General features: G+C 67.8%; 48 protein-coding genes, 2 tRNA genes and 1 other RNA gene. 18 read left to right on the top strand and 33 right to left on the bottom strand.

The window, feature by feature from the left end; all coding sequences use genetic code 11:
* The first annotated feature begins 54 nt into the window (after positions 1–54).
* The 6 genes from AC07NC_RS13050 to AC07NC_RS13025 all read left to right on the top strand — a co-directional run bounded on the left by AC07NC_RS13050 (position 55) and on the right by AC07NC_RS13025 (position 8,283).
* On the top strand, positions 55–1,167 hold the full coding sequence (locus AC07NC_RS13050; protein WP_494569809.1) for a cytochrome P450: 1,113 nt from the start codon (positions 55–57) through the stop codon (positions 1,165–1,167).
* A gap of 29 nt (positions 1,168–1,196) precedes the next feature.
* Entirely contained in the window at positions 1,197–2,384 is a 1,188-nt protein-coding gene (locus AC07NC_RS13045; protein ID WP_494569808.1) for an alpha/beta fold hydrolase, read from the top strand.
* Between the two features lie 121 nt (positions 2,385–2,505).
* Complete coding sequence (locus AC07NC_RS13040) at positions 2,506–5,421, top strand: TonB-dependent receptor (RefSeq protein ID WP_494569807.1); 2,916 nt, start codon at positions 2,506–2,508, stop codon at positions 5,419–5,421.
* Between the two features lie 65 nt (positions 5,422–5,486).
* Positions 5,487–6,788 carry a purple acid phosphatase family protein gene (locus tag AC07NC_RS13035; RefSeq protein WP_494569806.1) on the top strand — a complete coding sequence of 434 codons (1,302 nt, stop codon included), beginning with the start codon at positions 5,487–5,489 and terminating at the stop codon, positions 6,786–6,788.
* Complete coding sequence (locus tag AC07NC_RS13030) at positions 6,788–7,669, top strand: glycerophosphodiester phosphodiesterase family protein (protein ID WP_494569805.1); 882 nt, start codon at positions 6,788–6,790, stop codon at positions 7,667–7,669. The genes AC07NC_RS13035 and AC07NC_RS13030 overlap by 1 nt, the downstream gene beginning before the upstream one ends.
* Positions 7,666–8,283, top strand: coding sequence for a phospholipase domain-containing protein (locus tag AC07NC_RS13025; protein ID WP_494569804.1), 618 nt, complete (start codon positions 7,666–7,668; stop codon positions 8,281–8,283). Before AC07NC_RS13030 ends, AC07NC_RS13025 begins: the two co-directional genes overlap by 4 nt.
* On the opposite strand, the gene AC07NC_RS13020 is transcribed toward AC07NC_RS13025, so the two are convergent.
* From AC07NC_RS13020 to AC07NC_RS13010, 3 genes are read right to left on the bottom strand one after another with little or no spacing between them, the layout of a single operon-like run.
* Positions 8,267–11,386 (bottom strand): TonB-dependent receptor, encoded by a 3,120-nt coding sequence (locus tag AC07NC_RS13020; RefSeq protein ID WP_494569803.1) that lies wholly within the window; start codon positions 11,384–11,386, stop codon positions 8,267–8,269. The genes AC07NC_RS13025 and AC07NC_RS13020 overlap by 17 nt on opposite strands.
* A gap of 46 nt (positions 11,387–11,432) precedes the next feature.
* A complete protein-coding gene (locus AC07NC_RS13015; RefSeq protein WP_494569802.1) occupies positions 11,433–12,413 on the bottom strand; it encodes a FecR family protein in 981 nt (326 codons plus the stop codon).
* Positions 12,410–12,913 (bottom strand): sigma-70 family RNA polymerase sigma factor, encoded by a 504-nt coding sequence (locus tag AC07NC_RS13010; RefSeq protein ID WP_008261505.1) that lies wholly within the window; start codon positions 12,911–12,913, stop codon positions 12,410–12,412. Before AC07NC_RS13010 ends, AC07NC_RS13015 begins: the two co-directional genes overlap by 4 nt.
* Positions 12,914–13,206: 293 nt before the next feature.
* Between AC07NC_RS13010 and AC07NC_RS13005 the strand changes: the two genes are divergently transcribed.
* Positions 13,207–13,716, top strand: a complete 510-nt coding sequence (locus AC07NC_RS13005) for a nuclear transport factor 2 family protein (protein ID WP_197019686.1) — start codon at positions 13,207–13,209, stop codon at positions 13,714–13,716.
* A gap of 17 nt (positions 13,717–13,733) precedes the next feature.
* Here AC07NC_RS13005 and AC07NC_RS13000 read toward each other — a convergent pair whose 3' ends face one another.
* From AC07NC_RS13000 to AC07NC_RS12970, 7 genes are all read right to left on the bottom strand, one after another.
* Positions 13,734–13,970 carry a HipA domain-containing protein gene (locus AC07NC_RS13000; protein ID WP_230307510.1) on the bottom strand — a complete coding sequence of 79 codons (237 nt, stop codon included), beginning with the start codon at positions 13,968–13,970 and terminating at the stop codon, positions 13,734–13,736.
* Between the two features lie 228 nt (positions 13,971–14,198).
* Positions 14,199–15,698 (bottom strand): tryptophan halogenase family protein, encoded by a 1,500-nt coding sequence (locus AC07NC_RS12995; RefSeq protein ID WP_035305407.1) that lies wholly within the window; start codon positions 15,696–15,698, stop codon positions 14,199–14,201.
* A 19-nt stretch (positions 15,699–15,717) separates the two neighbouring features.
* The gene (locus AC07NC_RS12990; RefSeq protein ID WP_494569801.1) at positions 15,718–17,673 is read right to left on the bottom strand and encodes a glycoside hydrolase family 3 protein; all 1,956 of its coding nucleotides are present in this window, start codon (positions 17,671–17,673) and stop codon (positions 15,718–15,720) included.
* Positions 17,674–17,767: 94 nt separating this feature from the next.
* Positions 17,768–20,659: a TonB-dependent receptor gene (locus AC07NC_RS12985; protein ID WP_494569800.1), complete on the bottom strand. Its 2,892-nt coding sequence runs from the start codon at positions 20,657–20,659 to the stop codon at positions 17,768–17,770.
* Between the two features lie 121 nt (positions 20,660–20,780).
* Positions 20,781–22,196 carry a glycoside hydrolase family 30 protein gene (locus AC07NC_RS12980; protein WP_494569799.1) on the bottom strand — a complete coding sequence of 472 codons (1,416 nt, stop codon included), beginning with the start codon at positions 22,194–22,196 and terminating at the stop codon, positions 20,781–20,783.
* Between the two features lie 92 nt (positions 22,197–22,288).
* The gene (locus tag AC07NC_RS12975; protein ID WP_494569798.1) at positions 22,289–23,350 is read right to left on the bottom strand and encodes a LacI family DNA-binding transcriptional regulator; all 1,062 of its coding nucleotides are present in this window, start codon (positions 23,348–23,350) and stop codon (positions 22,289–22,291) included.
* Between the two features lie 201 nt (positions 23,351–23,551).
* Positions 23,552–23,641 (bottom strand) — tRNA-Ser (locus AC07NC_RS12970).
* 138 nt (positions 23,642–23,779) lie between these two features.
* Here AC07NC_RS12970 and msrA point away from each other — a divergent pair.
* The 6 genes from msrA to AC07NC_RS12940 all read left to right on the top strand — a co-directional run bounded on the left by msrA (position 23,780) and on the right by AC07NC_RS12940 (position 31,371).
* Positions 23,780–24,430 carry a peptide-methionine (S)-S-oxide reductase MsrA gene (gene msrA / locus AC07NC_RS12965; protein WP_494569797.1) on the top strand — a complete coding sequence of 217 codons (651 nt, stop codon included), beginning with the start codon at positions 23,780–23,782 and terminating at the stop codon, positions 24,428–24,430.
* A gap of 93 nt (positions 24,431–24,523) precedes the next feature.
* Complete coding sequence (locus AC07NC_RS12960; RefSeq protein WP_494569796.1) at positions 24,524–25,846, top strand: VOC family protein; 1,323 nt, start codon at positions 24,524–24,526, stop codon at positions 25,844–25,846.
* Positions 25,847–25,906: 60 nt separating this feature from the next.
* Positions 25,907–27,754 (top strand): acyltransferase family protein, encoded by a 1,848-nt coding sequence (locus tag AC07NC_RS12955; protein ID WP_494569795.1) that lies wholly within the window; start codon positions 25,907–25,909, stop codon positions 27,752–27,754.
* A gap of 151 nt (positions 27,755–27,905) precedes the next feature.
* Entirely contained in the window at positions 27,906–29,870 is a 1,965-nt protein-coding gene (mdoH, locus tag AC07NC_RS12950) for a glucans biosynthesis glucosyltransferase MdoH (RefSeq protein ID WP_008262960.1), read from the top strand.
* A gap of 130 nt (positions 29,871–30,000) precedes the next feature.
* On the top strand, positions 30,001–30,318 hold the full coding sequence (locus tag AC07NC_RS12945) for a hypothetical protein (RefSeq protein WP_008263590.1): 318 nt from the start codon (positions 30,001–30,003) through the stop codon (positions 30,316–30,318).
* Positions 30,319–30,384: 66 nt separating this feature from the next.
* Positions 30,385–31,371, top strand: a complete 987-nt coding sequence (locus AC07NC_RS12940; protein WP_494569794.1) for an SDR family oxidoreductase — start codon at positions 30,385–30,387, stop codon at positions 31,369–31,371.
* A 147-nt stretch (positions 31,372–31,518) separates the two neighbouring features.
* Here AC07NC_RS12940 and AC07NC_RS12935 read toward each other — a convergent pair whose 3' ends face one another.
* The 13 genes from AC07NC_RS12935 to rnpB all read right to left on the bottom strand — a co-directional run bounded on the left by AC07NC_RS12935 (position 31,519) and on the right by rnpB (position 44,281).
* Positions 31,519–31,803 carry a GNAT family N-acetyltransferase gene (locus tag AC07NC_RS12935; protein ID WP_035309610.1) on the bottom strand — a complete coding sequence of 95 codons (285 nt, stop codon included), beginning with the start codon at positions 31,801–31,803 and terminating at the stop codon, positions 31,519–31,521.
* Positions 31,804–31,863: 60 nt separating this feature from the next.
* Complete coding sequence (locus tag AC07NC_RS12930; RefSeq protein ID WP_183198021.1) at positions 31,864–32,247, bottom strand: hypothetical protein; 384 nt, start codon at positions 32,245–32,247, stop codon at positions 31,864–31,866.
* 10 nt (positions 32,248–32,257) lie between these two features.
* Positions 32,258–32,947: a DUF4870 family protein gene (locus tag AC07NC_RS12925; protein ID WP_494569793.1), complete on the bottom strand. Its 690-nt coding sequence runs from the start codon at positions 32,945–32,947 to the stop codon at positions 32,258–32,260.
* A 136-nt stretch (positions 32,948–33,083) separates the two neighbouring features.
* A complete protein-coding gene (locus AC07NC_RS12920; protein ID WP_008262287.1) occupies positions 33,084–34,262 on the bottom strand; it encodes an FtsW/RodA/SpoVE family cell cycle protein in 1,179 nt (392 codons plus the stop codon).
* Complete coding sequence (gene murD / locus AC07NC_RS12915) at positions 34,259–35,650, bottom strand: UDP-N-acetylmuramoyl-L-alanine--D-glutamate ligase (protein WP_494569792.1); 1,392 nt, start codon at positions 35,648–35,650, stop codon at positions 34,259–34,261. Before murD ends, AC07NC_RS12920 begins: the two co-directional genes overlap by 4 nt.
* A 136-nt stretch (positions 35,651–35,786) precedes the next feature.
* Positions 35,787–36,896 carry a phospho-N-acetylmuramoyl-pentapeptide-transferase gene (mraY, locus tag AC07NC_RS12910; RefSeq protein WP_008259852.1) on the bottom strand — a complete coding sequence of 370 codons (1,110 nt, stop codon included), beginning with the start codon at positions 36,894–36,896 and terminating at the stop codon, positions 35,787–35,789.
* Positions 36,897–36,906: 10 nt separating this feature from the next.
* Positions 36,907–38,337 (bottom strand): UDP-N-acetylmuramoyl-tripeptide--D-alanyl-D-alanine ligase, encoded by a 1,431-nt coding sequence (locus AC07NC_RS12905; protein ID WP_494569791.1) that lies wholly within the window; start codon positions 38,335–38,337, stop codon positions 36,907–36,909.
* Positions 38,330–39,787, bottom strand: a complete 1,458-nt coding sequence (locus AC07NC_RS12900) for a UDP-N-acetylmuramoyl-L-alanyl-D-glutamate--2,6-diaminopimelate ligase (RefSeq protein WP_494569790.1) — start codon at positions 39,785–39,787, stop codon at positions 38,330–38,332. The genes AC07NC_RS12905 and AC07NC_RS12900 overlap by 8 nt, the downstream gene beginning before the upstream one ends.
* Positions 39,784–41,556, bottom strand: a complete 1,773-nt coding sequence (locus AC07NC_RS12895) for a peptidoglycan D,D-transpeptidase FtsI family protein (RefSeq protein ID WP_154725434.1) — start codon at positions 41,554–41,556, stop codon at positions 39,784–39,786. Before AC07NC_RS12895 ends, AC07NC_RS12900 begins: the two co-directional genes overlap by 4 nt.
* Positions 41,553–41,984, bottom strand: a complete 432-nt coding sequence (gene ftsL / locus AC07NC_RS12890) for a cell division protein FtsL (RefSeq protein WP_494569789.1) — start codon at positions 41,982–41,984, stop codon at positions 41,553–41,555. Before ftsL ends, AC07NC_RS12895 begins: the two co-directional genes overlap by 4 nt.
* Positions 41,981–42,949, bottom strand: a complete 969-nt coding sequence (rsmH, locus tag AC07NC_RS12885) for a 16S rRNA (cytosine(1402)-N(4))-methyltransferase RsmH (RefSeq protein ID WP_494569788.1) — start codon at positions 42,947–42,949, stop codon at positions 41,981–41,983. The genes ftsL and rsmH overlap by 4 nt, the downstream gene beginning before the upstream one ends.
* Positions 42,946–43,422: a division/cell wall cluster transcriptional repressor MraZ gene (locus AC07NC_RS12880; RefSeq protein ID WP_008263595.1), complete on the bottom strand. Its 477-nt coding sequence runs from the start codon at positions 43,420–43,422 to the stop codon at positions 42,946–42,948. Before AC07NC_RS12880 ends, rsmH begins: the two co-directional genes overlap by 4 nt.
* Before the next feature lie 469 nt (positions 43,423–43,891).
* Positions 43,892–44,281: RNase P RNA component class A (gene rnpB / locus AC07NC_RS12875), an RNA gene on the bottom strand.
* Between the two features lie 78 nt (positions 44,282–44,359).
* Between rnpB and AC07NC_RS12870 the strand changes: the two genes are divergently transcribed.
* Entirely contained in the window at positions 44,360–44,557 is a 198-nt protein-coding gene (locus AC07NC_RS12870; RefSeq protein WP_492071176.1) for a hypothetical protein, read from the top strand.
* A gap of 293 nt (positions 44,558–44,850) precedes the next feature.
* On the opposite strand, the gene AC07NC_RS12865 is transcribed toward AC07NC_RS12870, so the two are convergent.
* The 3 genes from AC07NC_RS12865 to sppA all read right to left on the bottom strand — a co-directional run bounded on the left by AC07NC_RS12865 (position 44,851) and on the right by sppA (position 47,841).
* Complete coding sequence (locus AC07NC_RS12865; RefSeq protein ID WP_494569787.1) at positions 44,851–45,612, bottom strand: peptidoglycan recognition protein family protein; 762 nt, start codon at positions 45,610–45,612, stop codon at positions 44,851–44,853.
* A gap of 11 nt (positions 45,613–45,623) precedes the next feature.
* Positions 45,624–45,947, bottom strand: a complete 324-nt coding sequence (locus AC07NC_RS12860; protein ID WP_008259396.1) for a hypothetical protein — start codon at positions 45,945–45,947, stop codon at positions 45,624–45,626.
* A 115-nt stretch (positions 45,948–46,062) separates the two neighbouring features.
* Entirely contained in the window at positions 46,063–47,841 is a 1,779-nt protein-coding gene (sppA, locus tag AC07NC_RS12855) for a signal peptide peptidase SppA (RefSeq protein ID WP_426026686.1), read from the bottom strand.
* 222 nt (positions 47,842–48,063) lie between these two features.
* Here sppA and panD point away from each other — a divergent pair, with 222 nt between their 5' ends.
* The gene (gene panD, locus AC07NC_RS12850; RefSeq protein ID WP_008263195.1) at positions 48,064–48,420 is read left to right on the top strand and encodes an aspartate 1-decarboxylase; all 357 of its coding nucleotides are present in this window, start codon (positions 48,064–48,066) and stop codon (positions 48,418–48,420) included.
* Between the two features lie 98 nt (positions 48,421–48,518).
* Here panD and AC07NC_RS12845 read toward each other — a convergent pair whose 3' ends face one another.
* The gene (locus AC07NC_RS12845; protein ID WP_494569786.1) at positions 48,519–49,271 is read right to left on the bottom strand and encodes an SIMPL domain-containing protein; all 753 of its coding nucleotides are present in this window, start codon (positions 49,269–49,271) and stop codon (positions 48,519–48,521) included.
* A gap of 235 nt (positions 49,272–49,506) precedes the next feature.
* Here AC07NC_RS12845 and AC07NC_RS12840 point away from each other — a divergent pair.
* Positions 49,507–49,582, top strand: a tRNA-Ile gene (locus AC07NC_RS12840).
* A 330-nt stretch (positions 49,583–49,912) separates the two neighbouring features.
* Here the strand turns inward: AC07NC_RS12840 and AC07NC_RS12835 are convergent.
* From AC07NC_RS12835 to AC07NC_RS12810, 6 genes are all read right to left on the bottom strand, one after another.
* Entirely contained in the window at positions 49,913–50,293 is a 381-nt protein-coding gene (locus tag AC07NC_RS12835) for a COG4315 family predicted lipoprotein (protein WP_494569785.1), read from the bottom strand.
* 285 nt (positions 50,294–50,578) lie between these two features.
* On the bottom strand, positions 50,579–50,866 hold the full coding sequence (locus AC07NC_RS12830) for a hypothetical protein (protein WP_292148366.1): 288 nt from the start codon (positions 50,864–50,866) through the stop codon (positions 50,579–50,581).
* 68 nt (positions 50,867–50,934) lie between these two features.
* Entirely contained in the window at positions 50,935–52,248 is a 1,314-nt protein-coding gene (locus tag AC07NC_RS12825; RefSeq protein ID WP_494569784.1) for an Hsp70 family protein, read from the bottom strand.
* Positions 52,249–52,316: 68 nt separating this feature from the next.
* Positions 52,317–53,162, bottom strand: a complete 846-nt coding sequence (locus AC07NC_RS12820) for an HpcH/HpaI aldolase/citrate lyase family protein (protein WP_494569783.1) — start codon at positions 53,160–53,162, stop codon at positions 52,317–52,319.
* Positions 53,162–53,839 carry an SDR family NAD(P)-dependent oxidoreductase gene (locus AC07NC_RS12815; RefSeq protein ID WP_494569782.1) on the bottom strand — a complete coding sequence of 226 codons (678 nt, stop codon included), beginning with the start codon at positions 53,837–53,839 and terminating at the stop codon, positions 53,162–53,164. Before AC07NC_RS12815 ends, AC07NC_RS12820 begins: the two co-directional genes overlap by 1 nt.
* Positions 53,840–53,875: 36 nt before the next feature.
* A complete protein-coding gene (locus AC07NC_RS12810) occupies positions 53,876–54,373 on the bottom strand; it encodes a GAF domain-containing protein (RefSeq protein ID WP_372705033.1) in 498 nt (165 codons plus the stop codon).
* Positions 54,374–54,623: 250 nt separating this feature from the next.
* Here AC07NC_RS12810 and AC07NC_RS12805 point away from each other — a divergent pair, with 250 nt between their 5' ends.
* Both AC07NC_RS12805 and AC07NC_RS12800 read left to right on the top strand, forming a co-directional pair.
* The gene (locus AC07NC_RS12805) at positions 54,624–56,129 is read left to right on the top strand and encodes a tetratricopeptide repeat protein (protein WP_494569781.1); all 1,506 of its coding nucleotides are present in this window, start codon (positions 54,624–54,626) and stop codon (positions 56,127–56,129) included.
* A gap of 18 nt (positions 56,130–56,147) precedes the next feature.
* Positions 56,148–57,587: a hypothetical protein gene (locus AC07NC_RS12800; RefSeq protein ID WP_494569780.1), complete on the top strand. Its 1,440-nt coding sequence runs from the start codon at positions 56,148–56,150 to the stop codon at positions 57,585–57,587.
* Positions 57,588–57,671 lie beyond the last annotated feature (84 nt).

Raw genomic sequence — 57,671 nt, 5'->3', positions numbered from 1 at the left:
GACCTGGAGCGCGACCCCCATGGCCTGTTTCGCCAATGGCGTTCAAAGAGCCCCGTGATCCAACGAGAGGACGGGGCCTGCCTTGTTCTCCGCGCGGATGATGTCGAGCGGCTTCTCAACGATCCCAGGACGCAGCAGATCGACGGCGCTCTCTATGCGCGCATGCGGGGCGTCCCGCCGGGTCCGCTGTTCGACCTCCTGGCGACATCCGTATTGCTGTCAGAAGGTGAGGCGCATCGCCGACGACGGGCGCCCCTGTCGCGCACCTTCGCCTTCCGGGCCATCGAGTCCCTGCGCGATACGGTGCGGACGGCCGCCGAAGGCTTGATCGACGGCTTTGAGGCCGATGGCGCGGCGGACCTGGTCCAAGCGTTCTGCGCGCCCCTGCCGCCCCTGGTGATGAGCCAGCTCCTCGGCGCCCCGGCGAGCGACGCGCAAGAGTTCGCCCGGGCGGTTTACAAAGTCTCTCCCGCCTTTGCGCCGGCCCTGCCCGGCGAAGATATGGACCGAATGGTCGATGGGGCCCGCTGGCTCACAGACTATGTGAAGGCGCGTCTAGCCGAAGCGGCTTCAGGCCAGACGTCCCCCGCCGCGCTGCTTGAAGACATGCTCGCCGCCATCGGCGCGGGCGATCTGACCGAGGCCGAAGCCGCCGTCCAGATCGTGACCTTGATCATCGGCGCCAGCGACACGACCCGGGGCGCACTGGCGGTGCAGGTCAGCCTTTTGGCCGAGCGCGGTGCAAACTGGTCCGACTATGGCGACAATCCTGAACTTGCGCGTGCGGCCGTGGCGGAGGCGCTGCGGTTCGAACCGCCGGTGGGCTCCTTCCCCCGGTTTTCGACAGAGGCGATCACGCTGGACGGCATGGTCATTCCGGCCGGCTATCTGGTGTCTCTGTCCACCCTCTCCGCCATGCGCGATCCGGCCCGCTTCCAGGATCCGGACGCCTTCCTCATCAACCGGCAAGATCATGTTCGCTGGCACATGGCGTTCGGCGCCGGCGCGCATCGGTGCATCGGCGAGGCCCTGGCCCGACTGGAACTTGAAGAGGGTCTGATGGCCCTTTGCCGCAAGCTGCCCGGGCTTCGCCTCGCTGGACCGCCGGTCAAGGTGGAAGGTTATGCGGGGATCCGACGCATCGGCGGATTGCAGGTGACGTGGTGACCCAGATCCACTTCAAACGATCGCGCGGCATGACATGGCGCGCCCTCGGTCTGGGGCTCGTCCTCTTGCCCGGCCTTCTCGGCTGTTCGCCGCACCCATCCTCGCTCGAAAGCCTGCCGCCCGAGCGCGCCCTGCCCAGGATCCCCATACAGGGCGGCGTCTGGCGAGAGGCTGCCCATCTCTGGTACGGCGTGATCGGCAGCGGTCCCCCTGTGATCCTGTTGCACGGAGGACTGTCCAGCCACAGGGCCTGGGGCCGACAGGTCCCCGCTCTCCTTGACGCCGGCTATCAGGTCATCCTCATTGACAGCCGGGGCCACGGTCGCAGCACCCTGGGTTCGACACCTCTGAGCTACGATCAGTTGGCCGAGGATGTCGGAGCGGTGATCGATCATCTGCAGTTGAACCGACCCGCAATCATAGGCTGGAGCGACGGCGCCATAACGGCGCTCGTGCTCGGCATGGACCGAGGCGATCAACTCGGCCCCATCTATGCGTTCGGCGCCAATATGGATCTGCAGGGTGTCCGCAAGGACGCCGGCGATGCGCCGATCCTGCGGCAGGTGGGGCCCCGCCTCGCCGCCGATTATGCCGAGCTCTCGCCCGCCCCGGATTTCTCCGGGCTGACCCGGGCGGTCAGGACCATGCAGACAACGCGACTTCACTACGGCCCCGGTCAACTCGCCCTGATCCGGGCGCCCCAGGTTCTGATCGTCGCGGGCTCGAAGGATGAGTTCATAACGCCACAGCATGCCGCCTATATAGCGGACGCCATCCCGGGCGCCGGTCTTCAGTATCTGGCGGACAGCGGGCATTTCGCGCCTTGGCAGAGCCCGGAACTGTTCAACCAGTCCATGATCCGGTTTCTGAAGTCAGCCGGATACGCGCCGGACACGGCGGAGACCGGATCCGCCGCGCCAGACGGAATGGGCGCGAGAACAATGGCCAGGGGCGACGCCCTGCCCCAGGCCGCAAGCGTCTGCCTCCCCGCCGCCGTCCAATGCCGGTCTCCGGCTGAACCGGCCGGGTCTCGACCGGGACGGAGCGCGGCGCCGCTTCAACATTCGGCGCCGCGCCCTACGCCGAAGGCTCAGTGTGGTCCGGGCTGGACGATCCCCCTACCCTTGCGGCCCGTGCGGCATCGCGGCGCAAAGCCTCGGCACGGAGCCGAAGAAGGTTGCCGGTTCGTCAATGACGGGGCAGATCTGTATATCTGAGGTTGATTGTCCAGTACAGATTGACGACGTGCATATGAAATATTGACGACGCCTGTCAGCTTGTTCGGGTCGTTCAGTCTCTCTGTCGTCTGCGCCTAGGCAGACCACGGGGGACTACATCATGAAAACCAAATCTCGCTATCTGGCGGCGGCCGGAGGCCTGGCGTTGATCGCGGCCTTTCCGCAATGGGCGGCGGCCCAATCGCAGTCGCAATCGACCTCGTCCGAGGCGCAAACGGCGGCGCAACCCAACCCCGCCGTCCTCGATGAAGTCGTCGTCACCGGCTATCTGCAGGGCCTGCGCCGCTCGATCGACGAGAAGCGCAACAGCGACATGATCTCGGACAGCGTCAGCGCCGACGATATGGGCAAGCTGCCCTCGTCCAACCTGACCGAGGCCGCATCGCGCATTCCCGGCGTGTCGGCGGTCCGCAACCACTTCACCGGCGAAGGCGACCGGGTGGTGATCCGGGGCATGGCGACCGAATACAACGCCTACGCCGTCAACGGCGTGCGCATGGGCGGCACCGGATCGCCGGGCGACAACTTCTTCCGCGGCGTGCGCCTCAGCTTCCTGCCGACGTCGGGCGTCGATGCGATCACCGTCTACAAGAGCCTGCTGCCCTATATGGACGGCGACGCCATCGGCGGCACCATCGACATCAAGACGCCGACAGCCTTCGACTATGACCCGACCCACGTCGCCGGTTCGATCGAGGGCACCCTGCTGCAACAGCGCGACGACCGGACTTCGTGGGCGGCCGACGTCGCCTTCGGCAAGCAGTTCTCGGAGCGGCTGGGCCTGTTCGTGACCGGCAACTATTCGGAGCGCGCCTCGCAGTTCGAGCAGGTCGGCAACTCCGGGGATAACATGCCCCGCACCTGGTACAGCACGACCCAGAGCCTGGACTTCGATCCTCAGACCTTCGTGACCCGCGGTCTGGAAATGTCCACTGGCGACACCGACGTGACCCGTTGGGGCTTCAACGGCTCGCTGGACTGGCGCGGCGACCACCACGACTTCCACCTGCGCGGCCAGTACAATGAGTACGAAGAGACCCAGTTCAGAAACCGTCTCAACTTCCGCAACGAGGCCGGCACCAGCGCCTCGGCGCGCCTGGAGCAGGTCGACAAGTCGCGCGGCGACCTGACCCAGCCCGCGAACGCCGTCATCGGCTATGGCCCCAAGGGCGCCATCTACAACTACACCACCGCCCAGATCGTTGACCGCGACAAGGATGGGGTGATCACCGACGCCGACAAGGGCTCCAACGGATACTACAGCCTGAACGGCTCGTCGGGGTCATGGGATCCCAAGGGCTTCCGCCTGCGTCGCTACTGGGAAGGCGGCACGACCGAGGGCGTGCTGCAGATGGTCAACTTCGGGGGCGAGAGCCGCCTCGGCCAGTTCACCCTCGACTACGACCTGTCCCACTCGGAGTCCGAGGACAATATCGTCGACAGCTACGAGATGTATTTCGGCCGCAACGCCTATCTCTGGAAGGGCAACGAAGGCGTCGAGATCGTCAGCCAGGGGGATCCGCAGTACCTGAAATGGGTGCTGAACCCCGCCGGCATGGCGGGCGTCCAGGACTTGACCCAGTACACCGCCTCCAGCCTGAGCGGCAGCTACGGCGGCGCCAAGGAAACCCTGAACCAGGCCCAGTTCAACCTGCGCTACGAGCCGACCGGCTCCTGGCTGCAAGAGGTCCGCGCCGGCGCCAAATACTACAAGTCCGAGCGTGAACGCCTGGAAGGTTCGCTGATCGACCTGGAGCCCCGGGGCACCATGGCCGACTATTCCGCCCTGTTCGGCGAAGCGATCACCGACATGTTCGACGGCCGTTACACCGGCCAGTACCAACTCGGCCCCGTCATCGACACCGACAAGATGATGGCCGAGATCGAACGCGCCAAGGCGGGGAACTCGACCCTGCTGACGCTGAACGAGACGGACTCGATCGACTACGCCTCGACCTGGTTCTACGACGAACAGGTGGTGTCGGCCTATGTCATGGGCACGGCTCGTTTCGGCGCGGCCGAAGTGATCGCCGGGGTGCGGGTCGAAGACACCAGCAACGACATCCGCGCCTGGACCGAAGACCCGGTGCGGGGCGAGGACTACACCACCGACACCTCGGGCTTCACCAACTGGCTGCCCTCGATCCACGTCAACTATGACGTGAGCCGGAACGCCAAGCTGCGGGCGGCGATCTGGACCAGCGTCTCGCGTCCGGACATCAAACGGATGACCTCGGTCAAGGAATACAGCTACGACGGCGATCCCGACGGCGACGGCGTGACCAACCCGACCAGCGAATGGGTGCTGACCGGCGTCGTCCAAGGCAATCCCGATCTCGAGCCGATGACCTCGGTCAACTACGACCTGTCGGCGGAATATTACAACGGACGCACGGGCGCCTACTCCGTCGCGCTGTTCTACAAGGATCTGGACAAGTTCCTGTTCCGCTCCTCGTCGTCGGTCATTCGGGACGGCACGGAGGGCGAGTTCGACGATCCGTCGGGCGTGCCCGTCTCCATGCCGATGAACGGTCGCAAGGCCGAGATCCGCGGCGTCGAGATCAACGCCCGCCAGCAGCTCCACTGGCTGCCGGCGCCGTTCGACGGGCTGGGCGTGGCGGCGAACGCCACCATCCAGCGCTCGGAAGCCGAAACCGGCCTGTCCTGGCACCCTGAGGGCTACACCCTGCCCTTTATGGAAACCCCCGACCACATCGTGAACCTGGAACTGTTCTGGGAGCGCAACGGCTGGGAGGCCTATGTGGCCTACAACTATCAGGACGTGTCTCTGGAAGACATCGAGGACTTCGGCAACGATCCCTATGAACAGGACTACCACTTCGTGGACCTGATGGCGCGGCGTCAGATCACGCCGAACCTGACGGCCACCTTCAAGGTGCAGAACCTGTTGGACAACTACACCTACTTCTACACCTTCGGTGAAGGAAAGGGCGGCGTCCGCGATTACATCGAGAACGGTCGTTACCTGAGCCTGAACCTGAACTGGCGGCTCTGATCGCGCCTGCCGCTCGCGGGAGATTTCCCGCGAGCGGCTCCTTTTCCTGACATCGAGGATACTCCATGCGCCTGTCCCTGCGCCTCGCCGCGACCCTGTCCTGCAGCGTCCTGGCCTTCGCCGCCCTCCAGGCCGTCCCGGCGCAAGCCCAGACGGCTTCCCTGCCCGAACGCGTCATCGTCAATCTGACCGAGACGCCCTCGACCAGCCTGGCCTTCAACTGGCGCGCCGAAGCGGGCGCAGGCGACGGCTTCATCGAATACGCGACCCTGACGCCGGGGCCGGCCTACCCTGCCCAGGCTGTTCGCCTGCCCGCACAGCGCACCTCCGCCGCCTTCACGACGCGGGACGAACAGAACGTCGCCGCCGACTATTACAGCGTGCGGCTGACCGGCCTGACGCCTGACACCCAGTACGTCTATCGCGTGGGCAAGGAAGGCGCCTGGTCGCCCTGGCGCCAGGTCAACACCGCCGCCGCCGAGGTTCGCCCCTTCACCTTCCTCTATATGGGCGACGTCCAGAACGACATCCGCTCCATGGGCGGCCTGGCCGTGCGCCGCGCCCTGCGCCAGACCCCGGGCGCGGCCTTCATGCTGTTCGCCGGCGACCTGATCAACCGGGCCGACAACGACGCGGAATGGGGCGAATGGTTCGATATGGACGCCCACCGCTTGGCCGAGACCCCGTCGCTGATGACGCCGGGCAACCACGAATACATGAAGCCCCAGGGCGAGACCCCGCAAATGCTGGCGCCCCAGTGGCGGCTGCAATTCACCCTGCCCGAGAACGGCCCGTCCGACATGCTGACCGAGACCGTGTATCGGGTCGATTATCAGGGCATGCGCATCATCTCGCTCGACGCCGACATGATCGACGAAGACCCCCAGGCCGCGCGGGATCAGGTGGCCTGGCTGGAGCGGCAACTGGCCGACAACCCGTCGCGCTGGACGGTCGTCTTCCTGCACTACCCCCTCTATTCCACCGCCCGGGGCCGCAGTGGCGAGGAACTGCGCGCCGTGCTGCAACCCCTGTTCGACCGCTATCACGTCGACCTGGTTCTGGCCGGCCATGACCACACCTATGGACGCGGCCGCCCCCACGATCAGGGCCCGGTCTATATGGTCTCCAACGTCGGGCCGAAACAGTATCCGCTGGGCGACTTGAACTGGACCGACCGCAAGGCCAGCGGCGTGCAGGTGTTCCAGCAGGTCGAGGCGGCCGGCGACCGACTGACGGTGCGAGCCTTCACCATGGACGGCGCTCCGTACGACGCCTTCCAACTGGACAAGCCCGGCGCGGGTCCGGCGCGCCTGACCGATCTGAAGCCGGCGACGCCGGAGCTGATCCTGCGGCGCGAGGACCAGTAGTGATAGCGCGCACCGCGATCGTCGGGCTGCTCGCGGCATGGGCGGCGGGGCTGGCGGCGACGCCGGCCCTGGCCGATCCGGTCTGCGGGCAGACCGCCGTCATGTCGCGCCTTCAGGCCGAACTGGCGAAGCCGCGCGGCGCCCTGCTGATCGCCGCACACCGGGCCGGCCACCTCGACGCGCCCGAGAACTCGCTGGCCGCCATCGACGAAGCGGTGCGCGAGGGCGCCGACATCGTGGAGATCGACGTCAAGGTCTCCGCCGACGGCGTGCCCTTTCTGATGCACGATCATACGGTGGCTCGGACCACCGGCGGCGCCGGCGAGGCCGAGAGCCTGACCTACGCCCAACTGCGTCGCCTGCGGCTGGAAGACAGTTCCGAGCCGCCCCCGACCCTGGTCGAGGCGCTTCGCAAGACGTGCGGACGGGTGCTGGTTGATCTGGACCTCAAGACGGATCGCATCGGCCCCGTGGTCGCGGCGGTGCAGGGGCTGGGAATGACGGACCAGGTCGTCTTTTTCGACTCCGACGGGGCGGTGTTGCGGGCGGTGCGTGAGCTCGCGCCGCGCGCCCTGCTCATGCCGCGCGTCAGCCGTCCCGACGGCTTGGCCGCCGCCGTCGAGGGGCTGCCGGCGGTGACGATCATTCACGGCGACCCCGAGTCTCTGACCCCGCAGCTCCGCAACGGGGCTCGGGCCCTGCCGGCGCGGATCTGGGTCAACAGTCTGGGCGATGTCGATGAGGCCTTGGCGGTCCGGGCGCCCGACCTGTGTCTCCGGCTGGAGGGACTGCTGGTCCTGGACGCCAATGTGATTCAGACGGATCGGCCGCGGGGCCTTCGGCGCGCCGTGAGCGACTGCGGGCTCGCGGCGCTGCCATGATCGAAGCCATGCAAAGGCGCGGGGGCCGAGCGGGCGGCGCCTTCAATCCCCGCCTGACCACAAAGACGCGCGATCTTTCCGGGTCGTGCAGCCTCTCCGTGACGGATCGCTTTGACTTCGCCCAGGATGAGCTTTTGCTGACGGTGTGCAACGCGGCCGGCGGCGATGTGGCGCATCTTCAGATCCTCGATGCGCATCAGCCGTCGGCGTCCATGGACGCCTTCAGCCTGCCGCCCGGCGAGCAGGTCGAACTGATCCGGACGGCCGACCCCTATGATCTGCGCCTGCTCGGACCCGACGGCTTCTGCAGGCGCTTCTCCGGCTGTCTGGCCGAAGACGGTCCTGTCGCGGCGCGCCTGAAAGAGCCGCGCCGAGGTCGGGGCCTGATCCTGGAGATCGTCCCGGCCGAGGACGCCTGGTTCTGCGTCAATGACGAGACGGGCCTGTGTCCCACGCGTCGCTACAGGCTGAGCGCTGGAGCGCCCTTGCGCCTGCGACTTCCGGTCCTGCCGGACGGCGCCTACGACCTGACCGTTTCGCGCCTCGGCGGCGCCTTCAGCCGAAGGTTCGCGGGCCGCCTGGCGTCGCAGGATCCGCTCAGAAGCTGCGGCTGATCGCCAGGGTCACCGTCGGCCCGGTGCGGATGTACTCCCTCAAATCCTCCGGCCCCGAGCCGAAGGTGTACCAATAGGTATGGCTGTTCAGCAGGTTGCGGATCTGAATCGACGCCAGGCCGTCGCCGCCCAACCGTCGTCGAAGGCTGATGTCCACAAAACTGTAGGCCTGTTCGTAGGGGTCGTTGGCGAAACTATCCATACCTTCGAGGAAGCCGCCCTGGCGGCTCCAGCCGGCCGCCGCCTCCCATCCGCCGCCCTGCCAGAACAGTTCGACGGACGCCAGGGTCTCGGGCGTCTCCGTAAAGGGAAGCCGATCGCCGACGCGCCAGGCGATGTTGGCGTCGGCGCGGCTGACCTGCCAGGTCAGATTGGCCGTGACGCCCAGCCCATCCAGCGGGGCGGGCGCCCAGTCCAGGCCGTGGCGTATCGCCAGTTCGACCCCGCTGATCCGCGCCCGCCGACCGTTGGCGTAGGCCCGCACGGGCGTCCCGTTCTCATCCCCGCGGTCAATCAGTCCGCCGTCGCGGATCGAACTGGTTGAGGCCCTATAGAGAAAATTATGAATGTCCTTGTGGAACAGGGCCGCCGACCAGGCTGTCGATCGGCCATAGTGTTCGAGCGACAGATCATAGCCGATGGCTTCCATAGGCTTCAGGTCCGGATTGCCTTGGCGGATTTCCTGAAGGATCCAGTCCGCCTCGGGATTGACCTCGCCGTCGCGGTCGGGATCCTGATCGTAGACATACTGCCGCGCCGACGTCATTCGGGCGATGTCCGGTCGGGCGAAACTGGTCCAGATCGCCGCCCGCAAGACCTTGTCGCCCTCCAGGGCGCGCCGCAGATGCAGCGAGGGCAGGACATTGGTGAAACTGTTTCGACGTTGATCCCGTCCGTCGCCACGGAGCGCATCCAGAATGGGAAAACTCACCTTTGATCGGGTGTGCTCGACCCGCACGCCGCCCGTGATCTCCGTTCCGGCCCATCGGGCTGCGGCCATGACATAGCCGGCCGCCGCCTGTTCCTTCAGCCGGAACCTCTCGGCGTCGGCCTGGGGCTCGAACTCGGGGTCTACGGTGAAGTAGGCGCTGTCGCCGCGATAGGCCCGTTCGATCTCGGCCGACATCCGTCGGCTGTCCAAGACCACGCCCAGCCGGTGGTCCCCGACATAGCGGCCGTCGAACAGGTCAGTTACCGGCGCGCCGAACAGCCCTTCCAGATCGGCCAGGGTCTCCGGACCGATCAGATCGGGGCGAGCGCCTCCCGCGCTGCGGCGGTTGGAGTGCATATAGCGCCCTCCGGCCTGGACCGACTCCAGCCAGCCGCCGGTCGGCGTATAGGTCAGACCGAACTGGGCCTGGGCCAGGGTCTCGGACGTCTGTTCCCACTCATCGCCCAGATGTCTGAAATCATAGGCGGCCGGATCCTGAACCGCCGCCATGCCGGCGGGATTGAGCCCCCACAGGCGAAAGCGCGGATCGTCGGTCTCGATCACCCGGACGCCGCGATTGCCCAGCCATTCGACGGCGTCGGTCCTGAATTCCAGGAGCGCGCCCTCGTCCAGATCATCCTGAGAGCGCGACAGCGAGACATCATAGTCGATCCGCCACGGCCCGTCCCACCGCCGTCCGCCCACGGTGATGGACGACAACAGTCCGGATTCCCGCGTCGCTTCCCAGAATCGTCTCAGTCGGAAGCCCATCGGATCCCACACGCCCGATGCGCCGGCCAGACTATAGACGGAGCGGACGTCGCGGTCGGCGTCGGTGATCCGCCCATCCCCGTCCACATCCTTCATGTCCGCAGTCGAGTAGCCGTAGATGCGCCCCAAATCCGAATCCGAACCGACCACCATCTCGTTCGGCTGCGCCAGGCCGGTTCGACCGCTGTCCACCTGGACCAGCCGCTCGGTTCCCGCCAGGCCGTCGTTCCGAAAATTCAGACGGTTCCGGTACTCCTCGCCCTCGTAGCGGTTGTACTGAAGCCGCAGGTGAAGCTCCTGCTTCCCGCCTCGCCAATCCAGGCTCCCGTTCACCCCAAGGCGGCGCACCTGGGTCTCGCCGACGGCCAGTTCCATGCCCCTCATGATGAAACGGTCGAAATCCCAGCCGGTCGAATAGAAGGTGTCGAACCAGACGGGCGGCAGGTCGTCGCTCTCGCCGCCGACCATCTCGAATTGCGAGCGGGCGTCGCTCCAGTTGGCGGCGACGAAGAGGCCCAGCTGATCCGAGAGACGGCGCGAGACGGCCAAGGCCAACTTGCCCGACTTCGGTCGGTCGAACCGGGTCAACCAGCCGTTTTCCGCCGACAGCCGCACATAGTCGCGGTCGGCGTCGAAGGCCGTCGGGGTTTGAATGTCGATCAGGCCGCCCAGGGCGTCTCCGTCCAGATCGGGCGTCAGGGTCTTTCGCACGATCAGGTTCTGGATTCCTTCGGGCGGCAGATAGCTGAGGCGGACGCCACGATAGAATTTGTCCGCCCGCGACCCGGCGCCGCCCAGGCGCACGCCATTGATCCGATAGGCGTTCCATTCGGTCGACATGCCGCGGATCGTCAGGCGATCGCCTTCGCCGGTCTGGTGGTTTCTGACGGCGTTGACGCCGGGCAGGCGCGCAAGGCTTTCCGCCAGATTGTTGGTGGGCAGCAGGCCCTGGTCGTCGACGCTGACCACATCGCTGACGCCGTCATAGGCCCGTTTAATCTCCAGAGCCTCCTGGAGGGCCCCTTTGCGGCCCAGGACCACCACCTCCTCGAGCTGGGTCACGGTCGTCGGCGCCGGCGCAGCCTGCGCCCGCTCGATGATCAGGGTCTCGCCGACGATGCGGCCCTGCAGGTCCGGATGGGGGGCCAGCAGCCGGGTCAGGGCGTTCCAGGCGGTGGTTCGGCCTTGCCACTGCGCTGTGCGACGTCCGTTCATCAGATCGGCGTCGGCCAGAACGGCCATGCCCGATTGCCGGGAAAGATCACGCAGGGCCTGGGCAAGAGGGCCGCTGGAAATCCGAAACCTGTGCGGGGTCTGGTCGGCGGCGGCGGCGAACGGGGCCGGGGCCGGGGCATGGGCTTGAGCCGCGGCGCCGCCCGCCGCAAGCCACAGGCTCGTCACCGCTGCTGCGCTCCAAAACCTTGCGCGGCCCGTTCCCATCCTGGGTTCACCGATCGATCAGCAGACGGCCGGAGGCGTCCCTGCGAAGCGTCAGATCCTGCATGTCCGCGACCACGGTCAGGACGTCCTGCGGTCGAGAAGCGGCGAACCGCCCGCTGATCCGGCGTCGGCTCAGGGCGGGATCGGCGAGTTCGGCCTGAAGGCCGGGCGATCGGCGTTTCAACTCGATCAGCAGATCGGCCAGGCTCATATTGTCCGCGTCGATCCATCCCTCGGTCCAGTCCGGCGCCCTGACCTCCGGGTCCAGGCGTTCGATCGCTCCGGCTCGGGCGGTCGCGCCGTCGCTCAGCAATCGACCGCCTGCGTTCAGCACCTGGCCGCGCTCGGGGTGGTTCAAAGGCACCACCTCGACCCGGCCTTCCAGGACCGTCACCTCCACCGCGCCGCCGCTGCGTTCATCGACGTTGAAGCGCGTGCCCAGGGCCGTGATTCGATGTGTGGCCGTGATGACCGAGAAGGGGCGTCTGGCGTCCTTGGCCACCGAGAAGAAGCCTTCCCCGCTCAGCCAGACGTCCCGCCGTTCCGGGCCGAAGGCCGTGCGGACCCGGCTGTCGCCGTTCAGCTGGACCGAAGAGCCGTCTTCCAGCGCCGCTTGAAGGCTGCGTCCCGCCGTTCCCTCCAGCCTCTGTTCAACCAGGGCGGGCTGGGACGGCCATATCAGCACGGCGAGCGTCACGGAGGCCGCGGCCAGCATGCCGCCGGCCCAGAGGGATGGCGAGAGTGGAAGGGGCCGAACCCGCCAGGCGCGCCGACGCCGGCCCGCTTCAGCCGCCAGTGTTGCGCTGGCCGTCGCCAAGGCCGGATCGGCGAGCAACCGCTCCTGGGCCTCCAGCAGTCGGGCGCGCTCCGGCGCTGCGGCCAGCCAGGCGCGCAGCGCCTCGTCCGCCGCGTCGTCCATTTCGCCGTGACGCCGACGGTCGGCCCAAAGGGCGGCCTGTTCTTCAGAGACGCGCGCAGAATTCTTCATCGCGCACGCTCCATGTCCACCGCCTTGCGCACTTCGAGGGCGGCGCGACTGAAGTGCTTCTGGGCTGCCTCGACCGAGATGTTCAGCCGCGCGGCGATCTCCGGATAGCTGAGATCGGCGGACTGGCGCAAAACAAAGACTTCTCGCCTGAGCCGGGGCATGCGTTGAAGCGCGCGGGTGAAAAGGTCCGCTCTCTGCTTCATGTCGAGAACTTCGAATGGGGAGGGCGCGTCCGAGGCCGCCGCGTCGTCGATCGGTTCGTTCACATCCGGGGCGCCGGGGCGCCTCTGGTCGCTGAGCAGATTGAGCGCGACCCGAAAGGCGTAGGCCACCGGATCTTTCAGCGGCGTGGCCCGGGATCGGGCCAGGACGCGGGCGTAAGCCTCCTGGCTGATGTCGTCGGCGTCGGCGTCGTTGTGGACCCGGCTGCGGACAAAGGCGCGCAGACGCACGGCGTTCTTCGCCAGCAATCGCCCCGCACTCAGATCCTGAACAGACATCCTACCCCCGCGGGCGCACCCGTTGGGCCGCGCTTTTACGGCTCAACGATGACGGTGCGAAAACAGTCCGACGAATAATCGAGCGGCGGAACGACCTGGAGCATTGCCTAAGCTTAACTTGATAGGGGCGCGCCGCAGACGGCATGTGAATACCGTCATGGGGCTGACGCGGGCTTTGTTGCTCACCTTCGCCATTTTCCCAGGCCCATGGCGACACAGGATCGCCTTCTGCAGTTGTGCTGCCGGTGCCTGACCGGCGAAGAGTCCACCCGCCCATTTTGGAGAAGTGTTTCGTGAGCTCTGAAATCAAGACGCTTGTTGCAGGCTTTATCGCGCTCGGTTTGACGGTGGGCGCGGCCCCTACCATGGCAGCAGGTCGCCCTGACCTGCGATCCCAGGTCGTTGCAGCGGACGCCCGTCTCTTCGAGTTGTTCATGGAGCGGTGCGACCCCGCCGCCCTCCGCGCCATGGTGACCGACGACTTCGAATTCTTTGATGACCGCGGCGGCCTGGTCGCGACAGACGGTGACGCTTTCGTCGCCCAGTACGCCACGCGCTGTAAGGGTCGAGATGCTCCGGACGCGTGGCGGTCGCGCCGGGAAGCCTTGGACGAAACCGTCGCCGTCTTCCCGATAGAGCAGTATGGCGCCGTCGAAACCGGCGAGCATGTCTTCTATGAACGTCAGGGCGACGGCGAAGAGAGCCGTGTCGGCCGAGCTCGATTTGCTCAAATGTGGAAGCTCGAAGGCGGTTCTTGGAAACTGGCCCGCGTCTTCAGTTACGATCACGGACCTTTGCCCTAGGCAACGACGCGGCTATCTCATTTGGCGTTCGGTCGCCAACCTGGCGACCTGACGGGGCCGATGTCGCGCAGATAATATTCGCCGCCGAGTTTCATCGCCAGCTTCAGACGCTGATACTGCAGCCCGTCATACGGTAGGGCGCTGGAGATGTCGTAGAGCGGCGCCAGCCGCACCTGGCCCTCCTCCGCAATGAGAAACGCGTAGTTCTTGGCGTGGACGTCCGTGCCGCCGATGGCCGACAGCGCGACGGACACGGCCCTCGCCCCGATGCCGCCGATTTTCACGAGCCCCTGCACGCGTCGATCTAGAGCGCGATACGATCACGCCTGCCCCGGCTCGCAACGGCTTTTGAGACGCTCTGAGCCTGGCTCACTTATGGATCGCCCTGCTTGCGCCGCATCGGGCTGCTCTGGCGCCGAAGCCGTTCTCAAGGGATCGCGGCAGTCCGTATTCCCAATGCGAGGCAAGCGACAGCGCGCCCTTCACGCAGCCGGACACGCCTTGGCGACATAGTCCGCATGAGACGGCATCAGGGCGACGCACTTGCCTATGACGGTCTCCACATCCGCCAGGTACCGCTCAATGTCCGGTTCCGGCGTCACATCGACGAGCGGGTCATAGCCGACCGGGATGATCCCTTGCCCCAGCAGCACCTGTATCCAGCTTTCCTCGGCGAACAGTTCGTCGTCTTCGCGGAATATCCGGCCGTTGGCGCGGAACAGGTCGATCTTCCGCTCCAACGTCACAGGGACATCCATGTCGCGGCAATAGCGCCAGAACGGCGTGTCGTCGCGTTCCGTAGCCTTGTAGTGCAGGATGATGAAGTCGCGGATCCGCTCGTATTCGAAATCGGTCTGACGATTGAACTCGGCGATGGTCGCCGGATCGAAACCGGCGTCCGGCATCAGGCGCACCAGCCGGATCAGCACGGATTGGATCAGGTGCAGGCTGGTCGATTCTAACGGCTCGAGAAAACCGGAGGCCAGGCCCGCCGCCACGCAGTTGCGGTTCCAGATCTGACGACGCTTGCCGGCGACGAAACGGATTCGATTTGGTTCCGCCATCTGGGCGCCGTCCAGGTTCGACAGCAGGATTTGTTCGGCCTCTCCGTCGTCCATATGGCGGCTGGAATAGACGTGCCCGTTGCCCGTGCGGTGCTGCAGCGGAATACGCCACTGCCAGCCGGCCGGGCGGGCGGTCGAGCGGGTATAGGGCGTAAAGGGCTCGGTCCGCGCGCAGGGCACGGCCATCGCCCGGTCGCACGGCAGCCAGTGCGACCAGTCCTCGTACCCGGTCTTCATCGCCTGCTCGATGATCAGACCGCGGAACCCCGAACAGTCGATGAACAGGTCGGCCGATACGACCGCTCCATCCTCAAGCGTGACAGAGTCCACAAACCCGTCCTCGGGCCTGAGTTGGACCGAGACGACCTTGCCTTCGCGACGGCGCACGCCCGCCGCCTCGGACATCCCGCGCAGATATTTGGCGTAGAGGCCGGCGTCGAAATGGAAGGCGTGGGCGATATGGCCCAGCGGCGAGCCCGGTCGTTTCGGGTCGGCGCGCATGAAGCGGTTCTGCAGGGCCGCCGCCGTATTGATCGAATAGGCGGCGAGGTCGGACACCTTCCCCTCAGCCCGCATCTTCAGCCAGTACTGATGGCAGCGCAGCCATTTCAGATCCCGGCCGATCACGCCGAAGCCATGGATATAGCTTGATCCGACCCGGTCCCAGTCGACGAATTGGATGCCCAGTTTGAAGCTGGCCTGAGTGCGGCGCATGAAGTCGTTCTCGTCCAGGCCGATCAGTTCGTTGAACGTCTTGATCGCCGGGATCGTCGCCTCGCCCACCCCGATCGTGCCGATGGCCTCGGACTCGATCAGGGTGATGTCATAAAGCCCCTTGAACAGTTTGGAGAACAGGGCGGCGGCCATCCAGCCCGCGGAACCGCCGCCGACGATCAGGATTGTCTTCAGTTGCCGCACATCCGCCCCCAAAACGCTGTCAGTCGACAGCGTCGCAGACGCCGGGGGTGGTCGGCAAGGGCAGTTCACCCGTCGTCGCGGGCCGGGCGTAGCTGAGTCCGAAGCCCCGCGCGAACTGCACCACGTCGCCCGCATGTTCGCCGGTGCTGCAGGCCGAACCGGGCCAGGCGAAGGACAGCCGCCCGGCGAAGTCGTAACGACCGCCCGAGAGCACATCGGCCAGCCCCGCGCCCTCGGTGCCGGGCAGGAAGGCCGCGACGAAGGCGTCCGACAGATTGATCAGGTCGTTGGCGTAGGCCGGCCGGCCCGAATACAGCACCGAGACCACCGGCACCCCCTTGCCCGAAACCGCGTGCAGCAGGGCTAGGTCGTTCGGGCGGCGATGGCTGTACTGGACCGGCGCGGGGAAGCGGACATCGCCGTGATATTCGGCATAGGGGGTCTCGCCCAGGACGACCACGACCTTGGCGAACCGGGTCACGTCCACGCCGACGGCGTCTCTGGAATAGACGATGTTGTCCGCGCCGAACTGCGCTGTGAGAGCCTGCAACAGGGTGGCGCCGGTGGCGAAGTCGCCGTTGACGTTCTCGGTACCCTGCCAAGTCAGAGACCAGCCGCCGGTCTGGTTGGACAGGCTGTCGGCGCTGTCGCCCACGACCAGGATCTTCTCGCCCTGGACCAGCGGCAGGGCGCGGTCGTTGTTCTTCAGCAGGACGACCGACTTGCGCACCGCCTCGCGCGCCAGATCGGTCGCGGCCACGGCCGAGGCCTGCCCGTTGTAGCGGCTTTCCGACGGCGCACGGTCGAACAGGCCTGAGCGCATCTTGACCCGCAGGATCCGCGTCACGGCGTCGTCGATGCGGGACATCGGGATGCGCCCGGCTTCGACGTCGGCGATGGTATTGCCGATGAAGGCCTTCCAGTCCTCGGGGACCATGATCATGTCGATGCCGGCGTTGATCGCCTGGGCGCATTCGGCCTTGGTGCAGCCGGGGACCTGCTCGATCCCGTTCCAATCGGACACGACCAGACCGTCGAAGCCCAGTCGGTCCTTCAGCACGTCGGTCAGCATCTCGCGGCTGCCGTGCATCTTGCCGTAGTCATGACCGGCGGCGACGTCGTTCCAGCTGCTGTAGGAGGCCATGACGGTCTGCACGCCGGCCTCGATGGTCGAATAATAGCCGGCGCCGTGGCGATTGATCATCTCGCTGAGGCTCGCACGGGCCTCGCCCTGGTCCTGGCCGTTGAAGGTGCCGCCGTCGCCCATATAGTGTTTGGCCGTGGCGACCACGTCGCCGTCGCCGGTCAGATTCCCTTGCAGCCCGCGCACCAGGGCCTCGCCGTATTCGGCGACCAGCTGAGGATCGCTGGAATAGCTCTCATAGGTGCGGCCCCAACGGCGGTTCTCGCCCACTGCCAGGGTCGGGGCGAAGACCCAGGTGATGCCGGTGGCCCGCACCTGACGCGCGGTGGCCCGGCCGATCCGCTCAATCAGTTCGGGATCATGGGCGGCGCCCAACCCGATGTTGTGCGGGAAGAGCGTCGCGCCGGAGACGTTGTTGTGCCCGTGGACCGCGTCGGTGCCCCAGATCAGCGGAATCTTCACCGTCATGTCTGCGGCGAGAGCGGCGTCATGATAGCGGTCCGACAGGGCGGCCCAGTCGGCCACGGTCGCATGCTTGTTCATGGCGGGCCAGGCGCCGCCGCCGTTCAGGACCGAGCCGATATAATACTGCGTCACCTCCTCCGGCGTGATGTAGCGGACGTCCGGCTGGGTCATCTGGCCCACCTTCTGCGCCAGGGTCATGCCGGCGACGATGCGGGCGATCCGCGCCTCCATCGCGGCGTTGGGCGCATAGGCTGCAGTCAGGGCCGGCCAATCCGTCCGTTGTTGCTGAGCGGCGGCGCTCATCGGCGTCAGGGCGCATCCGGCCAGCAGCAGCAGCGGGAGAAGCTTGGTCTTGCGGAAGGTCATGCGCCGTCTCTCGGTTACAGGTATCGATCAAAAAAAGAGGGCGAGACGGCATGGCCGCCTCGCCCCGGAGGCTAAGGGCTAGGAGAGTGACGCCCTAGAATCGGTAGTTGACGCCGAACAGGAACTGCCGGCCGTACTCTTCATAGGTTTCGGGCAGCGAACCGCCGTCCGCCGTGGTCGTGCCGCCGCTGTCCAGTCCCAGGCGGGTCCGGTAAGGCGAGTTGGTCAGGTTGTTGACCTGGAACAGCACGCCCAAGCCTTCCAGCGGCCCCTGTTCGAAGGTGTAGCCGACTTGGGCGTCGATCTGCTCGTCGTCCAGGATTTCGGTCTCGCCGCGCGTCGCGAACAACTGCACCACATCGCCTTTGAAAGCTTTGCGGAACCGTTTGCTGATGCGCGCTTGGAAGCCGCCGCGCTCGTAGTAGCCGGTGATATTGTAAACCGTACCAGATAGTCCCGCGATCCGAACGGTTTGGCCTGGCAAGGCCGGATTCAGGTCCGACTCTGTGAAGGAAACACTCCCCAACATACCTAGTCCGTCCAACGGAGCCCAGACGTTGCCGAAGTTCAATGCGCCGCTGACTTCCAGCCCCTGTACCGTGCCGCCGTCGCCATTAGCCGGAAGACTGATCTGACCGATGGGACTGATGGTCACATCCGACGGGATAGACGACGCCGTCGAGGGCAAGGGAATCCCGCTGAAGTCGAACGTCCCGCTCTGAATATAGATATAGGTCTCCAAATCCTTGTAGAATCCGGCGATCGACAGATAGGTCGTCGAGTCGACGTACCATTCGTAGGCAAGGTCGAAGGCGTTGGCGCGCCACGGCTCAAGTTCCGGGTTGCCGCCGGACGCCGACCACGGATTGACAGTCGATCCCGACGGACACGGCTGACCCGAGCAGACCAGAGAGTTGAAGCCCGGCGTCACATTGGCGCGCATCTGGTCCATGCGCGGCCTCGCCATGGTGCGAGAGGCCGCAAAGCGAAGCCGGTGGCCGCCGCCCAGGTCGTAGATCAGGTTCAGGCTGGGCAGGATGTCCAGATAGTCGGCGCCCTTGGTGACCGAGATTGGATCGATGGGCGCGCCCGGCTCGGTGCCGTTGATGACGACACCGGTCGATTCCTGGTTCTGGACCACGGCTTGCATGCCCACATTGCCGCGCCAATTTCCGCCCTCGAAGTCGAGTTTAACGAAGGCCGTGGTGACCTCTTCCTCAATGTCCCAGTTCTTGTCGAAATAGTTGGCGTCGAGGATCGGGGCGCGGTCGTAATAGACGTCGAGCGCCCGGCTCATGTCGACCGCGAGGACGTCTCCAAAGCCCGCCCAAGCCAAGGAGACCGGGGTTTCCAGATATTGGGCGTCGACATAGACCTGCTGGCGGCCGTTCTTGAGGAACAGATCATAGTCGTCGACGCGCTTGGACTTCTCGCGCTTGGCGTAGTTCACGCCGGCGGTGAAGGTGTTGAAGAAACCGTCCATGTCGCGCTGGATCTTCAGATCCGTCGAGGTGATGCTTTCCTCCACGTCCGGAAAGCGGATGGCGCCGTCATGACCCCAGCCGCCCCAGGGCGCGCGATCGCCCAGCGTCACCTGAGAGGCGTCCGCATAGTCCAGACCTTCGGAATAGGTCGGATAGCCGTCGTCGTTCACGGTGAAGTCGATGACGTCCAGGGTTCGGCCGATGTTCGGAGTCCCCGGCGTGACCCCGCCCGTCCCCCGTCCATATCCAGCGTAGGTCTCAAGAATCGTCTCGCGGCGACGGTTGTTCGAATAGGACAGGTCCGCAACGATCCGCGTCCGGTCGTTGATCTCGTATTCGGTGTTCAAACCGATCGAGAAGATCTCGTCCTCGCGGGTGTTGTAGTCGTTGCGCAGGATCGGCACGGCGTTGTTGACCGTGCCGCTGCGGCCGAACAGCGAACCGCCCCGGTCCTCGGTCACGACGTCGGTGAAGAAGGCGCCGTCGGCATAGGGGTTGGAGAACCATTGGGCGCCCCGCGTCGTCTCTTCCTGCTCGAATTTGGAATAATAGACATCGAGGATGGAGTGCAGCCGATCATTCGGACGCCATTCCACGATGCCGATGACGGCGTCGCGCTGGTTCAGGCGTGACGTGGCGAACACCTCCTGGCCGTTGAGCAGAAGCGCGGTGTCGGCGCTGTCGGGCTGGACCGAGTCCACGGTGCAGGTCGCGCCGGGGGCGCTCGGCTCACACGCGCCGCCGAAAGCCTCGTAGCCGTAGGCCTTGTAGTGCTTGTTCTGGGAGGGAGAATCCAGATGGGCGTAACCGAGGGCCAGGCCCAGCGTGCCGTCGGCCAATTGATCGATATAGCTGATCGAGAAGCGACCGCCGTAGTTGCGGACGTCGTCGTTCAGCTTGTCGCCTTCGGTCATCTCTCCGCGCAGGTTCACGGCGAGGGCGCGCTGGCCGAACGCCAGCGGCCGCACGGTCTGCAGGTCTGCCGTGCCTGACAGGCCCATGCCCGACACCTCGGCGTCCGGCGTCTTGTAGATCACCACGCCGGACAGCAGTTCCGACGGATATTGATCGAATTCCACCGCCCGGTTGTCGCCCGAACTGGCCTGCTGGCGGCCGTTCAGCAAGGTGGTGGTGAAGTCCGGCGCCAGGCCGCGGATCGAGATGACCTGAGCCCGGCCGTTGACGCGCTGCGCCGCCAGCCCCGGCAGCCGGGCGATGGATTCGGCGATCGAGACGTCCGGCAGCTTGCCGATGTCCTCCGCAGAGACGGCCTCGACGATGGAGGTCTCCCGACGCTTGGTGGCGATGGAATCCGCCAGGCCGCGCCGCAGCCCGGTCACGACGACCTCCTCCACCTCCGTCGCACCGTCTTCGGTCTGCGGCGCCGTCTGGGCGACGGCGACCGCCGGCAGCGCCATGGCCAGCGCCAGGGCCGAAGCCGTCAGATGAAGCGCGCTCGCGCGCGGACGAATTGAATGAAACCCAGCAAATGCGCTGCGCATGTGATCTCCCCTCACGTTTCCCTTGGCGCGGGCCCTTTGAGCCCGGCGTCCATCTCTTTGGCGCCGTATTGGAAGCGCTTCCAACACCATACCGCCTTATTCGTCTTTGGCAATACGAGCTTTAGCGGGGCCCGCTCCAGACGTAGGTCGCAGCGCTTGCCGGCGGCAGGGCGACCGCGGCCCTTAGCCGGTCTTCGCCGATTTCGAACCGGGCCTCGGCGTCAGACGCGTTGAGGACCACCAGCACCCGTCGGCCGTCGGGATTGACGAAACCGACCGCCTCAAGCCCCTCCGGTTTGGAAACGGCGACGCGACGCGCGCCCTGACGCACAAACCGGCTGGCGTGCCCGAAGGCGTAGTATTCCTGGTTCCTCTGAACCGCGCCCGTGCGGCTGTCGATCGTGACCACGCCGCGGCAATCGCTGCATCCGCCGGCGTGGGGGCCATGGTTTTCGTCCAGGGCGATGTTCCACATCAGCACGCCGCGCGCATGGTTCTCGACCGAACCGATGATCAGGGACTTCATCGTCCAGACGAAGCTGTCCTTGAAGCCGGGCGCCCAGTCGCCCCCCGAGCACTCGGTGAAGAAGACGTCCTTGTCAGGATAGGCGTCGAACACCCGGGACTGGGCCGCCACGTCGCCCGCGTAGCAGTGCCAGGCCACCCCAGAGACATAGGGCCGCGCCACAGGGTCGTTCAGCACGCCCAGGGGCTGCTCCGGCTTGTCCCAGTTATGATCCCAGTCGAGGATCTTCGTCTCAAGACCCGCCCGCTCCAACCGGGGCCCCAGGTCGCGTCCGATGAACCGCGCCCGTCCCTCGGCGCCCCAGCGCATGCCAGGATAGGAGTCAGGCTCGAAGTCCGGCTCGTTCTGGATGCTGATATAGTCGGTCGGCACGCCCGCGTCGGCCGCAGCCGAGATGTAGCGCGTCAGATAGTCGGCGTAGGTGGAATAGTATTCAGGCTTCAGTTCGCCCTGGATCATCGCCCCCGTCGTCTTCATCCAGCCCGGCGCGCTCCAGGGCGTGGCCATGACCTTGAGGTCCGGATTGATCGCCAGAGCCTGACGCACCGTCGGAAAGACCTCGGCCGCCATGGGCGCCGTCGAGAAGCCGGCCAGCGATGGATCCTCGGCGTCCGCCAGACTGTAATGGCTCAGCGAGAAGTCCGACGCCCCGATCGTCACCCGCGTGAAATCGAAGCCGAGCCCGCCGTTCTCCCGTCCGAACAGATCACGCAGCAAGGCGTCGCGCTGGGACGGCGTCATTCGAGTCTGGATCAGATGAGCGGTCGCATCCGTCACGGCGGCCCCGAAGCCGACCATGGTTTGCAGCGGCGCGTCGGGGTCGAGGAGAATCGTCGGCGCCCCGGAGCCGGCGACCTCTGCTTTCATCACCAGCCGCTCCGGCGCGAGCAGCCGCGACCGATCACCCGACGTCACCCAGCCGCCGTCCGGCGCCGATGCGCATCCGGCCGCCGCCAGCGTGGCCAAAGCCATGGCGCAGGCGCTCGCCCACAGCCGATCCCGTCGTTTCATGCCACCCTCCCTACAGGCGTCTCGCACGCGCCCTTTAATTGGAAGCGCTTCCATAATGACGCCGCAGACCGGGGCGTCAAGCGATGACCGTCCTAAGCCTCCCAGGCGCCGGCGGATTCCCGCACGACGACCGAATGGGGCAAGGTACGGAAGGCCCAATCCCCGCCCCCTCCGGTGATCCGCTCCGACAGCAGTCGAACGGCCTCCCCGCCCATGGCCTTCAGCGGCTGATGCACGGTCGTCAGGGGCGGCCAGACGATGGCCGAGACCGGCGTGTCGTCGAAGCCGGAGATCGACACATCGCCCGGCACCTGGAGCCCGCGCGCATGGGCGACCGACAGCGCGCCCGCCGCCATGTCGTCGTTGGCGCAGATCAGCGCCGTGGGACGTGGTGAAAGCGCCAGCATTCGCGCGGCGATCAAACTTCCAGACCGGAAGGTGAAATCCCCGCGTTCCACCGTGAGAGCGTCGTCCGGCAGCCCCATCTCCCGCATCGCCCGCCTCACGCCGTCCAGTCGACTTTCGGCCGACAGGTGCCCGGCGATGCCGCCGAGATAGGCGAGATGGCGATGGCCAAGCTCCAACAGATACCGCGCGATGTCGCGCCCGCCGGCCTCGTCGTCGATGCCGACGGCGTCGACCAGCCCCAGCCCGCCGCCGCCCGGCGAGATGGCGGCCAAGTGTACGCCTCTCGCCCTCAATTGCTGGATCAGATCGGCGTTGTCCGAGAACGGCGGCGTCAGGATCACCCCTTGGCATCTCTGGTTGAGCGCGATGTCGATCACCTGCTGGATCGCTGCGGGATCGTCCTGCGGCACATGGCGCGTAAACAGCTGAAAGCCCGAATGCAGGCATTGCCGCACCGCCCCCAGTTCCAGCGCCGAGGCGTAGAAGGAGTTGGGCTCCGCATCCAGATCCGATGCGAGAACCAGCGCCAGCATGCGGCTGCCGCCGCCCGCCAGGGACCGCGCCTGCGGATTGACGCGATAGTCGAGCGTCTGCACCGCCTCCAGCACCTTGCGCCGCACCAGCTCCCGGACGTTCGGGCCGCCGTTGAGCACCCGTGATACGGTCGTCCGCCCCACGCCCGATAGACGCGCCACATCGTCGATCGTGGGTTTTCTGGCCGACAGGCCCTGATCCGGTCTCCACATGATCTCTGGATGACCGATGGCGTCGGCGACTGCAAGCAGTCGAAGCGCGGCCGTCCGCAACAATCCAACCCAAGCACTCCTATAACCGTGGAGATAAGCCGTCCCGACTGTCTAACCCGCAGTAGACTTACGTTCGCATAGCTTCGGAGGTGCCCGCCGCTCCGCCTAACCCGCTCAAGGTAAACGCAAATAGGAGACGGCTGGCGGACAGAGAGGGATTCGAACCCTCGGTAGGCTTTCACCTACACACGCTTTCCAAGCGTGCGCGATCGACCACTCCGCCACCTGTCCGTTTCACGCCACGTCTTGCGCGCCGCCGGAGGTCGATCCGGCGGGAGGCGGGCCTGATAGAACACACTCGCCCCCTCGGCAAGCGCCTCTGACATCCCCATATAGGCGTCGAAGTCATTTTTCGTCCGAGGAGCCCCGATGTTGTTCAAGAAAAGCGCGGAACTGCCCACCGCAGAGACCGCCCTGCCCGGCCGCGCAGAGCCCCTGGCGACCGACGAGGTCCATTATGTCAGCGGCCATCCGCTGAAGGGCCCCTATCCCGAGGGGTTTCAGACGGCGATCTTCGGCATGGGCTGTTTCTGGGGCGTGGAGCGGATCTTCTGGAGCCTGCCGGGCGTCTGGGTGACTTCGGCCGGCTATTCGGGCGGGATCACGCCCAATCCGACCTATGAGGAGACCTGCACCGGCCGCACCGGCCATACCGAGGTGGTCAAGGTGGTGTTCGACCCCAAGGTCATCACCTACGCCGAACTGCTGAAGGCCTTCTGGGAGAACCATGACCCGACCCAGGGCATGCGCCAGGGCAATGACGTGGGCACCACCTACCGCTCGGCCATCTACACCCTGAACGACGAACAACAGGCCGAAGCCGAGGCGTCGCGCGACGCCTATCAGGCGGCCCTGACGGCGGCGGGGCGTGGGACCATCACCACCGAGATCGAACCGGCGGGCGAGTATTTCTACGCCGAGGCCTATCATCAGGGCTATCTGGCCAAGAACCCGGCCGGATACTGCGGCATCGGCGGCACCGGCGTGGTCTGCCCCATCGGGGTCGGCGTCGAGGCCTGATCCCCCGTTATCGGGCGAAATGTCCTGTGGCCGCCGGCTAGGCGTCGGCGGCCGACAGGCGTAGGGAACGGCGAAAAGGTCCAGGGAGCCCTCATGTCCGACTTCGTCCACCCCGATGAGATTCGCAGCCGTTTCTCGGCCGCCCTGTCCGCCATGTACCGGGCCGAGGTGCCCCAGTACGGCGAACTTCTGGCCCTGGTGGCCGAGGTCAACGCCGGGGTTCTGAAGGCCGATCCGGCGGCGGCGGACCGTCTGGCGGCCTCGGGCGAACTGGCGCGGCTGTCCGAAGAACGTCACGGCGCCATCCGCGTCGGCACGGCCGATGAACTGGCCACCATCGCCCGCGCCTTCGCCGTCATGGGCATGGCGCCGGTCAGCTACTACAATCTGGCGCCCGCCGGGGTGCCGGTCCATTCGACGGCCTTCCGCCCGGTCGATCCGGCGGCCCTGGCGCGCAATCCGTTCCGGGTCTTCTGCTCCCTGCTGCGGCTGGAGCTGATCGAGGACGAGGCCCTGAGGGCGGAGGCCGCCGCCGCCCTGGCCCGGCGCGACATCTTCACCCCCGGCGCCCGCGCCCTGGTCGAAACGGCCGAGACCGTCGGCGGCCTGGACGAGGCTCAGGCCGACCGGTTCGTGTCCGAACTGCTGGAGACCTTCCGCTGGCACGCCCAGGCGACGGTCAGCGCACCAACCTATGAGCGGCTGGTCGCCGCCCACCGGCTGATCGCCGACGTGGTCAGTTTCAAGGGGCCGCATATCAACCACCTGACCCCGCGCACGCTCGACATCGACGCCGCCCAGGCCGCCATGCCCGAACGCGGCATCACGCCCAAGGAGACGATCGAGGGTCCGCCCGACCGCGCCTGCGCCATCCTGTTGCGCCAGACCAGTTTCAAGGCCCTGCAGGAGGCCATCGCCTTCCCCGACGCGGACGGGACGACCCAGGGCGTCCACACCGCCCGGTTCGGCGAGATCGAACAGCGCGGCTGCGCCCTGACCCCTGTCGGCCGGACCCTGTACGACGCGGCCCTGGCGAACAAGGACTTCTCGGCCCTGCCCGACGACTGGGCGGCCCTGCGCCGGGACGGCCTGGCCTGGTTCCGCTATCGCGCGACGCCCCAGGGCCAGGCGGCCCGCGCCGAGACCGCCGATCTGGAGGCCCTGATCGCCCTGGGACACGTCGTCGCGGAGCCGATCACCTACGAGGACTTCCTGCCCGTCAGCGCGGCCGGTATCTTCCAGTCCAACCTCGGAGCCGAGGTGCGCGAAGCCTATGCCGTCGACCCGGCCAAGGCCGATTTCGAAAAGGCCCTGGGCCGTTCGGTGCTGGATGAGATGGCGCTCTATCAGGCGGAGCAGGAGGCCTCGATCGCCGCGACCCTGAAGGCCCTGGGGCTGACCGAGACCATGGCCTGACCACGGCCTCGACGATCAGCCGTATTGCCTGAACCGATCCGCCGGATCATAGACGCGGCCGTGCCCCCCTCTGCTCCCTCGTCCACGCGCCGCTATGATCTGGACTGGATCCGGGTCGGGGCCTTTGGCCTGCTGATCCTGTACCATGTCGGCCTGGTCTACGGGGTCTATGGCTGGCACGTGCACAGCGTCCACACCTTCGAGTGGATGCGCGAAGCCATTCTCATCACCAATCCCTGGCGGCTGACCCTGCTGTTCCTGGTGTCAGGGGCGGCGCTGCGGTTCATGACCTTCCGGCGCAGTCCGCGCGAGGTGGCGCGCGCCCGGTTCGCGCGACTGGTCCCGCCCCTGCTGTTCGGCGCCGTGATCCTGGTGCCGATCCAGTCGTGGATCGAGGCGATGGACAAGGCCGGCTGGCCCGGCGGCCTGGCGGGTTTCGCCGCCTGGATGGTGCATGAGTTCAGCTGGAGCGGCCTGGCCGACGGGGTTCCGGTCAACCACCTGTGGTTCATCGTCTATATCGCCGCCTACAGCGTCGTCACCGTGCTGCTGTGGCGTCGGCCGGGCCTGATCGACCAGATGGGCGCGTGGCTGGAGAAGGCGCTGGCGGGACCGCGGGTGCTGATCCTGCCGATCCTCTACCTGATCGCCATCCGCATCCTGCTGTTCCCCTGGTTCGGGGTGACGAACATCCTGCACTGGGACTGGTACAATCACGCCCTGTCGCTGGGGGCCTTCGTCTTCGGCTTCTGCATCGTCGGGCGCGAGACGATCTGGCGCGACATGGAGCGGTATCGCTGGGTCGCCCTGGGTCTGGCCGCGGTCGCCCTGCCGGTCATGATGGCCCAGGTCTGGCATCCGGGCGGGCGGGCCTTCTGGGGCGTGCCCAAGGCCATGGTCTATGGCCTGGACCAGTGGGCGACGATCGTCGCCATCCTGGGCTTCGGCAGCAGACATCTTCGGTCGCGCGGCGGACCGGTGCTGAAATACCTGACCGAGGCCACCTTCCCCCTCTATCTGGCGCACCAGACCATCCTGGTCGCCGCCGTCTGGATCATCCGGCCCGCCCGCCTGCCCGTCGGGCTGGAAGCCCTGTCCCTGTTGCTGATCACCTTCGCGGGCAGTTTCGCCGTCTTCGAGGTCGTCAAGCGAATCCCCGCCATCCGCCCCCTGTGGGGGCTGAAGCCGCTGGACGGCCGGCCCTGGCCGGTGGACCTGGCGGCCTTGCGACGCCCGACCGTCCGCTATCACCGCCGCCGGCGTCTGCTGGCCATCGGCGTGGCCGCACCGCTTCTGGCCCTGACGGTGGTGGCCGCCGCCATCGCCGCCTATCCCGGTTTCGACAACGCCACCCAGTATCTGAGCGAACTGGGCGGAGCGACGGCCCCCGCGCCGATCATCTTCAACGGCGGAGTCTTCGTCGCCGGGGTGATGGCGGCCCTGGCGGGGCTCGGCTTCGGCCTGGCCGTCTACGCCCTGACGGAAAAGCGGATCGCCGCCGCCGTGATCGCCGTGGTCTTCGTCCTGGCCGGGGCGGGCATGTCGGCCTCGACCCTGTATCCCTGGCCCGATCCGCGCCACATGATCATCAACCTGGCCCTGGGCATCCAGCTGGCGCCGGTTCTGCTGCTGTGGGGGCTGGCGTCGCGCCGGGACGTGCCCCGGCTGAAAATCTTCCTGGCCGCCACTTTTGTCATCATGGCGATTCTGACGGTTGTTACAAAACACCTCGTCTTCCCCGGCACGGTCAACGACGACAATGTCGGCTGGTGGGAGCGCGCCTACGCCATTGTTCTGGTGTGCTGGGTGGGGATCGCGGCCTGGGTTCTGGACCGTAAACTGCTGCAGGACGCGGCGAAATTCCCGCAGCGCCTGCCTGACGCCGCCCCGGCGGTCAAACCTGGGTAAAGATTCCCGATATTTTTTGCCCATATCAACATTGCGTGATTGAAAGTCGCGCGAATGTGATCGACTATAGGGCTCGTGCTGCAATGCAGCGCGCCGCCCCCTTCCTGCCTTCGGAAGCGGGGTCGGTCAACACGGGGGCGTCCAGAGCGGCATGAACAAGCTGGCGATCCGGCCTGTCGAACAGGCTGATTTCGAGACGACGAACCAGGCGGCTCAAGGGCCGTCGTGGTCCTGGCTGCCTGACGAGGCGCCGCTGGCCATGCCGGTTCAATCCTTGGCCGCGCCCGACGCCGTCGCCGATACGACCCCGGCCACCGCCCCGCGCACGGTCGCCCTGCGCCGCCTGATGCTGCTGGCCGGCACCGTGGCCCTGACGGGCCTGTCCGCCATCACCCCCTTCTACCTGTACGCCCGCAAGGGCTGGGACCCGACCGAGATGCTGGCCTTCGGCATCTTCATGCTGCTGATCACCGCCATCTCCTGCTGGTTCGTCAGCGGCCTGATGGGCTTGGCCGTCATGCTGCGCGGCAAGGATCAGGCCGATCTGGCCTTCGCCCCCCACCCGGCCCTGCCGCGCACGCGCACGGCCCTGCTGATGCCGCTGTACAATGAGGACGCCCGCGCCTCCTTCGCCCGTCTGGCGATGATCGACCAGTCGCTGACCCGCCTGGGCGCCGCCTCGGCCTTCGACATCTTCGTGCTGAGCGATTCCACCAAGGAAGAGGCTGCGGCCTCCGAACGTTCGGTCTTCCAGGCCTTCCGCCTGGCCGCCGGCTGCAAGTCCTTCTACCGCCGCCGCTCGGACAACGCCGAGCGCAAGGCCGGCAACCTGGCCGAATGGGTCCGTCGGTTCGGCGGCGCCTATGAGAACATGATCGTCCTGGACGCCGACAGCACCATGGCCGGCGAGACCCTGCTGCGCATGGTCGACGCCATGGAGCGCAATCCCGGCGTCGGTCTGATCCAGACCGCCCCGGTCATCATCAAGGCCCGCACCATCTTCGCCCGCGTGTCCCAGTATTCGGTGCGCCTGTACGGCCGCGTCGCCGCGGCGGGCCTGGCCTACTGGACCGGTTCGGAATCCAGCTACTGGGGCCACAACGCCATCATCCGCACGCGCGCCTTCGCGGCCTGCTGCGGCCTGCCCCACCTGAAGGGTCGCAAGCCCTTCGGCGGCCACATCATGAGCCACGACGTCGTCGAGGCCGCCCTGATGCGCCGTGCGGGCTGGGCCGTCCACGTCACCGCCGCCCTGGACGGATCCTGGGAAGAGACCCCGCCGTCGATCACCGACTTCATCCGCCGCGACCACCGCTGGTTCCAGGGCAATCTGCAGCACCTGGGACTGATCGGCGCCAAGGGCCTGTCGCCGATGAGCCGCCTGCAGCTGGCCATGGGCTGCATGGCCTATCTGTCCTCGCCCCTGTGGCTGGCGTCGCTGATGGTCGGCCTGTTCATCCAGATGTTCTATCCGGTCGACTGGACCAGCTTCTTCTACATCCTGAACCCCCAGTTCACCCCCTTCATGCTGGCCTCCTTCCTGTCGGGCGTGCTGCTGATCGGGCCCAAGTTCATGGGCGCCGCCCTGGTCCTCAGCCGTCCGGCCGAGCTGCGGGCCTTCGGCGGGCGTCGCGCCATCGCCAAGGGCATGGCCGCCGAGATCGCCCTGTCGGCCATCCTGGCCCCCATCCTGATGGTCGCCAACACCAAGGCCTTCATCCAGATCCTGTCGGGCCACGACACCGGCTGGACCACCCAGCAGCGCGAGGCCGACGGCCTGGCCTGGTCCGACGCCTTCCGCGCCATGCGCTGGCAGATGGTCGCCGGCGTCGGCTTCATCCTGCCCCTGTGCGTCCGCCCCGACCTGGCCACCTGGTTCGCCCCGATCGTCCTGCCGCTTCTGCTGGCCGCCCCGATCGCGGTCTGGACCTCGCGCGTCCGCTCGGGCGACGCCCTGGCCGCCAAGGGCTTCCTGGTCACCCCGGTTCAGGACGGCGTCAGCGTCAACCCGGCCGTCCTGCACGCGCCGCGCTCGCCCCTGCGGGCGGTCGCCGGCGGCGTCCTGGCCCCGGTCGCAGCCCCGGCCATGGTCCCCGCCCGCGCCCCGGAACTGTAGGTCCCGGCTTTAAGCCAGCGAAAACCGATGCATGGCGGCCACAGCGCCGTCATAACCGCTACGGTCAAGCTCGACGCGCCGGGGCGCAGCCGCCATTTTCGATCCTCAGCTCTGCTGGGGACCCGATTCCATGACCAAGAAAACCGGCGCCGATTCCAAACCCGACCTGCGGCTCGTCGGAACCGAGGCCGCCGTCTATGACCTGATGCGCGCGCCCCAGAGCAACGCCGAACGGGTCAAACGCCTCCAGCTCGAAGCCCACGCCCTGGCCCTGGAGGAGATCGAACAGTTCGAGAAACTGCTGACCCAGGCTGCGGAAAAGGCGAAAGATATCGCCTCGGGCGGCGACGCCTATCCGGTCGGCGTGCGTGAAATCGCTGCGCGCCTCGCCGCCGACCTGCCGCCCCGGGCCGAGACCATCCGCACCATCGTCGGCCGGGTCGGCTAAAAACGGGGAACGGCTCGCCGCCTGGATCGCTCTCCTGAAGCCCCCCCAGTCTTCAGGAGACCCGTCATGGACGACCGCTTCAACGCCCGCGCCGACGATACCGCCGACCAGGAACGCGCCATCCAGCGCGACATCGACGCCAAAGACCAGCAGTCCGGCGGCGACAAGTCTTCCGGCGCGGTCCAGGCCGGCGCCCGGCCTTACCCCGAACCGCCCTTCCCCAAACAGCACCAGACCAAGCCCGGCGACGAGGCCGCCCTCGATCCCGCCCCGATGTACGACGCCCCCTTCTGGAAGGGCTCGGGCAAGCTTGAGGGCTTCGCGGCCCTGATCACCGGCGCCGATTCCGGCATCGGCCGTTCGGTCGCCGTTCTGTTCGCCCGCGAGGGCTGCGACGTCGTCATCTGCCATCTGGACGAGGACAACGACGCCAAGACCACCAAGGCCGCCGTCGAGGCCGAGGGCCGTCGCGCCGTGGTGCTGAAGGGCGACGTCGCCGATCCGGCGTTCGCGGAGGCGGCGGTGAAGGCCACGCTGGACGCCTTCGGCCGCCTGGACGTCCTGGTGCCCAACGCCGCCTTCCAGGAACACGTCAACACCTTCGAGGACCTGACCTACGAGCATTTCGACCGCACGCTGAAGACCAACCTCTACGGCTATTTCAACATGACCAAGGCGGCGGTTCCGCACATGAAGTCCGGCGGCGCCATCGTCATGACCGGCTCAGTCACCGGCCTGATGGGCAGTCAGGCCCTGCTGGACTATTCCATGACCAAGGGCGGCATCCACGCCTACGCCCGCTCGCTGGGGACGCATCTGGCGCCACGCGGCATTCGGGTGAACGTCGTCGCCCCCGGCCCGGTCTGGACCCCGCTGAACCCGGCGGACAAGGACGCCGAGGCCACGTCGCAGTTCGGCGCCCAGACGGTGATGAAGCGCCCGGCCCAGCCCGAGGAAATCGCCCCCGCCTACGTCTTTCTGGCCTCGCCCCAGATGTCGAGCTTCATCACCGGCGAGATCCTGCCCATCATCGGCGGCTATTCGGGGGGATAAGGGGTCTTGGGGAGGAGACTCCCCCTTCCTCGTCATTCTAGGGCTTGTCCCTAGAATCCATACTCCCGGTCTCTGACGTGAGAGACCGGGAGTATGGATCCTCGCCACGAGGGCGAGGATGACGACCTTTAAATGGGTCGCGCCGCCTTACGCCAGCACGTCGTCGTAGTCGGGATGCCGCTTGTGCCAGGCGACGGCGTAGCTGCAACGCGGGAACAGTTTCAGTCCCTTCTCGCGGGCGTATTCCGCCATCGACTGCATGAAGCGGCCGGCCGCGCCGGAGCCGCGCAATCCCTGTTCGGCCTCGACATGCAGGATCATCCGCGCCCCGCCGCGCACGGCGTAGTCGGCCCAGACCCGGCCATGCCCGGTCTCGCTGTCGAACTCCTGTTCGAAGCGGTTCTCATCTGTCGCGTCCGTGAACGGTCCCATACTCAACTCCCTTTTGCCTTCAACAGCTTGGGAGGCGGGACGTTCCATCGGCCGGGTGCGTCAGATCGGCTTGTCTTGCAACAGATTGATCAGGCCCAGCACGCTCTTGACCGTGAACCAGACGCTGAGCAGGAACAGGGCCAGCCCGCATAACAAGCCGGTGATTATGCCTATGCCGATCGCGGCGAGAGGGATGCTGATGATTATTCCGATCCAGAGCGCGACCGTCCACCAGATGACCGACCAGAAAAGCCGGATCTGACTGTCGATATGCTGGCGCGCGACGCCCACCGCAGTGCCGCGCGCCACATAGGACACGACCAGACCGACCAGAACCAGCACATTGGCGCTGGGGATCGACAGGATGAACAGGGCCCAGGCGATCAGGGCGGCGACCTTGCCTTCCGGCTCCTGGCCTGCAGTGAAGTTCGGCTCGGTCGTCATGATCGTCCTTTCAGAACAGCCAGGTGCGGGGATTGTCGATCGGCCGTCCGGCCTTCAGCCGCATGACGCCGAATACGCCGCGCGCCAGCACCCACAGGGCCAGCAGGAACAGGACGAAGACGCCGATATTGACGATCACCAGCAGGGCGCCCAGCACCACGGCCATGGCCGCGCTCCACAAGGTGCGCTGCTGATAGATGAAGTGGCTGGCGGCCACGGGCTCCTGCGGCCCGTCGCGGCCCGTCACCGCCAGCAGGGCCAGGACGGCCGCCACGCCCAGCGTCGGCACCGCCAGCAGGATCAGCACATAGACGGCGTACAGGCTCATGGGCGCGGTCTGCGGCGCGTTGCCGCCCACGGGTTCGCGTCGGGGGGGCTGAGCGTCCTTGGCCGCCCGCTCGCGCCCCGCCGAAAACCGCGTTTCCCGCGCAGCGGTGAAGGGCTCGGTGCGATCGAAAGGTCCTGGTTCAGGCCTGGGCTCCGGGCGGGCTTCCGAAGCGAACACAGGCGACACCGGCGCAGGTTCCGGCGGGTCGAACAGATCCGGCTCACGCTCCAAAGGCTTGGACACAGCGGGCTGCGGCTCTGGCGCTCTGGGACGACCCGCCAGCGACGCGGGCGATACGAAGCCGACATGGGCGTCGTGATCGTGGTCGTCTTGCGCGGCCCCTGGGCCTGTCGGATCGCCGGGTTCGGCCATGACTCTCGAACGCTTCTCTCACGCCGCAGCAGCGACTGGATTCGCGACCGACAATGGCCGTGCGCGGCCATGGACGCAACCTGACCCTCGCCCTTTCGTCAATCCGGACAAGGCGGGGTCTGGACGGCGGCGGGGTCTAAAGCAGCCGCCGCCCCGGTCGCGACAGGCTGGCCCCCGGTTCATAGGCCCCCGGCCGGCGCCGCGTCAGGGCCAGGGCGAAGCCCATGGTCAGGCCCATGGCCAGCATGGACGAGCCGCCATAGCTGATGAAGGGCAGGGTCATGCCCTTGGTCGGGATCAGGTTCAGGTTCACCGCCACATTGATGCAGGCCTGAAGCCCGATCAGCATGAACAGGCCCGCCGCCGCCGTCTGTTCGAACGGGTCGGTCAGCTTCATCGCCCGGCGCATGCCGCGCACCACGATGAAGGCGTACAGGCTGATCATCGTCAGGCTCAGCACCAGGCCGAACTCCTCGGCGCCGACCGAATAGATGAAGTCGGTGTGCAGATCGGGAACATGGCGCTTCATCACCCCTTCGCCGATGCCGCGTCCGACCAGGCCGCCGGCGCGAATGGCCTCCGCTGCGCTGTCGATCTGATGCGTGTCTGTGGTCTCGGGCGAGAAGAAGCGGCTCAAGCGGTCGCGCATGTGGCCGAAGACGAAATACAGCGACACCAAGCCCGCCATCCCGGCGCTGGCCAGGACCGCCATCCATTTGAACGGCACCCCGGCCATGAAGAAGACGGCCATGAAGGTAGTGGTGATCAGCAGGGTCTGGCCGATGTCCGGCTGGATCAGCAGCAGGCAGACGGTCAGGGCGTAGAAGCCGAAGGCGATGGTGACGCCCGGCACCCCCTGCCCCTTCTGCGCCTCGGCGAACATCCAGGCGGCGAAGACGATCAGGCCGGGCTTGGCGAACTCGGACGGTTGCAGGCTGAACGGGCCGAAATTCACCCAGCGGGCGGCGCCCTTCACCGTGTCGCCGATGAAGGGCAGGGCCATCATCACCACAATGGCGCCGAACAGGGCCAGGACGGCGATCCGCCGCACCCCGCGCGGCGACAGCAGCGAACTGGTCAGCATCAGGGTCAGGCCCGCGCCCGAGAAGACCATCATCCGCCAGGAATAGTGGAAGGGATCGGTGATCGATTCATCGGCCAGGATGGCGGCGGGGCTGGAGGCGAAGCTGAGCGCCACCCCCAGGCCCATCAGCGCCAGAGCCGCGCCCAGCAGGCCGCGATCCACGGTCCAGAACCACTGGGCGACCGGGCTCTGGTCGTTGCGCGAGAAGGCGGGGGTGTAGGAGGCGCTCATCGGGCTGTCTCCGGGGTTGCGCCGAGGTTCAGCACGGCGGCGCGGAACGCCTCGCCCCGCACCTCGAAGTCGGGGTACTGGTCGAAGCTGGCGCAGGCGGGCGACAATAGCACGATCTGATCCCCGCCGGCGGATGCGGCGTCCGCCGCGGCGGCGGCCACGGCGGCGTCCATGGTCTTTGAGATGACGTGGGGCGTGTCGCCTAAGGTCGTAGCGAAGGCCTCGGCGGCCTCCCCGATCAGATAGGCCTTGGCCACGCGCGGGAACAGGTCGGCCAGATTGTCGATGCCGCCGTCCTTGGGCTTGCCGCCCGCGATCCAGAAGACCTTGGGATAGGAGGACAGGGCCTGGCGCGCCGCGTCGGCGTTGGTCGCCTTGGAGTCGTTGATGAAGCGGACCGGCCCGATATGGCCGACGGCCTCCATCCGGTGCGCCAGTCCGGGGAAGGTCAGCAGGCCTTTGACGGCGGCGTCATGCGACACGCCCAGCGCCCGCGCGGCGGCATAGGCGAAGGCGGCGTTCTGGGCGTTGTGGCGACCAGGGAGCGAACGGGCGGCGGAGAGGTCGGTGATATGATCCCCGTCCTTCGTCAGCACACAACCAGCGGCGATAATTCTCCCCGCCCTGTTCGGCGTTGTGGCGATCTCAAGAATTGGCCATCCGTCGGAGACGATCTCCCGCGAAAGGTCCAATCCCCAATCATCGTCGATGCCGACCAACGCCAAATCCTTATCGTCTAGGTTCTGGAATATCCGCCGCTTGGCCGCGACATAGCCCTCCATCCCGCCATGCCGGTCCAGGTGATCCGGCGAGACATTGGTCAGGATCGCCACGTCGGGCGCGAAGCGGGTCGTCAGGTCCAGTTGGTAGCTGGAGACCTCGATCACATAGACGGCGCCCGGCGTCGGCTCGGGCAGGGCCAGGACGCCGATGCCGATATTGCCGCCGACATAGACGGTCAGGCCGGCCTGTTGCAGCACCCAGCCGATCAGGGCGGTCGTCGTGGACTTGCCGTTGGTGCCGGTGATGGCGACGACTTTCGGCCGCTGCCCCTGAGGCAGGGCGTCCAGGGCGCGGGCGAAAAGTTCGATATCGCCGACGACCGGCACGCCGGCCTCGCGCGCCTTGTCCACGGTCCAGTGCGGTTTGGGATGGGTCAGGGGGGCGCCGGGCGACAGGACCAGGGCGGCGAAACCGGACCAGTCGGCGGCCGTCAGATCCTCGACCACGAACCCCTCGGCCTGGGCCTGAAGCCGGCCCGAGACGCCGTCGTCCCACAGGATGGGCGTGGCGCCCCCGGCCTTGAGCGCGCGCGCGGCCGTGATCCCCGACCGTCCCAGGCCGAAGACCGCGACCCGCCTGCCCTCGAAACCGGGAACGGGGATCATCTCTGACCCCCGTCATCCTCGGGCTCGACCCGAGGATCGGAGGATCCGCCGCTGGTGCGAACGGCCGGCCGCACAGTCAGGTCCACGCCCGATCCTCGGGTCAAGCCCGAGGATGACGGAGAATGGGGGAGCCCGCTCATCTCAGCTTCAGCGTCGACAGGCCGATCAGCGCCAGCGCCCCGGCGATGATCCAGAAGCGGATGACCACGGTCGATTCCGGCCAGCCCATCTTCTCGAAATGGTGGTGGATCGGGGCCATCAGGAAGATGCGTTTCTTGGTTAGCTTGTAATAGCCGACCTGGATCATGACCGAGGCGGCCTCCATCACGAACAGGCCGCCGACGATGCCCAGCACCAGCTCATGCTTGGTCGTGACCGCGATGGCGCCCAGGGCCCCGCCCAGGGCCAGCGAACCGGTGTCGCCCATGAAGATCTTGGCCGGCGGGGCGTTGTACCAGAGGAAGCCCGCGCCCCCGCCGATCATGGCGGCGCAGAAGATGGCCAGTTCGCCCGCGCCCGGCACATGGTGGACCTGAAGATACTGGGCGAAGACGAAGTTGCCGGCCAGATAGGCGATCAGGCCGAACGCCCCCGCCGCCATCATCACCGGCACGGTCGCCAGCCCGTCCAGACCGTCGGTCAGGTTCACGGCGTTGGAGAAGCCGACGATGGTGAAGGCGGCGAAGGCCACATAGAACCAGCCGATGTTCAGCAGCACGGCCTTGAAGAAGGGGAAGGCGATCGAGGTCTCGAGCCCCGGCGAGGTCGGCGAGACCTTCATCCACAGCACGGTCAGAACGCCCGCGATCACCGCCACCACCGTCTGGGCCGCCAGCTTCTGTTTCGAGGTCAGGCCGGCCGAGGTCTGTTTCGTCACCTTGGCGTAGTCGTCGATGAAGCCCAGCACCCCGAAGGCCGCCGTCACGCCCGAGACGATCCAGATATAGGGGTTGGTCAGGTCGCCCCACAGGAAGACCGCCACGCCGATGCCCGCCAGGATCATCAGCCCGCCCATGGTGGGGGTGCCGACCTTGGACAGGTGGGACACCGGGCCGTCGTCGCGGATCGGCTGGCCCTTGCCCTGTTTGGCGCGGATCCAGTTGATGAACCGGCTGCCCATGGCCGCCGCCACGATGGCCGCCGTCGCCAGGGCCAGGGCCGCGCGGACGGTCTGGTACTGGATCAGGTTCAGCAGCGGATACTGGTGCGCGACGTCGGCGTAATAGAGATACAGAAGGTAGAACATGCGGGGGTCTCTATCGGGTCGCGCGCGGCGCGTCTGGGCTTGAAGAGGCGGTTTGCAGGTCGGCCAGGGCCCTGGCGATCAGGGACGCCCTGGATCCGTTCGATCCCTTGACCATGACGATATCGCCGGCCTCCGCCAGCGCGGACGCCTCCGCCGCGAGTTCGACAGCGGTTTCGCGCCACAGGCCGCGTCGCGAGGCCGGCAGGGCGTCGTACAGGCGCCGCATCTCGGGGCCGGCCGCATGGACCAGATCCAGACCGGCGGCCTCGATGGGCTGGGCCAGACCCTCGTGCAGGGCGCGGCTCTGGTCGCCCAGTTCCAGCATGTCGGTCAGGACCACGATCCGCCGGCCGGCCGTCGGGCGAGCGCCCAGGCTCTTGAACCCGGCGGTCATCGACAGGGGATTGGCGTTGTAGCTCTCGTCGATCAGGGTGAAGGCGCCGCCGGGCACGGCGACCGTGCGCGTCTGGCCCCGCCCCGCCAGAGGCTGGAAGCCGGCCAGGGCCTGAAGCCCGGTGTCCAGTTCGACGTCCAGGGCGTCCAGCATCAGCAGGACGCACAGACTGTTCAGGCCCCAGTGAGCGCCCGACTGGGCCAGCCTGTACTCCAGCGACTTGCCAAACAGTTCGGCGAAGACTGTCGCCCCTTCGGCGTCCGGGCGGAAGTCCAGCAGCCGGGCGTCGTGGCCCGGATCGGTCCCGAAGACGACCAGCCGCGCCCCGACCGCCCTGGCCGCGTCGCACAGGACGCCGGAGAAGGCCACGTCGCCGTTCGCGACCGCCGTCCCGCCGGGGACCAGCCCCTGAAAGATGGCGGCCTTCTCGCGCGCCACCCCCGCCTCGCCGTCGGCGAAGGCCTCGATATGGACCGGGCCGACGGTGGTGACGCAGGCGGCGTGGGGGGCGACGAAGCGCGACAGAGGCGCGATCTCGCCGGGCGCGTTCATGCCGATCTCGAACACGGCGCGCCGGGTCTCGACCGGCATCCGCGCCAGGGTCAGGGGCACGCCGATATGGTTGTTGTAGCTCTTGATCGAAGCATGAGCCGGACCGGCGAGATCGAGCCCGGCCTTGATCGCCTGGGTCACGCTGGTCTTGCCGACGCTGCCGGTGACTGCGCCGCGCTTCACATGAGGCGCCCGCTCGCGCGCGGCGACGCCGAGGGCTTCCAGCCCATGCAGGGTGTCGGGCACGACGACATAGGCCCCGCCCTCGACCGGCCGTTCGACCAGGGCCGCCGCCGCGCCCGCCGCAAAGGCGTTCGCCGCAAACTCATGCCCGTCGCGCGCGCCCTTCAGGGCCAGGAACAGGTCGCCGGGGACGATCTCGCGGCTGTTGTAGGTCAGGCCCGTGATCGGGCGGTCGTCGCCGTGCAGCACGCCGCCCGTGGCGGCGGCGACTTCGGCGGCCGTCCAGAGCGGGCGGGCGGTGGATTCAGGCATTCAGCGACAGGGCCTCGGACGCGACGGTGGCGTCGTCGAACGGATGAGTCGTCCCGCCGACGATCTGGCCCTGTTCATGCCCTTTTCCGGCGATGACCACCACATCCCCGTCGCGCATCATTTCGATCGCCGCCTCGATGGCGGCGCGACGGTCGCCGATCTCCAGCGCCTCGGGGCAGCCGGTGCGGACCTGGGCGCGGATCGAGGCGGGCTCTTCGCTGCGAGGATTGTCGTCGGTGACGATGGCCACGTCAGCCAGACGGCCGGCGATCTCGCCCATCAGGGGTCGTTTGCCGCGATCCCGGTCGCCGCCGGCGCCGAAGACCACGATCAGCCGACCCGTCGCGTGGGGCCTCAAGGCGGTCAGCACCGTCTCCAACCCGTCCGGCGTATGGGCGTAGTCGACATAGACCTCGCCGCGTCCCGTCTCGGCGCCGATGCGTTGCAGCCGGCCTTGCGCGCCGGTCAGGCCTTCCAGTGCGCCGATCACATCCTCGGGCCGGTCGCCGGCCGCGATGCACAGACCCGCCGCCACCAGGGCGTTCGAGGCCTGGAAGGCGCCGGCCAGGGGCAGCAGGATGTCGCGAACATCGCCGCGCACGTCCAGGGTCAGGCGCTGGCCCTCCGGCGTCGCCTGGCGGCCGATCAGGGCCAGGTCGCGCCCGCGCTCGCCCACCCCCATCACGCCCAGCCCGGCCATGATCGAGGCGGCGGCGAAGGCGGAATAGGCGTCGGAATCGGCGTTCAGCACCGCCGTCCGCCCGCGCGGCAGCAGGGCCTCGAACAGGCGCATCTTAGCGGCGCGATAGTCGTCCATCGTGCCGTGATAATCGAGATGGTCCTGGGTCAGGTTGGTGAAGGCCGCCGCCTTCAGCGCCACCCCGTCCAGACGCCGCTGGTCGATGCCGTGGGACGAGGCCTCGACCGCCACATGGGTCACGTCCTTGGCGGCCAGCTCGGCCATCAGGCGCGCGGCCTCGGCGGCGTCGGGGCTGGTCAGTCCTGGGCCGGTCAAGGCGTAGGTCCTGTCGCCCTTCTGGCCCACGACGCCCAGGGTGCCCATGCTGGCCGACTTGTGGCCCAGGCCGGCCCAGATCTGGCGGCAGAAGGCGGCGACCGAGGTCTTGCCGTTGGTGCCCGTCACCGCCACGCAGGTCCTGGGCTGGGCGCCGTAGAAGCCGCGCGCGGCGATGGCGTAGGCCCGGCGCACGTCGCCCGAGGTCACCAGCACCGGCGCGGCGCTGTCCGGCGTGTCGGTCGGCGCCAGCACGGCGGCCGCCCCCTGGGCCAGGGCCTGGGGAATGAAGGCGCGGCCGTCGGCCGCCGTGCCCGGCAGGGCGACGAACAGGGCGCCGGGCGCGACCTTGCGGCTGTCGGAGGTCACGCCGGTGATGATCGGATCGCTGGCCACGTCGCGGCGCAGCAGATCGGACAGGTGCAGGGCGCTCACAGGCCGTCTCCCTGCACGTCCTGATATTCCGGAATCTTCTCGCCGGTCGCCGTGCGCCAGCGGTCGGCGCGGCGCTCGACCCCCAGGAAGCCGGCGATCCGGTCGGCGACATTGCGCACCGCGGGCGCGGCCACATAGGCGCCGGTCTTGGGATAGGTTCCCGGCTCGTCCATCAGGATGAAGACGGCGTAGCGTTTGGCCTCCAGCGGACCGTCGACCGGGAAGACGGCGGCGAAAGACCCCAGCGCACGGCTGGGATCATAGCGGCCGTTGACCAGCTTGTTGGCCGAACCCGTCTTGCCCCCGACCCGCAGGCCCGGCGCATCGGCGAACCCGCCCGAGCCCTTGACCACATTGCTGCGCATCAGCTCCAGAATGGCGCGCGAGGTCTCCTCGGTGACGATCTGGTGCGGCTGGGCCCCGCGCGCGCCGCCGCGACGCAGGGACAGCGGCACCATCCGCCCGCCGTTGGTCAGGGCGCCCATGGCCTGAACCATCTGGGCCGGCGTGATCATGATGCCGTAGCCGAACGACAGCGAGGCCAGGGTCGAACTGTCCCAACGGCGCGGCACGACCGGACGCGCCGATTCCTTCAGCTCGATCCCGGCGGCGTCCAGCAGGCCCAGACGGCGGAAATAGTCGCGCATCGTGTCCGGCCCCATCTGCACCGCCAGCTGCGACGTGCCGATGTTGGACGAGTGCAGATAGACTTCCTCCAGCGTCATCACCCGGTTCTGGGCGTGGAAGTCCTTGATCTTGCGGTCGCCGATCTGGAAGGCCTGCGAGGCGTCGAACAGGGTGTTCATGTCGGCGCGACCGGTGTCGAGCCCGGCGGCGACGGTGAAGGTCTTGAACACCGACCCCATCTCATAGTGGCCCGAGACGGCGCGGTTCAGCGTCGCCCCGTCGGGCGCGGCGCCGCGATTGGACTGGCTGAAGTTCGGCCAGCTGGCCATGCCCAGGACCTCGCCGGTCTGGACGTCGGTGACGATGCCGACCGCGCCCTTGGCCTGGTTCTTGACGGCGGCGGCGGCCAGTTCGTTCTCCAGCACGCCCTGAACGCGCAGGTCGATGGACAGGGGGAAGCTCTCGCCCCGCTGACCCGCCGCCCGGATCTCGTCGTTGAACGCCAGTTCGGCGCCCGAGACGCCCTGGCCGCCCGTGTCCGCATCCCCGATCAGATGCACCGCCGAGGTTCCCAGCGGATAGGCGCGGCGGTCTTCCGGCTCGAACGTCACGCCGCCCAGGGCCAGGTCGTGAACCGCCGCCTTCTCCTGGGGCGTCAGGCCGGTCAGCACGATCAGGCGACGGTCCCCGTCCAGCACCCTGCGCAGCCGCGCCGCCTGCAATCGCGGCAGGGCGCGACGCAGCTGACGGAAGGCCAGGTCGCGATCCCAGATCTCGGCCGGGTCCAGATAGAGGCCGTAGTGGACGATATTGGTCGCCAGCAGTTCGCCGTTGCGATCGGTCAGGTCGCCGCGCACCAGAGCGTCGGGATTGGCCCCGGCCCAGCGGCCGCCCGCCTCGCCGAACAGAGCCTTGTACGAGGCGCCGATGGCCAGACCGGCGAAGACGCACGAGAAGACGATCAGGATCAGGAAGATGCGGACCCGCGTGTCCTCTTCGGGCCGCCCATCGGCGCGCGCCCGCTCGAACCCGTGCTCCAGCCGCCAGACCAGTTCCGACAGGCCGCGCCAGAAGGGCGACAGCCGGCCCTGAAGGTCCACGCCCGGCGCGGGACGGTGATAGCGATGGTCCTGAACGCTCATTGCACCGCCTCCGGCGCAGCGGCGGCGACCTCGGCGGGGGCCGCCTGCGCAACGACGGGCGTGGCCGGCGCCGGGGCGGGCGCAGCCTTCAGCGCAGGAAGCTGATCTTCCTTGGCTTGACGATGCACCTCGACCGGCGCCAGGCCGATCTGACGCGACAGGCTTTCCAGCCGCGCCGGCTGCTCCAGCCGGGCGACCTCGGCGCGCAGCAGACGGACCCGCTGGCCGTTCTCGCGGATGTCCTGCTCCAGCTGGGCGATGCGGCTGCTCTCGCGCGCCGCCGCCGCCTTGGCCGCATAGACGGAGACGATCATCACGGCGACCAGGGCCACGCCGATGATCTCGATCCAGCGCACGCCGCGCACCTTCCAGTCGAACAGACGATGCAGCGCGGTGCGGGAATAGGTGAAGAAGGGCGCCGTGGTCATGCCGCAGCCCTCCCGCCGATCCGACCCCAGGCCGGCGCCTCGGTGCGGACGGCGGCGCGCAGCTTGGCCGAACGGGCGCGGGGATTGGTCGAGCGTTCCGCCTCCCCTGCTTCGCGCGCGCCCTTGAACTGAAGCGTGAAACTGGGCTTGCGCGGATCGACGGCGATGGGGGCGTGACGCGATCCGGCCGGCGTATTGCCGGTCCGCTCGGTCAGGAAGGCCTTGACGATCCGGTCCTCCAGCGAATGGAAGGTGACCACCGCCAGGCGGCCGCCGGGCGCCAGGGTCGCCTCGGCCGCCTCCAGCCCGCGCTCCAGCTCGCCCAGTTCGTCGTTCACCGCGATGCGCAGGGCCTGGAACACCCGCGTCGCCGGATGGATCGGCGCGCCGCGACGTCCGCCCAGGGCTTTTTCGACCACCTCGGCCAGGTCCAGCGTCCGGGTGAAGGATTGCTCGACGCGGCGGCGCAGAATGGCGGTGGCGACGCGGCCCGACTGGCGTTCCTCGCCGTACAGTTTGAAGATATGGGCCAGGGGACCGTGGTCCCAGCTGTTGACGATGTCGGCGGCCGTCTCGCCCTCATCCGACATCCGCATGTCCAGCGGCCCGTCGCGCATGAAGGAAAAACCGCGCTCGGCCTGATCCAGCTGCATCGACGAGACGCCGATGTCGAACACGGCGCCGTCCAGCTTCGCCTTGCCGCTGTCGGCGAAGGCCTGGGCCAGACCCGAGAAGGGCGTGCGCACCAGCTGGAACCGGCCAGGGAAGTCGGCGGCGACCGCGTCGGCGTGCGGCTGAACCGTCGGATCGCGATCCAGACCGATCACCTCGGCCCCCGTCGCCAGTATGGCGCGGGTGTAGCCGCCGGCGCCGAAAGTGGCGTCGATCACCACATCGCCGGGACCGGGCTTCAACGCCTCGATCACCTCGGCCAGCAGGACGGGGGCGTGGGGCGCTTCGGTCAAGACCCGCCTCCCGCCAGTTTCATCTGGGCCGCCAGTTTCAGGGCGCCGATCTGGGCCATGCCGGCCTTGGCCAGGGCGCGCTGTTCGGCGCGACGGGCCGCCCACTTCTCGCGCGACCAGATCTGGAACCGGTCGTTCAGGCCGACGATGACGACCGTGTCCTCCAGCCCCGCCTCGGCGCACAGACCTTCCGGCAGGGTGATGCGGCCGCCGGAATCATAGGCCAGGCGCACCTGTTCGCCCATCACCTGCCACTCCAGCGCCGAACGTTCTTCGGAACCGAACGGCAGGGACTCGATCATCTCGGCGTAGACGGCGAACAGGCGGTCCCCGCCCGCTTCCAGACAGTCCGCCTCGATGGAGGGAAAGATGAACACGCCGCCGGCGGCGCCGTTTTCGGTCGTGCGGAAATCGTTCGGGATCAGGAGACGGCGCTTGCCGTCCAGCTGCTTCTCGTAGGTCGAGAGAAACACGCTCTGCCCAATCGAACCCTTCGGCCCGTCCCTAGATGCCCGACGAACGCCCGACGCGCCCGCCTCTCAGCCCCAAATCATGCGACTGGGATAGCATGGGACGAAATGGGTCTCAATGGGATCGAAGCCAAGATTTAACCATGTTTTGACATGTGACGACTTAGGCACGCTTGAACATACAGAACATACACGGAACACACCTAGTATTCACAGGCTGTGGGGCGTTCTAACCTTCCCTGACCCGTCAACAGGTTAACGACCGCAAAACTGCAGGAGCGTCGCCAGAACACTGAAATGCGGGGATAATCCGAACTCGGACCAGGCGACGCGCAATGGGGAGGCGCCGGCGTCCCACCCCACGGGCTCAAGAAGGCCGATAGGCCCGAGAAAAACCGGCCTCAAGTAGCGCGAAGCGCGATAGGCCCAAGAAAACCGCCTCAAGCAGCGCGAAGCGCGATAGGCCTTAAAAAATGCCAGACGGCCTGTAAGCCGGGTTTTGTTCCGCCCCAGGCCGAAACCTGGAACGACGACGATCATTCCTCTGGACCGTCCATTGCTGAACGGTTCTCGCGACCTACCCGGACATCTGAGGCGGTGAGCCCCGCGAGGCGAACCCCGCGCGATGTCCCTATTTGGTCTTGCTCCAGGCGGGGCTTGCCATGCCGTCCCTGTTGCCAGGCACGCGGTGGGCTCTTACCCCACCCTTTCACCCTTACCGGTCTCGCGAGGCCGGAGGTTTGCTTTCTGTGGCGCTATCCCTCGGGTCGCCCCGGGCGGAAGTTATCCGCCGCCTTTTCACCGTGGAGCCCGGACTTTCCTCGACGAGATCAAGTCCCGCCGCGACCGCCCAGCCGTCTGGCGGGGGCTAGATGCGCCGCCGCAGCGTGCAGGTCAACCAACGGATGCGTTGAGGCCGTAAATGGGATATCATTATCCCATGGCCGAACCCGCCTCGAAGATGACGACGCCGGAAAGCGCGGAGCAGCGCGAGCGTCGGCTCGTCCATGAGCGCGCCCTCCTGGCCGAAGCCTATGCCGACATCGCCGCCGGGCGCGTCATTTCCGGTGACGAAGCCCTAGAGTGGCTGGATCGCTGGGCAGCCGGTGAAGACCTTGAAGAGCCCCGCCTCAGCTGAATGGGCGGGCCTTATCGGGTCATCTTCACCGCTCGAGCGCGCGCCGACCTGCTGGCCGCGCGGCGTTGGTTGTCTCAGCCTGGCAGCGGACTGAAGGCGCGCTTGCGATCCGCCCGCATCACTCGCGCTATCGTCGAACTCCAGCTCACGCCATTCCGATGGCCCTAAGGTGAAACGACAGGCGTTCGAGAGCGCCCTGTCGAAGGCCATCGCATCCTTTACCAGGTCGATGATCGCGCCCACACGATATCTCTACTGCGCGTCTTCGGCCCCTTCCAGAACCGCACAGCCCCCTAGTCCAGCACGCCCGTGACGCTTTCGACGCTGGCCAGTTGCAGCAGGCCGACCAGCCGCGCCCGCGTCTCGCCGTCGGCGACGCCGTCGATGCGGTCGGGGCGCCAGTGGCGCTGGAAGGCGCGGACAGTGGTTTCGGTCTCGGCGTCATAGTCGCCGCCGGGCGTCAGCCCATAGCCCAGCCTGTGCAGGCCGGCGCGCAGCACCACGACCCCGATCCCCTGGTCGCCCTTTTGCAGCAAACCGCCCAGGGCCTTGATCCGCTCGGCCGCCGGTTCGAACCAGAGGCCGTGGCCGGCCTCGGCCAGGCGTTTCCAGGGGAAGAGTTCGCCGGGATCGGTCTTACGCTCGGGCGCCAGGTCGGAATGGGCGATGATGCGGTTGTCGGGAATGGTCCAGCGATCTCGGATGTCGCCGATCAGGGCGATGACCGCCGCGATCTGGGCCTCGGGAAACAGCCGATAGCCGAACTCATGGCCCGGATTGACGATCTCTATGCCGATGGAGGCGGCGTTGCAGTCGTCCTCGCCGCGCCAGACCCCCGCCCCGGCATGCCAGGCGCGCCGTTCTTCGGGCACAAGCTGGAAGATCCGGCCGTCCTCCTCGACCAGATAATGGGCCGACACCTTGGCCTCGGGGTCGCGCAGCCGCGCCAGGGCGGCCTCGCCCGTCTCCATGCCGGTATAGTGCAGCACCAGCATGTCGGGCGGCGCCCGACGCGTGTCGAAGTTCGGCGAGGGCGCCGCAATCAGGTCAATCATGGCTTCAGGCCTCAGCGGCCGTGGCGTTCCCAGCCGTAGGCGACCCAGGTCCCGTCCACCTTGTGCGCCTCGATCACGTCGGGATCCCCGGCGCGGCGGCGGGGCGCCAGGTTGCGGCGCGCGCGCATGGCCAGACCGGCCAGGAAGACCAGCACCCCGGCGAACAGGGCGATCACCGCGACGGCGGCGGCGGTGAAGACGGCCAGGACCGCGCCCACGGCCATGGCGGCGACGGCGGCGATCATGCCGGCGATCCACATCACGGAGGCCACGAGGCCGTTGGGCCGGCGGCGAGCGGCGAAGCCGATGGTGGCGAGACGTTCAGGCTGGAACATGGGTCATCCTTTCAGGCGTCCCGAAGAACGCCCATTCCACAATGTCGGTCCATCGGGCCTCGCGGTCAATGGATCCGCCTTCAAGCCTGCGTGCGATGGATCGTCACTGCCGGCCTCAGAACATCGGCTGGTCGGCCAGGACCACCGCGCCCTCGCTGCGCATCCGCTCGCCTTCGATGCGGCGCATCACCGCCTGGGCCTGGGGATCGGCCATGACGCCGCCCAGCATGACCAGGGCCTGGGCCGCCTCGCTCTGGACCCCGAACATCTCGGACAGGGCTTCCCACGGCGACTTCGACTTGGGGAAATGCTTGAAGCGGACCGATTCCCCGGCGGGGATCTTGGCCAGGGCCTTGGCCTTGGCCACCGCCTCGGTCAGGCCGCCCAGTTGATCGACCAGGCCCAGCGGCAGGGCCTGGGCGCCGGTCCAGACGCGGCCCTTGGCGATCTCGCGCACGCGGGCCGGCTCCAGTTTGCGGCCCGTGGCCACCCGCGTGATGAAGTCGTCGTAGATCCGGTCCATCGAGCCGGCGAAGGCGGCGCGCTGACTGTTGGTGAAGGACTGGGTCGGCGAGAAGGCGTCGGCGTAGGGACCGCCGACCGTCAGTTCACGCATGTCCACGCCGAACCGGCCCAGGGCGTCGGCGATCACGAACTTGCCGCCGAACACGCCGATCGAGCCGGTCAGGGTCGAGGGCTGGGCCACGATCCAGTCGGCTTCCGAACTGATCCAGTAGCCGCCCGAGGCGGCATAGGCGCCCATGGACACCACCACCGGCTTGCCGGCGGCGCGGGCCGCGCGCACGGCGGCCAGGATCTGTTCCGAGGCTTCGGGCGATCCGCCCGGCGAAGAGACGCGGAAGACGATGGCCTTCACGCCCTTGTCCTCGATGGCGTCATAGATGGCCTCGGCCGTGTCGTCCGAATGGATCGAAGAGCCGCCGCCGAAGCCGCCGCCGTCGCTGCGTCCGGTCACAATGGCGCCCTCGCCGCCGACGATGGCGATGGCGTTCTTGCCCGAGCCGGTCCGCTCGCCCTTGTCCGACGTGTATTGGTCGAACTCGACGATTTCGGCGCCCTTGCCGGCGCGGCGCTTGATCTCAGCCTCGGCCTCCTCGACCTGGCCGATCTTGTCGATCAACTTGTTCGCCAGGGCCTGTTCGGCCGAATAGGGGCCGGCCTCGATCACGGTCTTCAGCGCCGCCGGCGTCGTCTTGCGGTCCTGGGCCGCATTGGCCAGGGCGCTGTCATAGAGGGAGGTCATCCAGGCGGTCATGGCCTCGCGGTGCGGGCCGGTATAGTCGCTCTGGGTGTATTCGTTGACGGCGTTCTTGTACTCGTAGCGCTGCTCGAAATCGGCGCGCACCCCGTATTTCTCGAACGCCCGCCCCAGGAAGACGCTGTCGGCCGAGAAGCCCGTCGCCTGGAAGCCGGCCGTGTTCTGCATCCACAGCTCCGAGGCCGAGGCCCCGACCATATAGGTGGACATCACCGCCCCCATGGGCGCGAAGCCCTGGCTGTGGGCGATGACCGGCTTGCCCGAGGCGCGGAAGCGGCGGACCGCCTGGCGCAGTTCGTCCGCCGTCGCCGGGGTCATGCCGCTTTCCGGCAGGCGGATCAGCAGGGCCTTGACGCTCTTGTCCTCCTCGGCCTGGGCCAGGCCGTCCACCACCTGGGTCACCGACAGGCCGGACCCGCCGAAGGCCGCGAACGGATTGGTCGAGGGCTGGTCGCTGACGCCCTCGCGCAGGTCCAGCTCCAGCACCGAGGTCGCGGGCGCCGTCGGCTTGGACGAGCCGGCGATCGCCACGGTCAGCAGCACCACCGGAATGACGACGACGAACAGGATCAGTCCGGTGAAGACACCCAGGACCGTCAGGAAGAATTGCTTCATGGGAGAAGGCGCGCTCGCAAGGGGCCGAAAATGGCTCGGCTTCACCATAGCCTCGGAACGGTCACCGTCAAATGAACGTCCCGCAACGTAGGCGCGTCGGATCGCCCCGGATCCACCATGTTGCGGCGCCGCGTGACGATTGATGCGCGTCCCGGAAATCCCTATATGAGCCGCAAGCGAGCGGGGGCCTGTCGCCCCGCGCCATAGACCGGAGACCGCCCCATGCTGGTCACCCTGATGAAATCCAAGCTGCACCGCGCCACGGTGACCCAGGCCGACCTCGATTACGAAGGCTCGATCGCCATCGACATGGACCTGCTGGACGCGGCGGGCATCTTTCCGCACGAACAGGTCGATGTGCTGAACATCACCAACGGCGCGCGGTTCACCACCTACGCCATCGAGGCGCCGCGCGGCTCCCGGGTCATCGGCGTCAACGGCGCCGCCGCCCGCCTGGTCCAGAAGAACGACAAGGTGATCGTCGTCACCTACGGCCAGCTGCCCCAGGAAGAAGCCCGCCAGTGGACGCCCAATGTCGTGCTGCTGGACGACGCCAACGAGATCAAGCGCGCCGGCTGACGCCCGCCCCTTTCCCACCAGGGAAACGATCGACCCTCACGCCGATGCAAAAAAGGCCCGCCGTCGCCGGCGGGCCTTTCTTCATTCCGAACCGCGGATCAGCGGGCGATGTCGTAGACGCCGGTGATGTCGACCCGGACCGTCAGTTCGCCGGCGGCGACCGGGGTGCTGTCGCGGCTTTCCATCGCCATGGCGCGCACGGCGAACATCTGCGGCGGCGCGGGCGAATAGCCGCCGCCTTCGCTCAGGTTGCGGATGCCGGCCAGCTGGACGTTCAGGGCCTGGGCGTACAGCTGCGCCTTGGCCTGCAGGGCGCGCACGGCCAGCTGACGCGCGCGATCCTCGGCCGCGCTCGGATCCTTCAGGCCGAAGCTGATGCCGTCGATCTGGTTGACCCCGGCGGCGACGACGGCGTCGGCGGTGGTTCCGACCTTGCTCAGGTCGTTGATCGTCACCGTCACCCGGTTCACGGCCTGATAGCCGCGCAGCTTGGGCGGTTCGTTCTGCACATAGTCATATTGCGCCGACAGGTTCAGGCCCGAGGTCTGGACGTCGCGCTCGGCGATCCCGGCGCGGCGCAGAGCGGCCATGACCTGGGTCATCCGGGCCGCATTGTCGCGCATGGCCTCCTGGGCCGTCGCCGCCTCGGTCTGGACGCCGAAGCTGATGGTGGCCATGTCCGGCGCGGCCTTGACCTCGCCATAGGCCGACAGGTTCAGCGACGGCGCGGGCTGCATCATCTGGATCGCGCCCGGCTGCAGGGTCTGGGCCATCGTCGGCGCGGCCGCGCCCAGGGCGACGGCGGCCGTCAGGGCCCCGCCCAGCATCAGGGTTTTGAACGCGCGTTTCATGCAGAAGTCTCCGTAGAACGATCCCGACCGACGGGTTCGCCGATCCATGGCCGCAACCTTGGCCTTTTACACCTGAACCAACGTCCGCGCCTCCCCGTCGGTTTCCGTTCATCTTGATGAATTCGCCGAAAACCGTCCGACGACCCCGCGCCCCTTGGCAAGCCGCGCCAACCCCTGCTAGGCGGTTCCTCCCGCCGCGCCGCGCGCCAGGACCGCCGGTCCCGTCGCGTCCTGGGGGCCTGTAGCTCAATGGTTAGAGCCGACCGCTCATAACGGTCTGGTTGGGGGTTCGAGTCCCTCCGGGCCTACCAACTTCTCGGGACCACTTAAGAGGTGGGTCAAATTCGGTTAAGAGCGGCTCGGCGACTGGAGTCATCGGCCCATGCAGCGGCTGGCTGTCCGCCCCTGACTAAGAGACATCGAGAAAGTCCGCTTTCGGCGAACAGGGCTCATTCGGAAGGCAAAGTCGCTTGCGAAGGCTCAGCTGAGCCATTGCGAGGCCAGGTCCGTGCGGCTCCGAACGAGCCCCGGCCGCTGCCGATAGTCGCCGGATCCCGAACGGCCCGGCGACCTCGACGGCGAGGTCGTGTCCGGACAGCCGTCACGCCAGCTGCTCGTCTCGCGTCCGCAGCCTAGAGCGCCTAGGGCTGCGCGATGCGCCAAGCGCCGTTGAGGACGCCGTCGCCGGTGATGTCGCCCGGCTTGGCGTCCTTGGTCCAGGTGTAGAGGGGGCGGCCCTGGTAGGCCCATTGACGGGAGCCGTCGTCCCGGATGACGACGGTATAGCTTCCGCTCGCTTGCGCATCCGCAGCGGCGGCGAAGGGCGGCCAGTTTGCGGCGCAGGGTCCATTGCAGACCGATTTGCCGTCGCTGTCCTTATCGAACGTATAGAGGGTCATGCCCTGCGCGTTCGTGAGCGCGGGACCTTTTGCGGTTTCCCCCGTTCTGGCCGGATCAGCGGCCAGCGCGGCGGTGGATACGGACAGCGCGAACACGGTTGCGATGATGGCGCGGGTTATCACAGGTCAACTCCTTCTGTGGGCTGGACCTGCAATAGACAGCCGACGCACGGCGATTATTCCCGCCCCCCTGATTAAATCTCGCGCGGACGGGTCGACAGAGGTTTGAGAGCTGCCGGGAAATCCCCTTCCGCCGGCTGTCCGCCCCCATGGCGAGACCCGGCGTGAAGTTCCACAAGCGCTCGCACCCGACGTCAGCCCAACCGTCCGCCCCCCTTTCAGCTCAAGCCGCAGGGCGGCGGCAAGGGTTCCGCTTGAGGCGACGCCGCCTCCCCGCCCCCATCGGCCTCAGCTCTGGTCCAGGTCGTCGACGTCCTCGTCCTTCGCGGTGGTCGGGACCGGGGTGCGGGGGTCGGCGCTGAGGGGGCCCTGGGGCAGGTCGCCTTCGGGCTGGCGGCTGGACGACGGCCCTTCCTGCAGCCGCTGCGTCATGGGGTCGGGCCCGATCTGGCCGCCCGGCCCGATTCCGCCGGCGCGCAGCCGCAGCTCCTCGGGCGGGGTGTTCAGCGATCGGCCCCGGGCGACGCCCTGGGGCAGGGCGTCCTCGGCCTGTTGCTCGCGGTTGCGGTCGGTCATGGTCTGTCTCCTGGGTTTCAGGAAATAAGACCCGCGCGCCGCCGATGTTCCCGCACCGCGGCGGCGGCTCAGCCCTCGGTCCAGCGCTCCACGTCGGGCTGGAGCCCGATCAGGGCCAGGCCGGCGGCGATGGATTCGAACTCGCCGCCGGTCTCGATCCGCGATGCGCCGAAGCGACGGTGGAACAGGGCGCGCACGGCCGGGGTCAGGGAGGTGCCGCCGGTCAGGAAGACCCGGTCGATACCCTCCAGCGGCAGGCCCGAGGCCTGAAGCGCCTCGTCCAGGGCGGTCTCTATGGCGGTCAGCTCCGGCGCGATCCAGGCCTCGAACTGGGCGCGGGCGACTGGAGCCTCGATCCGCACCCCGCCGGCGACGAACGAGAACTGGGCCGTCTCGGCGCGCGACAGATCCTGTTTCAGGGTCGAGACGGCGCGGTACAGGGCGTGGCCGTGGTTGTCGTCCAGCACCTCGATCAGCCGCTCGATCTTCTCGGGCTCCAGCGATGTCGAGGCCAGGCCCCGGATGTCGCGCATGTCGCGCGAGGCCCGCAGCAGGGCCAGCTGGTCCCAGCGGGCGAAGGCGGAATAATAGCGCTGGGGCGCCGGCAGGGTCTTGCCCAGGCTGGTGTAGAAACTGCCCTTGCCCAGTTCCGGCGACACCAGATTGTCGATGATCCGGTAGTCGAAGGCGTCGCCCGCCACCCCCACGCCCGACCGGGCCAGGGGCGTGGACTTCAGCCCGTCAGGCGTGTGTTCGAAACGGATGATGGAAAAGTCGCTGGTGCCCCCGCCGAAATCGGCGACCAGCACCGTCGCATCCTGTTTCAGGGTCCGCGCGAAATAGAAGGCGGCGCCGACCGGTTCATAGGCGTAGCGGACGTCCTCGAAGCCCAGCCGTTTGAAGGCGGTCTCATAACGCTCCAGGGCCAGGGCCTCGTCGGGCCGGCCGCCGGCGAAGGTGACGGGCCGGCCGACGATGACGCGCGGCGGCAGGTCGGCCATGGCCGCCCCCGCATGGTGGCGCAGCTTCAGGAGGAAGACGGACAGCAGATCCTCGAACGTATAGCGGCGATCGTGGATGCGGGTCTCGGTGAAGGCGGCGCTGGCGGCGAAGGTCTTGAACGACTGGATGAACCGGGTGTCGTGCGGATCCTCGACATAGGCCTCGATGGCCCAGGGCCCGGCCTCGACGATCCGTTCGGGCCGCCCCTCGCCCTCGGCGGCGTGGAACTGGAAGCTGAGGGCCGAGCGGAAGGTGGCGGTCTCGCCGCCCTCGATCGCGAACTGCACCAGGACGGCGCCGGTCGTCGGGTCGGCCAGGGCGACGACGGAATTGGTCGTGCCGAAATCTATGCCGATCGTCAGCGGCTGTGGCGTGGTCATGACCCGGCTCCTCGAAGGGCGGGCTTCCTACAGCGTCCGGGCGCAATAGGAAACGCCGGATCGGCGCCTTACCGGCGGTTCGTCGCCTCGGCGTGTCGCGCCAGCAAGGCTTCGGCCTGGTCCAGGTGCAGGCGTTCGACCATGGCGCCCCCGACCCGGATCGCGCCCCGCCCCTCGGCCTCCGGCGCGGCGAAGGCCCCGACAATGTCGCGCGCCCGGGCGACCTCCGCCTCGGACGGCGAGAAGGCGGCGTTGGCGGCCGCGATCTGCGACGGATGGATCAGGCTCTTGCCGTCGAACCCGTACAGCCGCCCCTGCGCCGCCTCGGCCGCCAGGCCGTCCGCATCCTCGATCCGGTTGAACACCCCGTCGATGGCCACCAGCCCCTGCGCCCGCGCCGCGACCACCAGGGCCGCCAGCCACGGCTTGAACGGCTCGCGATCCGGCGAGGCCCTGGTCCCCAGGGCCTTGGCCAGGTCGTTGACCCCCAGCATCAGCCCCTCCAGCCCGCCGCCCGCCGCCGCAATCTCGTTCAGGGCGATCAGGCCGCGCGGCGTCTCGATCATGGCCCACAGGGCCGCGCCCGGCGCGCGAACCGAGATCGCATGGACCGTCTCCACCGTCTCCACCTTGGGCGCGACGATCAGGCCGGCCCCCGCCTCCGCCAGGGCGTTCAGATCGTCTTCGCCCCAGTCGCTGTCCAGCGCGTTGATCCGCACCCCCAGCCTCGGCCCAAAACCTCCGGCGCGAACCGCCGCCACCGCCGCCGCCCGCGCCTCGGCCTTGGCCTCGGGCGCCACCGCGTCCTCCAGGTCCAGAATGGCCACATCGCAGTCCAGCGTCCGCGCCTTCTCCACCGCCCGCGCATTCGAGGCCGGCAGATAAAGCACGCTGCGGACCAGATCGCCCCGCATCAGACCCGCCCGGTCACCGGCACCAGGGCGCCGGTCATGGCCCGGCTCTCGGGCGAGGCCAGGAACAGGATCACCGCCGCCAGATCGGCCGGCGCCACCCAGGTCGCCGGATCGGCGTCCGGCATGTCCTTGCGGTTGGTCGGGGTGTCGATGATCGACGGCAGCACCGCGTTGACGGTGACCGAACTGGTCTTCAGCTCCTCCGCCAGGGCCTGGGTCAGGGCGTGAACCCCCAGCTTGGCCGCCCCATAGGCCCCCATGCCCGCGCCGGGCTTCAGCGCCGCGGCCGAACCGACATTGACGATCCGCCCGTCCGACGCCGCCTTCAGATACGGCAGGGCCGCGCGGCTGGCGTTCAGGGCGGTGGTCAGGTTCAGCGCCTGCATCCGGTCCCAGGCCGGCGCCGCGTCGTCCGTCGTCTGCCACACGAAGCCGCCGGCGATATTGGCCAGCACGTCCAGCCGCCCGAACCGGCTGATGACCGAGGCCACGGCCCCCTCGGCCTGGGCCGGGTCGGTCAGGTCCACCCCGCCGATCTCCAGCACCCCGGCCGGAACCGGATGCCCCTCGGCGTGGTCGATGACCGCTACCGCAAACCCCGCCGCCTGCGCAGCCTCCAGCACGGCCCGGCCCAGCACCCCGTGCCCGCCGGTGATCACCATCACCCGTTGCGTCATCTCGTCCTCCATCCCTTCCCCCTCTTGTTCTTCAGCTCAGCCGGCGGCGAAGACCCTGGCCATCAGCCGCTCCAGCCCCGCCTGGTCCACGGCGTCAAAGGCGGCCGGCGTCGTCGCGTCCACGTCGAACACGGCGATCAGATCGCCCTTGGCGTCCAGCACCGGCACGACGATCTCGCTGGCCGACCGGCTGTCGCAGGCGATATGGCCGGGGAAGGCGTGGACGTCCTCGACGATCTGGGTCTGGCGCGTCGCCGCCGCCGTCCCGCACACCCCGCGCCCGAAGGCGATCCGCAGGCAGCCCAGCGTCCCCTGATACGGCCCGACCACCAGTTCATCCGCCTTGTCCGGCGCCACCACGTAGAAGCCCGTCCAGAAGAAGTCGTCGAAGGCGTCGGCCAGCATCGAGGCGACCGTCGCCATCCGCGCCGTCAGATTGGGCTCCCCCTCCAGCACGGCCAGCACCTCGGCCTCGACCTCGGCATAGCGGTCAGCCTTGTTGGCGGGGCGGTCGTCGCGGGCGACGTAGGACATGGGCGGCTCCTTCGATTCGCAGCCGATATAGGGGGCGGTCGTCTCCGACGCGAGCTTTCGTCTCAGGACCGAATTTTCTAAGCATCGGAAATCAAACAACAAGGTTCTCCGGCCTGAAAATAGGGGCTTGCTGCCGCACAGCTTTGTCGCAAAACAGCGTTAACCATGATGAACGATCGGACCTGTCGGCGCACGTGGGCGTCGTCCTGCGTCATGGCGTACACAGGATTACCGGGGGCGACAGCGACTGATGAAGGAGCACGACAAAACGGCGCACGACCCCTTCCGTCTCCAGCGGCATCGCACGCCCCTGGCCGGCGGCGGCCTGGCGATCGTGGTCCTTCTGATCGCCGTTCTGCTCCTGGCCAGTTGCGGCGACGGCCGGCCGGGCTTCTGGCGTCGGGGCGGCCAGAATGACGCCGCCCTCTCCTGCCCCCGCCCCGCCTCGGTGACGGGGTCCGAGTTCAACGCCCAGGAGGCCGGTCTGCGCGCCCTGCGCCGCGCCGCCTTCCGCGGCGACGTCTTCGCCCAGCTGGAGCTGGGCTCGCGCTACGCCGCCGTCCGCGCCACCGACAAGAATATCGAGGACCCGATCGAAAGCGCGGTCTGGTACGCCATGGCCCTGGCCAATGACGAGGGCTACGCCCCGATCAACCGGGTCGAACGCAACAGGGGCGGACTGTTCGGCGGCGGCTGGCGCCCGCTGTCGCGCTACGACGACTGCCGCGCCTTCGAACGCCACCGCGCCTATCAGGTGCTGGACCGCCAGCTGTCGCGCATGAGCCGCGAGGAGCAGGAGGCGGTGCGCGACCGGGTCATCTACGTCCTCTCGACCCAGGACGCCGAGGGCTATCGCACCCTGGCCCGGCTGCATGACGGTCTGTACGGCCCGTTCGGCGAGCCCGAGGACAATCCCGAGGCGCGCGAGGCCCTGGGCCGCGCGGCCGACGGCCAGGGCCTCGGCCAGAAGCGTCCGCGCGGCGGCTACTGGGCCGCGATCAACCTGTTCCAGCGCAACGACGTCGACGCCTATCTGTACAACTATCTGGCGGTCCAGACCGGCGACGTCGGCGCCTATGTGCTGATGAAGGATTTCGAACGTTCATCGCCCGGCCGCGCCCAGTACGCCGGCTTCGTCGAGGCCAAGGCCCGTCAGTGGACGCCGCCGTTCGAATTCTATCCGCTGGAGGCCCCGGCCTCGGGCGTGCCCTTCTCGGACGAGAGCCGCCCGCGCGGCGACGCCTATGAATACGCCCTGTCGCGGATGCAGGGCGAACTGCCCTTCGTCCATATCGGCCGCGCCCTGCGCTATCTGGGCGTGACCCCCGAGGCCGTCACCGCGCCCGAGCAACTGTCGCGGCAACAGATCGAGGCCTTCGAGGCCATGATCGGCCATGCGACCGAAAGCCGGCTGTCCCCGGTCGAACGGGTCCGCGCCATCCAGCTGGCCGCCGTCAACGGCTCGTCCGAGGCCCAGCTGGTCCTGGCGGTCATGTACGCCGAGGGGATCGGCCTGCCCGCCGACTACGCCCGCTCGTTCAAATGGTTCAGCGAGGCGGCCCGCCAGGGCAGCCCCGAGGCCAAGTTCGCCATGTCCACCTATTTCGCCCTGGGCGTCGCGGGGGTGGCGGATCAGGACAAGGCCGACGCCGTCGCCTACCGCATCGAATCCGCGCTGTTGGGCTTCGGCCCCTCGGCCTCGCGCCTGCAGGCCCTGCTGTCCCAGGTGTCCCGCGCCCAACAACAGCGCCGTTAACAGGGAGGGTCTGGTCGCATGAACATCCGCTCGCTCGCGAAAGTCTCGCTCCTCGCGGCCTTCGCGCTTTCCGCCGTCGCCGCCCTGCCCGACCCGGTTCAGGCTCAGGTCGCCGCCAAGGTCGAGGCCCAGACCCGGCCCAACTTCGGCGTCCTGCTGGACCCGCCGACCCGCAGCCGGCCGCGCGCCCATCGCCGCTATGACTATGGCCGGTATCGCGGCCCCGACTGGCGCCCCCTGCCCCGTCCGCCGCACCAGGAAGAGGTCGTCCTGGTCGATTGCGGCGGCAATCCCGGTTCCGGCGCGATCGAAAGCGCGGTCCAGCGCGTGCGCCCCGGCGGCACATTGATCATCCGCGCCCGGGCCGGCGCCTGCGTCGGCTGGCTGAACATCGACAAGCCGATGACCATCATCGGCGACAGCGGCTTTGATCCGCGCCGCTGGGATGCGGCGACGCCGACCCTTCAGGCGCCGGACGGCCTGCCCTGCCTGACCGTCGCGCCCGGCGTCCGGGTCGAGGTCCGCGACCTGGTCTTCGCCTCGCCCCGCGGCGGCGATGCGGCCTGCGTGGTCGGCTACAATGCCGAGATCGTCATGAGCCGGGTCGGCTTCCGCCACGTCGGCGACGAGGCCGCCCTCTATGTCGACGGCGGCCTGCTGGACCTGCGCGACGTCCTGATCGACGCCCGCACCGTCTCGGCCGCCATCGTCGCCGACGGCGCCGCCGTGACCCTGTACGAGACCGCGGTCGCCGGGGCCCAGTCGGGCGTCGACCTGACGCCGGGATCGGGCGCGCCCTCCACCCTGACCTCGGTCACCCTGATCGGCTCGGAACAGCCGAACAATTTCGGCCCCCGCGCCATCGGCCTCATCGTCCGCGCCGCGCGCGACTACGGCCAGGTGGCCGTCAGCAACGCCAAGATCTGCGGCTATGTCGAGGGGGTGGCGGTCGAGGGTGCCTCGGTCTCGGTCTCCAACAGCCGGATCTGCAAGGGCGACAAGGGGGCGGTCCTCTATAACGGCGAGCTGCTGTTCGATCAGAACCGCGTCCGCGTGAACCAGGTCGGCGTCGCCGCCGCCTCGGGTCGGGCCGTCGTCACCGGCAACAGTTTCGCCGGGGTCCGCGACGCCATCTACGCCGAGGAACGCGCGACCATCCAGGCGCGCGGCAACAGCGTCTGGTCCCGCGATCTGTGCCGCCCCCGCTTCGAGAACCGCTACCGCGACCGCTACGCCCCGTCCTGGAACGGCAACGACGGCGGGTACGACTGCCAGCAGACGCCCTACCCCCGCGACTGGTGGGAGGCGGAAGACGGTCCCTATTTCGACCAGGCCTACGTCCTCGACGGCTACGACCGCTACCAGCAGGGCTATGGCTGGTACGACCGCGCCGGCCGCTACATCCCCGACGACCGCTACCGCGGCGACGACCGCTGGCGCCGTGGCGGCTGGTTCTAGGTCCGCACCCCCTCCGTCACGGCGCTCCGCGCCGCGCCACCTCCCCCAAGGGGGGAGGAATGCGAACACCAAAATCCTCCCCCC

It is taken from the genome of Brevundimonas sp. GW821-FHT10A07, assembly GCF_059415785.1.
Note: the sequence above shows the minus strand (reverse complement) of the source record. Positions and strands in the feature narration are given on the sequence as shown.

Bases quoted from the DNA above. Each gene is read 5' to 3' on its own strand.
- AC07NC_RS13040 (WP_494569807.1), top strand. From the start codon at position 2,506: ATGAAAACCAAATCTCGCTATCTGGCGGCGGCCGGAGGCCTGGCGTTG.
- AC07NC_RS13035 (WP_494569806.1), top strand. From the start codon at position 5,487: ATGCGCCTGTCCCTGCGCCTCGCCGCGACCCTGTCCTGCAGCGTCCTG.
- AC07NC_RS13025 (WP_494569804.1), top strand. From the start codon at position 7,666: ATGATCGAAGCCATGCAAAGGCGCGGGGGCCGAGCGGGCGGCGCCTTC.
- AC07NC_RS12990 (WP_494569801.1), bottom strand. From the start codon at position 17,673: ATGACCTTCCGCAAGACCAAGCTTCTCCCGCTGCTGCTGCTGGCCGGA.
- AC07NC_RS12810 (WP_372705033.1), bottom strand. From the start codon at position 54,373: ATGTCCTACGTCGCCCGCGACGACCGCCCCGCCAACAAGGCTGACCGC.
- AC07NC_RS12920 (WP_008262287.1), bottom strand. From the start codon at position 34,262: ATGAGCGCCTCCTACACCCCCGCCTTCTCGCGCAACGACCAGAGCCCG.
- AC07NC_RS12945 (WP_008263590.1), top strand. From the start codon at position 30,001: ATGACCAAGAAAACCGGCGCCGATTCCAAACCCGACCTGCGGCTCGTC.
- AC07NC_RS12865 (WP_494569787.1), bottom strand. From the start codon at position 45,612: ATGATTGACCTGATTGCGGCGCCCTCGCCGAACTTCGACACGCGTCGG.
- AC07NC_RS12815 (WP_494569782.1), bottom strand. From the start codon at position 53,839: ATGACGCAACGGGTGATGGTGATCACCGGCGGGCACGGGGTGCTGGGC.
- AC07NC_RS12925 (WP_494569793.1), bottom strand. From the start codon at position 32,947: ATGGCCGAACCCGGCGATCCGACAGGCCCAGGGGCCGCGCAAGACGAC.
- AC07NC_RS13010 (WP_008261505.1), bottom strand. From the start codon at position 12,913: ATGTCTGTTCAGGATCTGAGTGCGGGGCGATTGCTGGCGAAGAACGCC.
- AC07NC_RS12960 (WP_494569796.1), top strand. From the start codon at position 24,524: ATGTCCGACTTCGTCCACCCCGATGAGATTCGCAGCCGTTTCTCGGCC.
- AC07NC_RS13045 (WP_494569808.1), top strand. From the start codon at position 1,197: ATGACATGGCGCGCCCTCGGTCTGGGGCTCGTCCTCTTGCCCGGCCTT.
- AC07NC_RS12860 (WP_008259396.1), bottom strand. From the start codon at position 45,947: ATGTTCCAGCCTGAACGTCTCGCCACCATCGGCTTCGCCGCTCGCCGC.
- AC07NC_RS12985 (WP_494569800.1), bottom strand. From the start codon at position 20,659: ATGCGCAGCGCATTTGCTGGGTTTCATTCAATTCGTCCGCGCGCGAGC.
- AC07NC_RS12975 (WP_494569798.1), bottom strand. From the start codon at position 23,350: ATGTGGAGACCGGATCAGGGCCTGTCGGCCAGAAAACCCACGATCGAC.
- AC07NC_RS12825 (WP_494569784.1), bottom strand. From the start codon at position 52,248: ATGACCACGCCACAGCCGCTGACGATCGGCATAGATTTCGGCACGACC.
- AC07NC_RS12845 (WP_494569786.1), bottom strand. From the start codon at position 49,271: ATGAAACGCGCGTTCAAAACCCTGATGCTGGGCGGGGCCCTGACGGCC.
- AC07NC_RS12800 (WP_494569780.1), top strand. From the start codon at position 56,148: ATGAACATCCGCTCGCTCGCGAAAGTCTCGCTCCTCGCGGCCTTCGCG.
- ftsL (WP_494569789.1), bottom strand. From the start codon at position 41,984: ATGACCACGGCGCCCTTCTTCACCTATTCCCGCACCGCGCTGCATCGT.
- mraY (WP_008259852.1), bottom strand. From the start codon at position 36,896: ATGTTCTACCTTCTGTATCTCTATTACGCCGACGTCGCGCACCAGTAT.
- panD (WP_008263195.1), top strand. From the start codon at position 48,064: ATGCTGGTCACCCTGATGAAATCCAAGCTGCACCGCGCCACGGTGACC.
- AC07NC_RS12935 (WP_035309610.1), bottom strand. From the start codon at position 31,803: ATGGGACCGTTCACGGACGCGACAGATGAGAACCGCTTCGAACAGGAG.
- AC07NC_RS13015 (WP_494569802.1), bottom strand. From the start codon at position 12,413: ATGAAGAATTCTGCGCGCGTCTCTGAAGAACAGGCCGCCCTTTGGGCC.
- AC07NC_RS12820 (WP_494569783.1), bottom strand. From the start codon at position 53,162: ATGCGGGGCGATCTGGTCCGCAGCGTGCTTTATCTGCCGGCCTCGAAT.
- AC07NC_RS12980 (WP_494569799.1), bottom strand. From the start codon at position 22,196: ATGAAACGACGGGATCGGCTGTGGGCGAGCGCCTGCGCCATGGCTTTG.
- murD (WP_494569792.1), bottom strand. From the start codon at position 35,650: ATGATCCCCGTTCCCGGTTTCGAGGGCAGGCGGGTCGCGGTCTTCGGC.
- AC07NC_RS12930 (WP_183198021.1), bottom strand. From the start codon at position 32,247: ATGACGACCGAGCCGAACTTCACTGCAGGCCAGGAGCCGGAAGGCAAG.
- AC07NC_RS12895 (WP_154725434.1), bottom strand. From the start codon at position 41,556: ATGAGCGTTCAGGACCATCGCTATCACCGTCCCGCGCCGGGCGTGGAC.
- AC07NC_RS12870 (WP_492071176.1), top strand. From the start codon at position 44,360: ATGGCCGAACCCGCCTCGAAGATGACGACGCCGGAAAGCGCGGAGCAG.
- AC07NC_RS12830 (WP_292148366.1), bottom strand. From the start codon at position 50,866: ATGACCGACCGCAACCGCGAGCAACAGGCCGAGGACGCCCTGCCCCAG.
- AC07NC_RS12905 (WP_494569791.1), bottom strand. From the start codon at position 38,337: ATGCCTGAATCCACCGCCCGCCCGCTCTGGACGGCCGCCGAAGTCGCC.
- sppA (WP_426026686.1), bottom strand. From the start codon at position 47,841: ATGAAGCAATTCTTCCTGACGGTCCTGGGTGTCTTCACCGGACTGATC.
- msrA (WP_494569797.1), top strand. From the start codon at position 23,780: ATGTTGTTCAAGAAAAGCGCGGAACTGCCCACCGCAGAGACCGCCCTG.
- mdoH (WP_008262960.1), top strand. From the start codon at position 27,906: ATGAACAAGCTGGCGATCCGGCCTGTCGAACAGGCTGATTTCGAGACG.
- AC07NC_RS12805 (WP_494569781.1), top strand. From the start codon at position 54,624: ATGAAGGAGCACGACAAAACGGCGCACGACCCCTTCCGTCTCCAGCGG.
- AC07NC_RS12940 (WP_494569794.1), top strand. From the start codon at position 30,385: ATGGACGACCGCTTCAACGCCCGCGCCGACGATACCGCCGACCAGGAA.